Below are 57671 nucleotides of genomic sequence, written 5' to 3' on the forward strand. Positions count from 1 at the left end.
CTGAGCAAGGCGTTGCCATGGATATTGAGTTCACTATTACTAAAAAATACGACGGGTTAGCTTCTACTGTAAAAGAAGATGACGAAGACGAAGATGAGTAAACCAAAGATCTCTTAATTTAAAATAGCGTAAGTGTTAAGAAAACTCGGCTTTAAGGGCCGAGTTTCTTTTTTTTAATAGTATATTATTTTACGCTTTATTTTGGTAGATGAATCTTTTTTAACTATCCAGTTTTGAGGTTTTTTATCATCATACTCATACAAAATTTTATTGGCGCTAATTAAAGTTCCTTTTTTATATTGCTTTTGCTGTATTACCTCTCCTCTACTATTATATTCATAAACCGTTTTAGTAACCGAAAAATATTTATCGGGGGTTTTAGAACTAATTTTTAAATCTTCTTCAAATAAAACTAAACCATCTTTAGAAAATGCTTGCAACATTGCTTTTTCCGGAACACCATTGCTATATAAAATGGTTAAAAGTTCATAATCTCCTTTATTGTGTTTTGCTTTAGGCTCCAGACGTTTAATTTTTTTCTGAATAATCCCATCTATAGTATGAGATTCTTCTAAAACAACACCATTACTATTTTTAACGCGTTCAATAATACGTTCTTCAATACCACTTTTGTTTTGCCTTATTACTTTAACCAGCTCTCCATCAGGGTTAAAGTAATATTCAAACTTGTCTATAAACTCATTATTGTAATTTGTTATATACTCGGTTATTTTAGTTGATTCTGTTATGAGCGTTGTATAATTATGCTTAAAAGATACTCCTGCATCAATTTTTTTGTCTCTGTAGCTTTCTACAACTTTACTTATTAAAGTTTGATTATTGTATTTATACGTTATTTTGTTGTAATCCGATTCGTTAAATCGAGTTATACTTTCTAAAAGCAATCCTTTTTCGCTAAACAAAAAAGATTCTTCGCCATAATCTGTATAAACTACACATGTTTTAACTTCTCCTTTTAAATTAAAATCTGAACGAGTTAAAATTGAAAAATCTTGACTAAAAACGGGTAATGAAACTAAACACGAAACCAGCGTAAAAAAAATGTAGTTTTTCTTCATAAGTAATTATTATACATCAAAAGTAGGTAAGTTTTTTATGGTTACAAACCTAACTATCAATAAAAAAAGCAGGCTTAAAGCCTGCTTTTTAAGTTTTGGTATGTAGTATTCTTATTTAACTTCTTCGAAATCTACATCCTGAACGTCATCGTTCTCTTTTGTATTATCTGTTTTAGCTTCAGAGCTTTGTGCTCCTCCGTTTTGCTGAGCTTCTGCTTGAGCTTTATAAAGTTCTTCTGAAGCAGCTTTCCAAGCTTCGTTAATTTTATCTAAAGCAGGCTGAATAGTTTCTACCTCTTTAGTTTCGTAAGCCTTTTTAAGCTCTTCTAAAGCATCTTCAATTGGCTTTTTCTTATCGGCAGATAACTTATCTCCAAACTCTTTTAATTGTTTTTCTGTTTGGAAAATCATTGCATCTGCTTCGTTAAGCTTATCAGCTTTTTCTTTTGCTTTTCTATCTGCTTCTGCATTCGCTTCAGCTTCACGCTTCATTCTTTCTATTTCTTCTTGTGTTAATCCGGAAGAAGCTTCAATTCTGATATCTTGTGATTTTCCTGTTGCTTTATCTTTAGCTGTTACATGAATAATTCCGTTAGCATCTATATCAAAAGTAACTTCAATTTGAGGCACTCCTCTTGGTGCCGGTGGAATTCCGTCTAAGTGAAAACGACCAATCGTTTTGTTATCTGCAGCCATTGGACGCTCTCCTTGCAGAACGTGAATTTCTACAGAAGGTTGATTGTCTGCTGCTGTAGAGAAAATTTGAGACTTTTTGGTAGGTATTGTTGTGTTAGCTTCTATAAGCTTTGTCATAACGCCTCCCATAGTCTCTATACCAAGTGAAAGCGGAGTAACATCTAGTAAAAGTACGTCTTTTACATCTCCGGTTAATACACCACCTTGAATAGCAGCACCAACCGCTACTACCTCGTCTGGGTTTACTCCTTTGCTTGGTTTTTTTCCAAAGAATTTTTCTACCGCTTCTTGTACTGCAGGAATTCTGGTAGAACCACCTACAAGTATAATCTCATCTATATCTCCGGTAGAAAGTCCGGCATTCTTTAATGCAGTTTTACACGGCTCTATAGTGCGTTTTACCAAGTCTTCTATTAAAGTTTCAAACTTAGCGCGTGATAATGTTCTAACTAAGTGTTTAGGACCACTTGCAGTAGCAGTAATATACGGTAAGTTTATTTCTGTTTGAGTTGATGATGATAGCTCTATTTTAGCTTTTTCGGCAGCTTCTTTTAAGCGCTGTAAAGCCATTGGGTCTTGACGAAGATCTATTCCTTCTTCTGCCTTAAACTCATCAGCTAACCAATCAATAATTTTCTCATCAACATCATCACCTCCTAAATGTGTATCACCGTCTGTAGATAACACTTCAAATACACCGTCTCCTAATTCTAATATTGAAACGTCGTGTGTACCTCCACCAAAGTCAAATACAACAATTTTTTTATCCTCTCCAGACTTATCTAAACCATAAGCTAAAGCAGCAGCTGTAGGCTCGTTAATAATACGTCTTACTTTTAAACCTGCAATTTCACCCGCTTCTTTAGTGGCTTGACGCTGAGCATCGTTAAAATAAGCCGGAACAGTAATAACAGCCTCTGTTACGGTAGTTCCTAAATAGTCTTCGGCAGTTTTTTTCATTTTCTGAAGAATCATTGCCGACAACTCTTGAGGAGTATATAATCTACCGTCTATATCTACACGAGGGGTATCGTTATCACCTTTAACTACTTTGTATGGTACACGCTCTGCTTCTTTTTGAGACTCAGAGTATTTATTACCCATAAAACGTTTAATAGAATAAACCGTTTTCTTAGGGTTTGTTACAGCTTGTCTTTTTGCAGGGTCACCAACTTTAATTTCTCCGCCTTCTACAAATGCAATAATAGAAGGAGTTGTACGCTTTCCTTCTGCATTAGGTATTACAACGGGTTCGCTACCTTCCATTACGGCAACACAAGAGTTGGTAGTCCCTAAATCAATTCCAATAATTTTACTCATTTCTTGTATAGTTTAAGTTTTATTTTACTAATTCTAAATTTTACTCACTCTGTAAATGTCAATCACTATGCCAACACAAAAAATATGACAAGGTGTCAGAAACTGCTGCCCAAGCTTTCGTTAAAGTTGACATTAATTTTAACAAACAAAATGTATCTTTGGCGTTAAATTCTGCACTATGCGACAGATTGAGTGTATTAGCGTTTTCGATATGCTTAAAATTGGGGTTGGCCCCTCTAGCTCTCATACATTAGGCCCTTGGCGTGCTGCCGAAAGGTGGATAAACGAACTTAAAGACAATGGCATTTTTAATAATGTTAAAGGCATTAAAGTACATGTGTACGGATCACTTTCTTTAACCGGCAAAGGGCATGCTACAGATCTTGCCATAATGCTTGGCCTCTCTGGAGCCGACCCGGAATATATACCTGTTGCAGATATTCCAAATATTATAGATGCTATTAAAACATCTCGTACTATTAAATTTGCCGGTACTGTTATTCTTCCATTTAATGCTGAAACCGATATAATTTTTTACCGTGACTTTTTGCCATTTCATGCTAACGGACTTACATTCGAAGCAATTTTAAATGATGATTCATCTATTACAGAAACATACTACTCTATTGGAGGTGGCTTTGTAGTTAAAGAAGAACGTGAAAACGCAAAACAAAACATAGAAGCATTTAAGGCTTTCCCATTTCCTATAGAAAAGGGAAGCGAATTATTAGCTTTTTGTAAGCAAGAAAACAAACGTATTTGGGAAATTGTACTTGAAAACGAACGTTCTTTACGCTCTGATGAAGAGATAGATAACGAGCTTAAACGTATTTGGAACACCATGCTTGAGTGCATGTATACCGGTTGCCATACCGAAGGGATTCTTCCGGGCGGACTAAACGTTAGACGAAGAGCGTTTGATTTACACCAAAAATTAAAAGGAAATATTCCTTACAATAATCCGGAAGAATGGATTGAAGCCATCAGAAAAACAGAAGTTAAATTCAGACATATATTTAAATGGGTTAGTTGCTTTGCTTTAAGTGTTAACGAAGTTAATGCTTCTTTGGGTAGAGTTGTTACAGCACCTACAAATGGTAGCGCCGGTGTAATCCCTGCTGTGCTTATGTATTATTTAGTGATAGAAAATCATAAAGCAAGTTTTAACCACATAAAGCGCTTTTTGTTGGTAGCCGGAGAAATTGGCAGTTTGTTTAAAAAAGGGGCTACAATATCTGCCGCTATGGGAGGCTGCCAAGCAGAAATAGGTGTATCGTCTGCAATGGCTGCCGGAGCATTAACAGAACTTTATGGTGGTACGCCAGAGCAAGTTTTAATGGCTGCAGAAATTGCCATGGAGCATCATTTAGGTTTAACCTGCGATCCAATTGCCGGATTGGTACAAGTTCCCTGTATAGAACGAAACTCTATGGGAGCGATTAAGGCTATTAATGCTGCAGAATTGGCTATGGAATCTAACCCGGAGAATGCAAAAGTACCGTTAGATAAAGTTATAAATACCATGTGGGAAACGGCTAAAGACATGAACAGCAAGTATAAAGAAACCTCAGAAGGAGGTTTAGCAGTAACTGTAAATTTAAGTGATTGTTAACGGTTGCAGCCTTCCCGCTTACGTGTATCTATTAAATAAATTATTTTCCAGCTACCATTATCATTAAAAAGCTGAAAAGAATTTACACCACAATGGCTAAAGCTTCCGTTAAACCAAAACTCATAGGGTGTCCAAACATTTGCCATATTTTCATCTATGTTAACAGTAAAAGATAACAAACGTTCTTCCCACTTCTGGTCTGCCGGCCTGTTAGCAATAGCCTTTATTAAATCAGACACACTAGATTGATACAGCACATTCTTTCCTTCTTTATTTTTTGTAGCCGTTTGCAGTAGCGCTGTTTTATAAATGGTTGTTTTTAATAATGTTGTGTCTCCTTCATGAAATGCCTTAAAAAATGTTTTTATGGTTTCTTTTGGTGTTTGAGTTGTTGATTGTTGAGAAAAACAAACTCCTGAAATAAAAACAGTTAGTATTGTTGCATAAAATCTCATTTGTCTGATTTTTTTTGAAAAATAACTCACAATGTGTATAAAACTGGTACTTTAAACAAAAGTTTAACAAAACTCCTTATTTTTACGCAACTAAAATAAACCAAGAAAATGTCTGTAGCTAAAAAAGAATATAAACGCATTACAACCAAGTCTTTAGTAGAAATGAAAAGCAACGGAGAGAAAATCTCTATGCTTACAGCCTACGATTATTCAATGGCAAAAATTGTAGATGGTGCCGGAGTAGATGTTATCTTGGTAGGAGACTCTGCAAGTAACGTAATGGCAGGTCATGAGACCACGCTACCAATTACGTTAGATCAAATGATTTACCATGCATCAGCTGTTGTTAGAGCTATAAACAGAGCCTTAGTAGTGGTTGATCTTCCTTTTGGAAGCTACCAAAGCGACCCTAAAGAAGCTCTGCGTTCTGCCATTAGAATAATGAAAGAGAGCGGTGCTCATGCCGTAAAATTAGAAGGTGGTAAAGAAATTAAAGAGTCTATAAAAAGAATATTAAATGCCGGAATCCCGGTTATGGGGCATTTAGGTCTAACCCCACAATCTATTTACAAATTTGGCACTTACACGGTTAGAGCAAAAGAAGAACAAGAAGCACAAAAGCTTAAAGAGGATGCCAAGCTATTAGAAAAATTAGGTTGTTTTGCTATAGTTCTTGAAAAAATTCCTGCAAAATTAGCTAAAGAGGTAGCAGAAAGTGTTTCTATCCCAATTATTGGTATTGGTGCCGGAAATGGTGTAGATGGGCAAGTTTTAGTTATACACGATTTATTAGGGATGACACATGAGTTTAACCCAAGGTTTTTAAGACGTTACATGAATTTATATGATGATATGACTAATGCTATCTCTCAATATGTAACCGATGTAAAATCGTTAGATTTCCCTAACGAAAACGAGCAATATTAGCACATTAAACAGTGAATACCGGCATAAAATCTGACAAAAACAACCTGCTTGTTTTATTCGAAGACAATCATATTATTGCAGTAAATAAAAGACCCGGAGATATTGTTCAGGGTGATAAAACCGGCGATACTCCGCTAAGCGATATAGTAAAAGCCTATTTAAAAGATAAATATAACAAGCCCGGTAATGTTTATTTAGGTGTAACTCACAGGCTGGACCGCCCAACAAGTGGTGTCGTAGTTTTTGCTAAAACCTCTAAAGCTTTACCCAGATTAAACAAAATATTTGCCAATAAAGAGGCCCAAAAAACCTACTGGGCTATTGTAAAAAACAAACCACCTAAACAAGCAGATACTTTAACGCATTGGCTTAAACGCAATAGCATAAAAAACAAATCTGTAGCTTATTCCAAAGAAGTTCCGGAAAGTAAAAAAGCGAGTTTAACATATACTGTACTTGCAACTTTAAATAATTACTTTTTGCTTGAGATAGACTTGCATTCCGGCAGACATCATCAAATAAGAGCCCAATTAGCCGCCATAGGTTGCCCGATAAAAGGTGATTTAAAATATGGTTTTAACCGAAGCAATCCCGACGGGAGTATTAGCCTTCATGCCCGAAAGCTTAGTTTTATTCATCCTGTAAAAAAAGAAACTGTAACAATTATAGCGCCTGTGCCAAATAACTCATTATGGAAAGCTGCAGAAAAAGCTACCTGAGTACTTCTTGGGCTTTTTCTTTTATTACTTGTTCTACTGTTTTGTTATGTATTTTGCTCTCTAACCAAGAAATAATATCTAAGTATAAAAATGCTCTTTTCTCGTATGGGTGGTCTTCAAACTGCTTTAACCGAGCATGAAGTTTTTTAAATTCTGTTTTAAGCTCATGCGGATATATATTCCCCAGGTTACGCAAAAACCTTATCATTTCTTTTTGCACAGCTTGTAAATCGTTCATTTTTAATAAAAACTTATAGGTACTTTTTAGTTGCTGCTCTAACCTAAAGTCTAATCCGGCTTCATAATGAGCCACTAAATTAAGTACTCTGGCAAAACACATTAAATCTTCTCTGGCTTTTAAACTTTTGTTTTCAATAATTTTATTTAAATAACTAATACATGTTTTATTGTCGCCCACAGCAAAATACAAACACCCAATTTTATAGTAAAATAACATAATGTGGTGTTCATCTAATTGTAAACTGTGTTTTTTAATTCCTTTTTTTATTTCGTTTACCAATCCCAGAGCTTCTCTGAAAGTTCCTTCAAGAAAGTGAAGGTTTAACTTGTTATTATAGGTATATAAAAACAGTAGTGATTTGGTGTTATCATTTAACGGAAAATCTTTGTCTTGTGTAGTTTGCTCTAACCTATGTAATACTGTTCTGAATTGTGATCCGTATTTTAAAAAGAATAAAGATTCTAATAAATAATTTGTGCCTTTTAAAAAAAATACCGGATTTATTTTAATCATCTCCGGGTGTTCGTAAAATAAAGATACCCACTTGTTAGCATATTTATACGATGATAAAAAGTCTTGCACCAAAAAGCTATACCATAAATGAGCCTTGTAAAGCCATAAGCGCTCTCTAAACCCTAACTCGTCTAAATTGTATTCTGGAAGTCTTTTATTAAAATATTCGGTGATGTGATCGTACTCTGCATCACTCTTTACATAACCTGTCTTTAGCATAATACCATATAATTGCAACGATAGGTTTGATAGCTTACTAGTAAGTACATTTTCTATACTTAACTGCTTTGCCTCTACGGCAAGTTCATCTGCTCTATGGCTTAAGCTTCTGGTTATATATTGTGTTTCTATAACTTTTTCGAGTTCTACAATTTCTAATGCAACATTTTTCTCTTGACTATTTAATGCCAGTTGTTTTGCTTTCTCTAATATTTTAAGGCTTTGTTTGTAAAGACCTTTATGATACAAAATAGTAGCAAAGTCTAATTGCTCTCTAATTTGAACTCGTATATTTTGGTGCGATGGGTTTAAACGTAAACTAATTAATATTTGCTTGTATAAGTGAGCTTTTAAGTTAGACAGTTGTTGTTTTTTAACAATGCCAGATTGTAAAATAGCCTGCTCATCGTACTCGTTCATTCTATCTAACAAATTAAAAAGGGCTATAAACTTGGCATCTGTATTTACATCTAACCGACCAACATATAGTTTAAATTGTCGCTTTTCTGATTTTGAAAGCGATTTAATCAGAACAAATAAATTGTCTTTGTTTTTGTTTGTCATAGTAAATATTAAAAAACAACAAATTGTATATCAATGCAATACTAAAAGATAACTGTGGTTTAACATCGTATTTTACCACAAAGTTGTTCTTGATTTCATTATACCAAAATATAAATTTGAGACGCAATTAAAAAGTGCGGCTTTAAATTGTTAAAAAAGGAAAGCTACTTACGTTAGTATTGCAAAAGCCAAATGTTTAGTTGTTTTGTTAGTTTTAGTTTAGGTAACCGCTTTGAGTGTAGTGCTCAAAGCGGTTATTTTTTTTAAGATTATTCTTATAAATATCGCTATAAATAACTTTTACAACAAGAAAAAGAGGTTTCACAACATTATTTTTTAAAATTCTATTTAGGTTTATACGTTTGATATGTAATTAACATAAGGTATTTAAGAACATTTGACCCAAATCTTATCATTTTCATATAGTGTTCTCTTAAAAAAGCTTCGACAAAAACTCGGGGCTTTTTTGTTTTAAATAACTTTCTGTTGCAGTAAAACAACAGCACTTTAACACTAAACAACAAAAAACAGTAGTTTCACAACAAATATTTTTAAACCAATATTACTACTCTTAGATTTGAATTGTTATTACGTAACAACCAATAATTAAACTAAGACCCAAAACTTATCATTTTCATATAGTGTTCTCTCAAAAAACCCTTCGGTAATTAAAAAAGCTGAGGGGTTTTTTATTTTTAGCAGATCATAACTACCTACAATACAACAACTTACCATCTAATTTAAAGAGTACACCACAAGTTTTGTTAGCTTCACAACAAAAACTTTCAAACAACATTTAAACCTTTTAAGTTTGATATATCATTAAGATTAAAGCACACATCTTTTCATTTTACATTTAGTTGCCAAAAAAGCTTCAGTTAATTCTGAGGCTTTTTTATTATAAGTTATTTGTAATAAAAAAGTAGTAAAATGCTTATGATTAATTTTTTTTAGTAAATTACTACTTATAAAATATGTATAACCAATATGGAATCTGAACTCGAAAAAGTACTCAACAATCAAAGAGACTTTTTTAAAACCCTGCAAACCTTAGATATAGATTATAGAAAACAAGCTCTTAAAAGGTTAAAACTTCAAATAAAAAAAAGAGAAAAAGATATTATAGATGCACTTTATAACGATTTTAAAAAACCGGAATTTGAAACCATACTTTCCGAAACCGGTATTGTTTTAAAAGAATTAGATTATGCTATAAAAAATATTGCATCGTGGGCTAAGCCAAAACGAGTATTCCCATCATTATTAAACTTTCCTTCGGTAGATTATATTACTAAAGAACCCTATGGAGCGTGTCTTATTATTGCCCCATGGAATTATCCTTTTCAATTAGCCATATCTCCTTTAATAGGTGCTGTTGCAGCTGGTAATACTGCCGTTGTAAAGCCAAGTGAGTTGGCGCCTTATACATCGGCAATTGTAGCGCAAATAATAGAAGAGGCATTTAATGCAGAACATGTTTGTGTTGTAGAAGGTGGTGTTGAAGTTTCTCAAGAACTTTTATCATTAAAGTGGGATTATATTTTCTTTACCGGTAGTGTTCAAGTTGGGAAAATTGTTGCCAAAGCTGCTGCACAACATTTAACGCCTTTTACGTTAGAACTAGGTGGTAAAAACCCTTGTATTATAGATAATACTGCAAACATTAAACTAGCTGCTAAACGTATTGTTTGGGGTAAATTTATTAACGCCGGACAAACCTGTATTGCTCCAGATTATATTTTAATTCATAAAAGCAGTAAAGCTGGTTTTATTGAAGCTGTTAAGCAAGAAATTAAAGAGGCATATGGTGATAACCCGGAACAATCTCCGGATTATCCCAGAATAATTAATAAAAAGCATTTTAATAGATTATCAAGCATGCTTTCCGGTATGAAAATATTGGTTGGCGGACAAACAAATGAAACTGACAACTATATTGCCCCTACTCTTTTAGATGAGCCCGATTTAGACAGCGCTGTAATGCAAAACGAAATATTTGGCCCTATACTGCCTGTGCTTACATATACAACGATGGCAGATATTCATAAAATTATAACCAGATATCATAAACCATTATCACTTTATGTTTTTTCAAGCAACCGTTTATTCACACATAAAATAACCACATATTATTCTTTTGGAGGTGGTGCAGTTAACGATACTGTTGTACAATTTGCTAACAATAAATTACCTTTTGGAGGAGTTGGCCATAGCGGAATTGGAGCGTACCATGGCAAAGCAAGTTTTACTACCTTTACACACCAAAAACCTATAGTAAAAAGAGGTACTTGGCTAGATATACCAATAAGGTATGCACCATACAAGAAAAAGAAAAAAGTATTACAGTTTTTTTTAAACTATTTTAAATAATGAGCGAAAAAACAGTTTCTGAAGCCATTTCATATAGAAGATCTGTTAGAATATTTAAAGAGGCAGAAACATTAGATACAGAAAAAGTAAAAGCCTGTATAGAGAATGCAACATTAGCCCCTACCAGTAGTAATTTACAATTATGGGAGTTTTACCATATAACCAACCCGGAAACCATAAAAAAGCTAACATATGCCTGCTTAAACCAAAATGCAGCTAAAACGGCTAAGCAATTAGTAGTGGTTGTTGCTCGTAGAGATTTATGGAAAAAAAGAGCTCAAGCCAATATTTCTTTTTTAGAAAATATGTATGGTTATAAACCTAAAGAAAGTTATACCAAAAGAGAAAAATTTGCCCTTAATTATTACAAAAAAATAATTCCTACTGTTTATTTTGATTTTTTAGGAATTATTGGGTTTTTTAAATATTTAATTTTTAACATAATAGGACTTTTTAAACCTGTTTACAGGCAAGTTAGAAAAAGTGATCTGCGTATTGTAGCACATAAAAGTGCTGCATTGGCAGCACAGAATTTTATGCTGAGTATGGCTGCTATTGGTTATGATACTTGCCCTATGGAAGGAAGTGATACTTTAAGAGTTAAGAAAATTTTAAACTTACCCTCTTCTGCAGAAATTACCATGGTTATTGGTTGTGGTGTAAGAGATAATAAAGGTATATACGGACCACGATTTAGAGTTGCGTTAAATGAAGTATATACCAAAATTTAAACATCAATTAAACGGTTCTTGATTGCATATAGCACTAAGCCTATTCTGCTTTTTACCTGAAGCTTCTCGAATAGGCTTTCTCTATACCCATCTATTGTTTTTGGGCTTAAACACATTTTATCTGCAATTTCTTTGTACGTAAGCTCTGTACACGCCCAGTTTAAAAACTCTAACTCTCTTTCTTTAAGTTGAAGCTCTTCTTGTTTTAATGAACCATTTTGTAGTGAATTGTAAACCTTATCTGAGTTGTAAAAACCTTTTTCTAAAACCTCGGTCATTGCCATTTTAAAAGTCTCCGGATGTATATCTTTTAGCAGATAGCCTTTTGCTCCATATCGTAGCATTTTAATTATGGTATCTTCATTATCATCCATAGAAAGCGCCAATACTTTTACATTAGGGAAAGCCTCTTTAAGCCATTGCATGGTTTCTAACCCATTCATTACAGGCATATTTATGTCTAATAAAATTAAGTCGGGTAAAGTTGATTTAGTTTGTAATGCTGTTTGCAGTTGCTTTCCGTTAGACACATGATAAAGCACATTAAAGCCAGAGAAAGAGTTTACAAGGCCCTGTAATGATTGTGCAAATAACTCATGGTCATCTACAATAACAACATTGTATGTGCTATGCAGCGTCATCTTTTTTTCGTTTTAAATTATATTTTAAGCGAATACAAGTGCCTTCTCCGGGTCTAGAAACCAACTTGTAATCAGATTTTATAAGCTCTGCCCTGCTTTTCATGTTCATCAGTCCAATCCCTTTTGCCTTCTTTTCAGTATCAAAGCCAACACCATCATCATTAGCCATAAGCTCTAAATAGCTATCATTATAGTTTAAAAACACTTTTAGATTTTTAGCTTTTGAGTGTTTAACTACATTTGAAAAAAATTCTTGAAAGATTCTAAAAATTATTATTTCGTCTTTGTCATCAATACTTTTTTCATCGCCATTCACCTGAAGTGTTGCTTTTAGAAACTTTAGCCTATTAAACCTTTGAAGCTCTAATTCTAAAGATTGTTTAAGACCAATTTTTTGTATAACCTCATGATTTAAGGTTCTTGAAAGCAAACGTAAATCTTGTAAGCTTTTACCAACAACATCGCTCAATTCTACTAACCTTTTTTTGTTTTTCTCTTCTATTTGATCTGAAAGTAAATTTAACTGCATTTTAGCTACAGATAATAACTGCCCAATATTATCGTGTAATTCCCAACTAATATTCTTAAATGCTTGTTCTTGAATCTCTGTTTGTGATTTAATCAACTCAGATTCGTAACGTTGTTTTTCTTGAGCCTTTTCTATTAATAACTGGGTTTTTCTTTTCTGAAAAACATAAAAAAGGATAGCAAAGCCAATAGTTATTAATAAAAATGTAACTATAAAGAATAATACTAATAATTGTATTTCTTTTGGCTCCATATAACCCCTATTATAAAAAACAAATGCATTAAAAAGTTTAACGTAAAAATACCTAAGCTATATAAAGCTCCTTTAAACTCAAAGTAAGTACTGGTAAGCTTTAGCGGGATATAAGGAACCCAAAAAATTAATATCCCAACCGTAAACCAGAAATATACTGAGCGTTCAAACTTTAAAATTTTCTCGGTTTGTAATATTTCATTAAAATAAAAGAAAATTGATGTAATTACAAATAATGCTGCTACAACAAAGGTATAGGTTTGTACTGTTAAAAAGGGCTCCCATAGTAAAGTATTTAACACAAAAAAGAGCAAATAGCATATTAAAAACAGTACTATAATTTTGCGTTTTCTTTTACTTGGTATTAAGCTTCTGTACCATAACAAGTAAAAGCTGCCAATAATTAAATAATGAATATTTGAAATAAAATATATTGAATGTTTGCCATCTAAAATTTTATAGTAAACAAACCTATAGGAGAATTCTGTTATGGCTATAAACCATAAAGCAAACAAAAAATATTTGCCTTTCCCGACAGCATATTTAGGGTACCCAATAGTTCCAACTATTGCACTTGCCAGGGCTATGTATTTAATAGAACTTTTAAGTCCTTCTAAAAAAGTTAAATCCACATGTATAGTATTTTCTAACTAATTTTTAAGCTATTGTCCTTGGGGATAGGTTGCATTTGGAGGGTCGCCCATACCGCCATCATTCATCGGAGAAACATCTAAATCTCCCGGCTTGCTCTGAAAAACAACTATGCTCCCTTCTTGCTTGTTGCTACTTCCGGTAGGCACTAAAAAAACCGTTGTATAATCTTTGTTTTTTCCTTTAGTATAGACTCCGTAATATATGCGCAAACCTTCTACTTTTTTTCCGCTTTTAGCTGCTTCTTGCTTTGCATAGGCTATGTATTGCTCAATCTCTTGAAGCGTAAAATGTGCCGAAGCAGATACCTTAACTTTTCTTTGTTGCAACGTATCTTGCATTACTAAAGCCTGCATTTGTTGTAAATCGGCAACAAATTGTCTGCTCATTTTTTTTGCCTCTTCTTTAGTTACTAATTTTTCTTCAAGCACAGAAAAATCAACTTCTTTTTCTTTAGACTGCTTGCAACCTAACAATAGCGCTGCAACCAAGGCAACACTTGCTATAACTTTACTTTTACAAATAGTTTTCATAATCTAACAGGAAATATTGGTGGTTAATAAATAATATTGAGAGCTTGTATTTGTATCAAGGAGGCATTTGTTTTAAGCTTACAAGATACTGTATATAAAGTGTAAATAAAAGGGTGATTTCCCCTAAAAATATGATTAATAAAACTGTATATTGGGTTTTACTTTATTTTAAAATAATGGTTATAGATAGCCAAAAGCAAATGCGTTTACTAATTATTAAAGCAGTTAACAAAAAAAATAATTGCTTGGAATGACGGATTGGTATTTAGTGAGTTTATTTATGCTTTTTGGCGTACGTTAAAAAACCATAAAGATTTTGCTGAAGATGTTAAGAAAATAACCGATTCTTTACCGTCTGATGAACATGCCATAGAACTCTTAGCTAAAGAATTTAATGAATTTAGAAGTCTACAACTTTAAAAGTTATTTTATCGCCCATTTTCTTTTGAGCTAAGACTGCTATTGCCTCATTGGTTAGTTGAAAAATCCTGGCATAGCCTCCTGTAGTTTGAGCATCTTTCATTAAAATAATTAAGTTTCCCGACGGAGTTAATTGTATAGTTCCGGGTATTGTTGCAGAAGTAACTATGCTTGAAAGTCCTTTAGGAACACGCTCTTTAAACTGGTAAGCCATTCTGTTATTTTTATCTACTGTAAAACTGTTTGTCTCTAAAAAATGAATTTGTTCAGTAGATAATACATCAAATTCAGGGGCTTTAAATACTGTTAGTTCAGTTATATTATTAGTTACAATCTCAATTTTATTATTTACCGTAGTATCATTTAAGTTTATAAATTCAATTTCGCTGTCTTTTTCAATGGTTTTATTAGGCGTAACCGGATAGTAATAAGATTTACTTTCTAAATACACCTCAGATTTTAATCCGCCAAAAACACCTATATAAGTTCTATAGCCTGTTTTTAATTTTTTAAACGATAAAATATCACCCTCGTCAACTAAATACACTCTATTATTTTGTATGGGTTGGTTGTTTAATTGCGGTTGCATATTGCCTCCTGTTATAGCAATTTTTGTAGCTTTTAAAAACAAAATAGTTGGTCCAACCATAGTGCATTCTAAGGCAGCTGCATTGTCATGGTTACCCAATAAATCGTTTAGTAATTTATACGATACTTCATCCATAACTCCAGAAACAGGAACTCCAAATGCTCGGTAGTTAAACCTTCCCTTGTCTTGTATAGTGGTATAGAACCCTGGATGAATTACTTTAATCATTCTTGTACGGGTGATATAGAAAAAATATTAGCAGCTACTTTAATTTGTAAAAGTTCATACTCATGTATAGAAATAGCTTTGAACTTTATTTGATCTCCTACTTTAGCAAAAACCGGTGGTTTTTTTGATAGATTGAAAAGAGGTACAGGGCAATTCCCTATAATATTCCATCCTCCGGGTGATTCTTGTGGGTATATTCCGGTTTGTTTTCCGGCTATACCAACAGCTCCTTTAGTAATTTTTAATCGCGGTTTACTTTTTCGTTGTATTTGAAGTGATTTGTGCACCTCTCCTAAATATAAAAACCCGGGTAAAAAACCTATTCCATAAACCGTGTATGTGGTTTGGGTATGTAAATTAATTATCTCTTTTTTTGATAGTTTGGTAGCAGCCATTATAGCGTTTAAATCAATTCCAAATTTGTTATCATAACAAACCGGCAATTCCCATAAATTATACCTAAAATCAGCTTTTTTATGATTTATATTACGCTGCAACTCTTGCAATTTGTTAATTATATTATCTGTTACCTGAGTATGGTTAAAGAGTATTGTTATAGAATTATAAACCGGAATTATCTCTAATTGATAATTATTAAAAGCTTTTTTTATAATTTCTTTAAACGTTAAAATATACGATAAAACCTCTTCGGTAAAGTCGGTTTTACATGTTATTACTAAAGCATTTTTTCCTAATCTCTGGTATGTAAATTCTACATCTTTCAAATCATCTAATTATAATCTTATGTGCTTGTAGCTTATGGTTTAAAAATTGTACAATTGCTACAGCATTGGGAGTATCGCTATGAACGCATATTGTGTCTGCTTTTAAAGTAACAGTAGTGCCATCTACTGCAGTAACACTGTTGGTTTTAATAATTTGTAATACGTGCTCTAAAACTTTATCCGGGTTGGTTATTAAAGCATTTGGGTGCTGTCTGCTAACTAATGCCCCAGTGTTTATATAATTTCTATCGCCAAAAGCTTCAAAAAAAACTTTTAAACCATTTTCTATAGCAATCTTTGCAATTACCGAGTTAAAAGGTACATATAATACACAAGATTTAGCGGTTTCCTTAATTGTATTAACATAAAAATTGGCTAATGCAGCATCTTTAGCTAAATCATTATATAAAGCTCCGTGTGCCTTTATATGATGAAAGTTTACATTGTTTTTTTTTGTTATGGCAACTACTAAATTAATTTGCTGCTCTAACGATTCTCGTAAAACAGCATGGGGTAATTGCATGCTTTTTCTACCAAAGCTTTCTTTATCAGGATACGAAGGGTGCGCACCTACTTTTACATTAAATTTTTTAGCCAGTTTAACAATTTCTGTAACACTTACCTCATTCCCAGCATGCCCGCCACAGGCAATATTACAAGAGCTTATGTGTTTAAAAAGTTCGGCTTCATTATTAAAACCCTCTCCTACATCACAATTTATATCTATGGTCTGCATCAACCCAAATTTGTTATCACTTTAAGAATACTTTTTACACCTAAAACACACGTTATAAGCACTATTATAATAGCTAATATATTTTGAAAAAGCGTGTTTTTATGTGCTCCTAAAACTTGTTTTTTGTTTACCACCCACACCAAAAAAATTGCAATAAAAGGTAATAAAATGCCATTGGCTACCTGAGCCATCTTTATTATCTGTATTGGCTTTATGTTTAAAAACAAAGAGCCAACACCTATTAATAAAATAAACATCCAAACCAACCTAAAGCGCCAGTTTGTTAAAGACTTCTCCCAATTAAAACAACTTCTGGCAACATAAGCAGCTGCAAGAGGAGCTGTAATTGCTGAAGTTATACCGGCAGCAAAAAGACCAATTCCTAAAAAGTAAGTTGCCATTTTGCTATAAAGCGGTGTTAAGGCCTGAGCAATATCTGCAACAGATTCTACTGCTTGCCCTTTAAATGCTGCTGCGCTAATTATAATTCCAACAGAAACTAATCCGCCTAGAATAATAGATAAAAAAGTATCTATTTGGGCATGTTTTAAATCTTTTTTATTGGTCCACTTTTCTGATACTATAGATGCATGCAAAAACAAATTATAAGGCACTACAGTTGTTCCGATTAATGCCACAATTGTTAAAATATTGGTTTCTGTTACAGAAATAGTGGTGAATCCTTTTAAAGTATCACTAAAGCTTGGCTTTGTGAGAATAGCAGTTATTATAAACGAAACGCTCATTACAATAACCAATGTTATTAAAAATTTTTCGAGCACTTTGTATATCCCTAAATACAACAATATAAAGGCTATTAATCCTATTAAAAAAACATAAATTTTAGTGTTCTCTGCCCCAAAAATGGCTTCTAATCCTAAAACAGCACCTCCAATATTTCCGGCTTCGTAAGCTGCATTTCCTACTACAATTGCTATTAGTATTAATCCAATTACTAAACCTCTTACAACATTGTTATTTATTTGTTGTTTTATAACTGCAGCTAACCCTTTCTGGGTTAATATGCCTGTTCTGGCAGCCATTTCTTGCAAAACAATGGTAGCAATAATAGATAGCAACATTGCCCACAATAAGCTGTAACCAAAATTTGCTCCTGCAAGTGTGCATACAGTTACTGTACCCGGACCAATAAAAGCTGCTGCTATTAAGGTTCCCGGGCCTATATTTTTAAGTTTTTCTTGTATAAACTTTAGCCCAACCATCCTTCTCTGTCTAAACTTCTGTATTGTATAGCTTCTGCAATGTGAGCATCTTGTATTGAACTTGAATTATCTAAATCTGCAATTGTTCGAGAAACTTTTAAAATTCTATCGTAGGCTCTTGCAGACAGCTGTAGCCGTTCCATAGCATTTTTTAATAGTGCTTTAGAAGCATCATTAAGATTACAATACAACCTGATTTGTTTAGAGTTCATTTGTGCATTGTAATGTACTTTTTCATTGTCTTTAAACCTATTTGTTTGTATTGAACGGGCTGCTGTAACACGCTCTCTAATGGCAACACTACTCTCTGCTGTTTGGTTACTTGATAATTTATTAAAAGGTACCGGAGTAACTTCTATATGAATATCTATTCTATCTAGAAGCGGACCGGATATTTTACTTAAATATCGTTGCATCTCGGCTGGAGATGAGGTAACCGGAGCATCCGGATCATTAAAATATCCTCCCGGACTGGGATTCATGCTGGCCACCAACATAAAAGACGATGGGTACGTAACCGTAAATTTAGCTCTAGAAATTGTAACTTCTCTGTCTTCAAGAGGCTGCCTCATAACTTCTAATACGCTACGTTTAAATTCTGGGAGCTCATCTAAAAACAACACACCATTATGTGCCATCGATATTTCGCCGGGTTGTGGGTAACCTCCTCCACCAACCAAAGCTACATCGCTTATTGTATGATGTGGATTTCTAAAGGGTCTGTCGCATAATAATCCTCCGTTTGCAACTTTGCCCACAACACTATGTATTTTAGTGGTTTCTAATGCTTCTTGCAATGTCATTGGTGGTAATATAGACGGAAGGCGTTTTGCAAGCATTGTTTTTCCTGCTCCTGGCGGACCGATTAAAATTATGTTATGCCCACCGGCAGCAGCTATTTCCATGGCTCGTTTAATGCTTTCTTGTCCTTTTACATCGGCAAAATCGTGTTCCGGATACGCCAAGCTATCATAAAATTCTTTACGTGTATTAATTTCTGTAGGGGTTAAAGCCACGTCTTTGTCAAAAAAATCTATAACTTCTTTAATGTTATCTACCCCAAAAACTTCAAGATTGTTAACTATTGCTGCTTCTTTTGCATTTGCTTTTGGTAAAATAAATCCTTTAAAATCTTCTTCTCTAGCTTTAATTGCTATGGGCAATGCCCCTTTTATGGGTTGTAAACCACCATCTAACGATAATTCTCCCATTATTAAATAACGCTCTATTTCCGTAGCTTTAATTTGGTTTGATGCTGCCAGAATACCCATGGCTAATGTTAAATCATAAGCAGAGCCTTCTTTACGCAAATCGGCCGGGGCCATATTTATTGTTACTTTTTTTCCGGGTATTTTATAACCGTTATTAGTAAGTGCTGCAGCAATACGGTAATTACTTTCTTTTACTGCATTGTCGGGCAATCCAACTAAATGGTATCCTATACCTTTATCTACATTTACCTCTACTGTAATTGTTGTGGCTTCTACACCAAAAACAGCGCTTCCATAAACTTTTTTAAGCATTAATTTTGGGGATGAAATATTAATAATCTGGAGTTGTTTTGTATTTCTTGTTTGTTCATCATCATTTTTCTAAATTTTCCTTGATTGTACATTTTAGCCTGGTCTGAATAATGCTCGCTAAACGGGTTTCCTGATTGCCCGGTTGGTAAAATACTTATACTGTTTTCTACATCAGAGAAGTCTATAACCCTTCGGGTAGACGGACCCGCATTTACAGAGAATTCTAAATTATCATTATAAATAAAAGCTGTATTATTTATTACTTCTCTTGTTCCGGGAACTGAAAACGGACCAACATTAAATATTGGGCGTAATAAAGCCACTTGCCCTATAGGATGTTGGTGCTCTAAAATATGTAACTTATGCCATTGCCAATTATTTATATTAGCACCTAAGTTTGAAGCTAAGTCATTAAAAGCTGCAATAAAAGATTGGTTTACAACATCTTTTTTAGTTTCTATTTTTTTGGTGGTTATGTTGTCCCACCAAACCGACTCTTTCTTTGCAGCCAAAGGGGCTATAAGCCTTTTATGAAAATGTGTTTGCAAAAACTTGGCAAATAATTGGTCGCCTAATTCATCGTGAAAAGCAAGCTTTAAAAAATAATACTCCCATTTATGATAAAATGAAGGTGCAATATCATTTAAATCATTAGTTCCATCCCATTGCTTTAAAATTTTAACGATTTCTTTTTGGGCTTCATTCAAATCATTGTGACTAAGCTCACTAATTAAATTTAAAGCAATTTCAGGATTTACCGGCGATTCGTTATTATTTATCATCTCTCCCACCGATGTTATATCCCAATCGTTCTTCTTTTCTAAAAGAGCTACAATTTGCTTTGCTCTGTTTTCCGGTAAATAGTATCCTGGGTATAACATACCAGCAATAGAGTCTACTTGATTATTAGCAGAATACACATAATCCCAAGGCGGGTTTACAGCTTGTGGGTTGTCTGAAAAAGATAAAAAACGTAATATCTCGTTGTTTCCGGACGCTCCATCTAAAAATAGTTTTGTATTTACTTCTTTAGGTAATTCATATAGTTTTCCGGTTGCCCACCAAGCTACATTTCCGTTAGCATCGCCATACATTACATTTAGTCCGGGAGCATGAATTAAAGGTAATGCTTGCGAAAAATCAGTTAGATTTTCTGCATGGCTCATAGCATAAAGTGCTTGTAACAGCTTATTATTTTGTTTGGTATAAATCCAAGACATTGCAATAGGTTCTTTCCCAGAAATACCCTCTGCAATATCATTTAAAACCGGTCCGTGATGAGACTTTTTATAAATAAATTCAACATCGGGCTTCCCTTTAACTTTTATAGTTTTAGTAACGGTTGTAAACTCTAACCAATCATCTTTGTACTTATATAGTTTAGCGTTTTGCGGATGTAATTCTTCTACATAAAAGTCTATATCGTCGTTTTCAAACATGGTGAGACCGTAGGCTGTGTTTCGGCTGTGCGCCAAAAGCGGAAACGGAACACCTCCCAAATGATACCCATACTTTTCGTAATTAGGTGTAGCAACATGCGCCTCATACCAAACAACAGGTTGAGCATACCCAATATGCGGATCGTTTGCTAAAATAACTTTACCGTTTTTAGTTTTGCTTGGGGCAATAACCCAGCTATTACTTCCCTCAAATTGTGGAACCGGTAATGTGCTTAACGACTCATTAATATGATTGTTAACTGCTACCAACAACGAATCTGAAACTGTTGTTTTATAGTTTTTTATAAAAACCGTACTGGTATCAACATTTAAAGATAAATCTGCTAAATACTCATTGCCTAATTTATTTTTAATATAAGTAGCCAACGGATCTGTTTTATGAGCCATAGCAAAGCTAAAGGCCATATAGCCAATTATATTGTAAACATCTTGTATGGTGTAATGTGTTTTGTTTAATCCGGTTAAATGAAACTCAATCGGTGTTGGACCGTTATCTATAAATTGATTAATTCCGTCTAAATAAGCGTTTGCAAGTTTAACAGATGGGTGGTTAAGGTTAACTTCTTTCACTACTTGCTTAGTAGCTTCATCTATTCCTAAAGCTAAAAAAAACTTGTCGGTTTTAAGCATATCTTCTCCAAAAACCTCGCTCAGTTTTCCTGTAGCAATACGCCTTAAAAGCTCCATTTGCCATAGCCTGTCTTGAGCATGTACGTAACCTAATGCTCTAAATGCATCTTCTTGGTTACCGGCATAAATATGCGGAATCCCATACGCATCAAAATAAACTGTAACTTCTTGGGTAAGATTTTGTAATTGTTTTTTTCCCTCGTAATCGGGTTTTAAAGATTGAATAAATAATCCTGCAGAAACTACTAATACTAAAACAATGCAACCTAATACTATTAGGGATTTTTTTAATTTTTTCATAGAAATTTAACATACAAAGTTTCTAAACTACAAAAAATTTAATTGATTAATAAAACTATTTTTAAAAACTAATTAAAAACAAAAACATCAAATAAAACATACTTAATGTAAAATATATTTTACTTTTTATAAAGTATTATTTACTTTTATACCTGATTTAATTTTTATACTTATGAAAACTATTTACTTATTACCCAATAAAATGAAAAAAATAGGATGGATTATATTTATTCCGTCGTTTCTGTTTGGTACTATAGCTTGGTTTAGTGGTTTAGAATTTGACAGCCTCTTAAAAACCAATGTTATAGCAATTTTTTACGAGGGTTTACTTTCCGGCGATTATAAATTTATTACCGTTATAAAAAATGGTGTTCTCGATGAAATTATTGCGATTTTAATTATTGTTGGAGGACTTATGGTTTGTTTTTCTAAAGAAAAAGACGAGGATGAGTTTATAGCTAAAATACGGTTAGAATCTTTAGTTAAAGCTGTTTACGCAAACTATTTGGTGCTATTATTTGCTATTGTTTTTGTATACGATATGTCGTTTTTTCATGTGCTTGTATTTAACATGTTTACAACTTTGCTTTTTTTTATGGTGTACTTTACCATAAAGCTTAACAAACTAAGAAAAGAATACTCATGAAAAACACTATAAAAGTTCAGCGTGCTATAAAAAATATTACACAAGCAGAATTAGCAACTATAGTTGGGGTTAGCCGGCAAACTATTAACGCTATTGAAAAAGGAAAATATGTTCCCTCTACCCTTCTTGCCTTAAAAATGGCAAAGTATTTTGAGGTACCGGTTGAAGATATATTTATTATTGAAGATGGGGATTAGTTATTAAAACTCAACCGTAATTTTAATAATTTTTTTTGAAGAATCAGAAGCTTTAAACCTATCGTCTCCTCGCCTTCCAATAACCCAAACAATATCATTTTCTGAACATAGAAGCCACTGGTTTTCTTTTTCAACTAACGATAATTTTTCGTCTTTAAAAAACTTGCTTAACTTCTTTTTTCCTTTCATACCAAAGGGTAAAAACCAATCGCCTTCTTGAGGTTTTCTTACGGTTAACGGAAATTTTAATTTACTTGCATCTGCGTAAAACACATAATTGCTTTTATCTGTTACTTGGGTAACCTCTGTAAAAAGTAATGTAAAAGCCTCTGTTTTAAATTCTTTAGGCTCTTTAATGGTATATGCCGTTTCTTGTGCATTAGGTAATGTTGTAAGTAGTAAATACGTTCTGTCTTTTATTAACCTGTGCGTATCACTGCTTACATATTTACCGCTTTGTGCACTGTTTATTAATGTCTGGATATCATTCCACTGGGTAAAACCGTACTCACTAAACAAATAGTATAAATATGTTGTAAGCGGATGTAGTTTTTGTAAATCGGTGATAAGGATTTTTATAATGTTGTTGTCTTTTATAAAAAGTTTATGTTTTACTGTATTAATATGTTCTTTAACGAGCAATTGGGTTTGTTGTAAAAAATGTTGCGTTTTTAAAAAGTTGTTTAAAAACTCCGGATGTGTTTCTTTTAGCACCGGAATGGCTTCTAACCTAAGTTTATTTCTAACATAAATTGTTGATGCATTGCTGCTATCTTCTCTCCATTTTAATTTATTTTCTACAGCATACAAATAAATTTCTTCACGCGAAAACTGTAAAAGTGGCCTAACCGTTTTATTATTAATTTCAGGAATTCCTGTAAGTCCGTCTAATCCGGTGCCTCTTGATAAATTAATTAAAAAGGTTTCTAAAGCATCGTCTGCATGATGCGCAGTTACAACAAAATCAAACTTGCCACTATCTAAAAGCTCGTTAAACCAATTATAGCGCAACGTTCTGGCTGCCATTTGTGTAGAATAGTTTCCTTCTTCTTTAAACGCTTTTACATTGAATTCTTTTACTAGCGCCTTTACACCTAATTTCTTGGATAAATCTTGTACAAATTGCGCGTCTTCATCACTTTCAATAGCTCGTAATTTAAAATTACAGTGAGCAAGCGTAATTTGCAGTTGTAATTTTGAGCATAAGTGTGCTAAAACTACACTATCTAATCCTCCACTACAAGCAATAAGCAGCTTCTTGTTTTTTAAGAAGTTAAATTTGGTATCTAGTATGTTATTAAAACGTTCTAACATTGTAAATAATGGTTAAAAGTAGCTTTTTTGCTACTTGTTTTCTAACACAGCACGCATTGCCTTGGCTTTAATTAAACATTCTTCGTATTCTTTTTCCGGGTTAGATTTTGCTGTAATTGCACTCCCCACAGAAAAAGATACATACTTATTTAATTTATTATACAATATACTTCTAATTACCACATTAAAATCAAAATCGCCTTCCGGAGTGAAATAACCAATAGCCCCACTGTAAAGCCCACGCTTGGTTTCTTCTAATGCTTCAATAATTTTCATTGCAGAAATTTTTGGAGCACCTGTCATACTTCCCATCGGGAATGTATCTTTTAGCAATTCTACCGGATCTGTAGTTTCTGTAACATTAGCCGATATGGTAGAAATAAGCTGATGAACTTGTTTAAATGTATATACCTTACACAATTCTGTTACAGTAACAGAACCTTTTGTGGCGTGTTTAGACAAATCATTCCTCACCAAATCTACAATCATAATATTTTCTGCTCTTTCCTTTGGGTCTTGCGCTAAGGTGTTTGCCAAAATCTTATCTTCCTCCAAATTATTGGCTCTTTTTGCTGTTCCTTTTATGGGCTGTGAAATTACTGTATTACCCGTTTTACGTAAATATCGCTCTGGAGAGGCGCACATTGCAAAAAGGTGTTTTAATTTTACATAAGCTGCAAAAGGAGGCTTAGAAATTTTATTTAAGTTAAAATACGTTTGAAGCGGATTTATAGCTGCTTCTTGAGCAAAAAATTCTATGCAAAAATTGGCTTCGTAAATATCTCCTCTGTAAATATGGTCTAATAATTTTTTTACCTTATCGTAGTACGCTTCTTTGTGTACTCTAAGCTGAATTTTTGTTGTGTTTACTTTATCTGAAACCGCTTTATTTTCTGAAGCAATAATAGCCTTATAATCTTTTTCAATGTCCTGCGCTACTTCTTTTAAATACAAAAACTCTAATGTAGAAGCTGTAGCTTTAATAATTTTTTTGGGTTGAAAGAAAACCAAATCAGGAAACAGCAGTCCGTCGTAATTTTCAGAAGAAAGTTGCTCTATATCATTTTTTAAATCGTAAGAAAGGTATCCAAAAATCCAATCGTTTGTTTCTTTTCTAAACGCAGAAAGCTTAGCAAACGCATTATTAAAATTAGTACTGAGCGTATTTTTAGCTTGTACGGCTAAAACTGCCTCAAAACTTGTATGTTGTTGCTTATACTCGTTGCTGTCTAACCAAATAACCTCGTTAAACAAGCTACCCCAAGTAAGTAACTTGGGTTTAATTTTAGCAACAGATGGTAATGCAAACGTTTTCCGTACTCGCAAAGCAATACTTTTGCGCAAATATAGTAAGTTAGCTGTTGGCTAGAGATTTTATTAATAAGTTTAAAGCTTAATTATAGGGTTGTGAATAAAATTTATATAATTTCGCACCGTTAAAACATCTAAACCCATTGGTTTTTAAGTATATATAGTAAATTTTTATAATGGGGAACTCAAATTTCAGATTGTATTTTATAGATGCCATGCGTGCTTGGGCTATATTAATGATGCTGCAAGGGCATTTTGTTGATGGTTTATTAGATCCTGTTTTTAGAGATCCTGAAAATACAATCTATACCACATGGAAATATTTTAGAGGTATTACTGCTCCTGTATTTTTTACAGTTTCTGGTTTTATTTTTACCTATTTACTTATAAAGAATAACTTAAAGGGTTGGGAAAATCCTCGTGTTAAAAAAGGGATTAAAAGAGGCATACAGCTAATTTTTATAGGGTATTTGTTGCGTTTAAATGTTTTAGGGCTGTTGGGCGGACATATATATCCATCATTTTATTTGGTAGATGTACTGCATTGCATTGGGCTTTCTATCTTACTTTTAATTAGTATTTATTTGTATAGTGCTAAGAAAAAATCGTATGTTTTTTCTGCAGTTCTTTTAATTAGTACACTTATTATATTTTTACTAGAACCGGCTTATAAAAATTTACCGCTTAGTTTTTTACCGGATTTTGCAGCTAACTATTTTACCAAAATAAACGGTTCTGTTTTTACAATTTTTCCTTGGTTTGGCTATGCTGCTTTTGGAGCTTTTATGGCTACCATTTTTAATAAATACAAACACCAAAAATATTTATACCCAACTGCTATTAGTTTGTGTTTGTTATTTGGGTTTACATTAATATTTTACTCTTCTAAATTTTTCTTAACGCTTTTCTCTGCTACCGGAATTCAGGTTTTTGCAGATGTATTTAACAACAACTATTTATTTATACGCTTAGGAGATGTTTTAGTTGTTTTTGCAGTATTTATGCTAATTCGTTCTTTACTAACCAATACAATTATTTTAAAAATTGGTCAAAACACATTAGCTATCTATGTAATTCACTTTATTATTTTATACGGAAGCTTTACCGGATTAGGCTTGTATAAATTTTTTCATCATAGTGTTCAGCCATATGCTGTAGTAAGCGGAGCTGTTTTGTTTATGGTGGTTACTACTTTTTTAGCACTCCGGTACGATAAACACGAAATATATATTAAAACTAAGCTAAATGCTATCCTTAACGAAATAAAACTTGCGCTAAGTGATTTAGTTTTTATTATTATAGCCAAGGTTATACAATTTAAAAACTGGCTTGTACTCTCCTTTAAAAAGAAATAAAAAAACCGCTTTAAAAAGCGGTTTTTTGTTGATTTTATTTGTTTTTTTAAATGTGTAACGCTCTGTTATCTGTTGCAGCTAATGCAGCTTCTTTAATTGCCTCTGTAAAGGTTGGATGTGCATGAGACATTCTTGAAATATCTTCTGCACTTGCTCTGTACTCCATAGCAACTACAGCTTCGGCTATCATATCGGCTGCACGAGCTCCAATCATATGAACACCTAAAATTTCGTCAGTATTTTTATCGGCTAACACTTTTACAAAACCATCAATATCCATGCTTGCTCTTGCTCTTCCTAAGGCACGCATTGGAAACTGACCAACCTTGTACGCTACGCCTTCTTCTTTTAGTTGCTCTTCGGTTTTACCAACAGCAGCTACTTCAGGCCAAGTATATACAACACTTGGTATTAAATTATAGTTTATATGAGGCTTTTGTCCTGCCAACACTTCGGCAACAAAAACACCTTCTTCTTCTGCCTTATGAGCAAGCATAGCACCTTTTACTACATCGCCAATTGCATAGATATTTTTTGCCGTTGTTTGTAAATTCTCGTTTACTTCTATCTGCCCTCTATCATTTATTTTAACTCCAGCAGCTTCAGCGTTAAGTCCATCAGTGTAAGGACGTCTTCCAACAGATACCAAACAATAATCCCCTTCAAAAACAACTTCCTCTCCTTTTTTATTGTCTGCTTTAACAATTACAGTATCGCCTTTTCTCTCAACAGATTTTACTTTATGCGATACGTTTATGCTGAATTTTTGCTTTTTTAGCACTTTATTTAGCTCTTTAGAAAGTCCGGAATCCATAGTAGGTATAATTCTATCCATATACTCTACTACGGTAACTTCAGCTCCTAATCGCTTGTAAACTTGACCTAACTCTAAACCAATTACCCCGCCACCAATTATAATTAAGTGCTTAGGAACTTCTTTAAGTTTAAGCGCTTCTGTAGAGGTTATTATACGCTCCTTATCTATTGTTATAAAAGGCAATGTTGCAGGCTTACTACCTGTGGCAATAATAGTATGTTTTGCTTCTATTTCTGTTGTTTCGTCTCCCTTTATGGTTATATGTGTAGCATCTTTAAAGCTCCCCAAACCATGATAAACGTCTATTTTATTTTTTTTCATTAAGAAATCTATCCCGGCTGTTGTTTGATCTACAACTGCTTGCTTACGAGCAATCATTTTCTCCAGATTCACCTTAACATCTCCTGGAATTTCTATACCGTGCTCTTCAAAATGTTTAACGGCATCTTCGTAATGATGAGACGAGTCTAAAAGTGCTTTACTAGGAATACATCCTACATTTAAACACGTTCCTCCTAAAGTTGAATATTTTTCTATAAGTGCAGTTTTCATTCCGAGTTGGGCACATCTAATAGCTGCCACATACCCTCCGGGGCCTGAGCCAATTACGGCTACATCGTATGTATTCATAAAGAATGTTTTGTAGTACGGTTATTACTTTTTGCTTTGCAAAAGTACAAAAGTTAATAGCAAACAATCAATATTTTACAAATCTTTAATATCAGTTTAAACAAACTAAGGCAATGGCACGCTGGTAGTATGCTTTACCTGATTTATCATAAACATACTGTGTGTACTACCTATATGTTGTATGGTTGTTAGTTTAGACACCATAAAGTTTCTAAAGTCTTGCATATTACTAACTACAACTTTAAGTAAATAATCGTAATCACCACTTATGTGATAGCACTCTACTACCTCTTCTAAATTGGCTACTTCTTTTTCAAATTTCATAACAAATTCTCGCGAATGCTGAATGAGTTTTACATGACAGAAAGCAACAAAATTTTGTTGTAGTTTTTCGTTATCAAGCAAGGCAACATATTGTTTAATAATTCCTTGTTTTTCTAACTTTTTAACTCGTTCGTAAACAGCTGTTACCGAAAGATTTAATTGCAATGCTAACTGCTTGGTAGTTTGCTTACAATCTTGCTGTAATAATGAAAGCAATGCTCTATCTGTTGAATCAAGAGAAACCATACTGAATTATTTTCGTTAAATAAATTACAAAACCTTAAAACAATTTATATTTATTCTATAAATAGGTTTAAAAACAGAATAATATTCTAAATATAATTAATTTTATTGATATTTTAACATATATTCAAGAAATTTGATACGCTTAAATAATAAAACTAACACATTATGGATTTTAAACCAGCTGACAATATTCAAGATTTACAATATTTTGGTGAATTTGGAGGTGTAAACCCATCTATATCAGATTCATCAACCTACACATTTTTATCTGCTAAGACCATGTTTGATACTTTTGAAGGTAATGCAGACGGATGTTATTTATATTCCAGACATTCATCGCCTTCAAACTTATATCTTGGTGAAGCATTAGCAGCTATGGAAGGCACAGAAACTGCTCATGTTACTGCATCAGGAATGGGTGCTATTACTCCGGTTATCATGCAACTTTGTAATGCCGGAGATCATGTGGTTTCTAGTAGAACTATTTATGGAGGCACGTATGCTTTCTTAAAAAACTTTGCTCCTAAATTTAATATTACAACATCTTTTGTAGATATAACAAAGCTTGATGTTGTAGAGGCTGCCATCACTAAAAACACAAAGGTTTTATACTGCGAAACCGTTAGTAATCCGTTATTGGAGGTTGCAGATATAGAAGCATTGTCTAAACTAGCCAAAAAGCACAATTTAACACTGGTTGTAGACAATACATTTTCACCTCTTTCTGTATCGCCTGCAAAATTAGGAGCAGATATTGTAATACACAGCCTTACAAAATTTATAAACGGTTCTAGTGATACTGTTGGAGGTGTAATTTGCGGAAAGCAAGAGTTTATAGATAACTTAAGAAATGTAAATGACGGTGCTTGTATGCTTTTAGGTGCTACAATGGATAGTATTAGAGCAGCATCTATCTTAAAAAACCTTCGTACGCTTCATATTAGAATGAAGCAGCACAGTAAAAATGCTCAGTATTTGGCTGAAAAATTTGAAGCAGACGGACTTAAAACGGTATATCCGGGATTAGCCTCTCACCCATCTCACGAAACCTTTAAACGTATGATGAATACTGAGTTTGGTTTTGGTGGTATGCTTACAATAGATGTGGGTTCTTTAGACAAAGCCAATCAGTTAATGGAGCTAATGCAAGAACGTAATTTAGGCTATTTAGCTGTAAGTTTAGGGTTTTATAAAACATTGTTTAGTGCTCCGGGTACTTCTACTTCTTCAGAAATTCCGGAAGAAGAACAAAAAGAAATGGGCTTAACAGATGGTTTAATACGTTTTTCTATAGGTTTAGATAATGATATAGAGCGTACATACCAAAAAATGCGTGAATGTATGGTAGAGCTTGGCGTATTAAATGAAGTAGCCACTGTGTAACTACAACATTAATTTTCAATATTTTACATGAAAGCTCGGATTATTTTAACTCCGAGCTTTTTTATTGCATTTGCATAAAACCCGCTAAAATTGTAACATTACAAGCCTAAAAAACTAAACTTAATGAAAAACCAAGATAATACTTCCTCAAACCCGCAAAATCAAAACATAGTAGAAAACAAAGAATTAAGTATTTGGGAAGCACTTATTCCAATTTTTGCCTTAATTGGAATGCTAGCTTACAATGTTTTAGTGGTTTTTAAAGACGATGCACTAAGTGGTTCTAACCAATTTATTCTCTTGTTAGGTGCGGCCGTTGCAGCCATTGTTGGTTTTTTTAATAAGGTTTCATACGATAAAATGATTGACGAAGTTGCCGAGAATGTTAAATCTACAACCGGCGCTTTATTAATTTTATTAATGGTAGGATCTCTTGCAGGAACTTGGCTTTTAAGTGGTATTATCCCTTCTATGATTTATTATGGGTTACAGATACTTAACCCAACATTTTTCTTGGCAGCTTGTGTAATTATTTGTGCTATAATATCTATTGCTACCGGAAGTAGCTGGACAACCTCGGCTACCGTTGGTATTGCACTTATTGGTATTGGCGATGCGTTAGGAATATCGTTAGGTATGACAGCCGGTGCAGTTATCTCCGGTGCGTACTTTGGCGACAAAATGTCGCCACTAAGTGATACTACTAACTTAGCGCCTGCAATGGCAGGAACAGATTTGTTTACACACATTAGATATATGGCCTATACAACAGTCCCTACTGTACTTGTAACTTTAGTGATTTTCACTATAATAGGCTTTACTTTAGATACTTCTCAAGCACCAGACACCAGTAATATGTTAGCATCAATCAAAGAATCATTTAATATATCTCCTTGGTTGTTTGTTGTTCCGGCTATTGTAATCGGAATGATTGTTAAAAAAACATCGCCTTTAATTGCTTTACTTATAGGTACATTATTAGGAGGTGTTTTTGCTGTGATTTTTCAGCCGGAATTAGTCGCCCAAATTGCTGGTGCAGATACACTTACCTTTAAATCGGCTTACCAAGGGGTAATGAATGCTATTACGGTAGATATTAACGTACCTACATCAAACGAAAAATTAAGCGATCTCTTCACATCGGGCGGAATGGCAGGTATGTTAAACACCATTTGGTTAATTGTATGTGCCATGGTTTTTGGTGGTGTAATGGATGCTATCGGGGCGCTATCTAAAATAAGCAAAGCTTTACTTAGTTTATTTGACTCTGTATTTGGTTTATTTGCTAGTACTGTGGCCAGCTGTTTAGCATTAAACATCACGGCATCAGATCAATATCTGGCAATTGTTGTCCCTGGTAGAATGTATGCTAAAGCCTACAAAGACAAAGGACTAGCGCCTGAAAACCTAAGTAGAACATTAGAAGACTCAGGTACTGTTACTTCGGTTTTAATACCATGGAATACATGTGGTGCATACCAAGCAGGCGTTTTGGGGGTAGATACCCTATCGTATGCCGGTTATGCTTTCTTTAATTATTTGAGCCCATTTACCACGCTCCTATTTGCTGCTTTTGGTATAAAAATCAGGCAATTAAAAGACAAAGTAGCCGGTTAGTGTGCAATTTCAACACTAAATAAATAAAGCTTATCATAACATAAAAAATTAAAATTTTATTTTATGGTAAACGCCTTTTTGAATATTATCTTTGTAGGTGAAATTAATAACCTAAAAAGTATATAAAAATGGCTATAGTAGGAAAAAAATTCCCAAACATTGCTGTAGATGCAATGAACGAAATGGGTGACACTTTTAAAATTAACGTATTAGAAGAAGCTGTAAAGAATAATAAGAAAGTTCTATTATTCTGGTATCCAAAAGATTTTACTTTTGTGTGTCCAACAGAACTTCACGCTTTCCAAGAAGCATTACCTGAATTCGAAAAAAGAAACACTATTGTAATTGGTGCTTCTTGTGATACTCCAGAAGTACACTTTGCATGGTTAAACACCTCTAAAGAAAATGGTGGTATTGAAGGTGTAACATACCCAATTTTAGCAGACAGCAACCGTAACTTAGCAAACATGCTAAGAATTTTAGACATCCAGTCTGAAACTTACAACGAAGAAACCGATTCGTTTATTTACGAAGGTGATAATGTTACATACAGAGCTACCTATTTAATTGACGAAGAAGGTACTGTTTTTCATGAAAGCATTAACCACATGCCTGTAGGTAGAAACGTAAATGAGTATTTAAGATTAATTGATGCCTACACGCACGTACAAGAAAAAGGTGAAGTTTGCCCTGCTAACTGGGAAGAAGGTAAAGATGCCATGACAGCAGACAGAAAAGGTGTTGCAGAATACTTAAGCTCTCACTAAAATGGTACAGGAGTTAGCGCAAGACAACTTAGCCGAAATTGTTAAAAACAACAATATAGTTGTTGTACAATACGCTGCAAGCTGGTGTGGCAATTGCAGAATAATGAAGCCAAAGTTTAAAAAACTTGCTTCAGAACATTCTGATGCTACTTTTATAATTGCCGATGCAGAGAAATATCCTAACTCAAGAAAATTGGCAAACGTAGATAATCTACCCACTTTTGCAGCATTTAAAAACGGCGAGTTTGTTAATCAGGTGCAAACCAATAAGTTTGATGTATTAAAACAATTAGTAGATGAGGTTACCGGTAATTAAACATATCACTCAGTTTATTGAGGATAACGACGAAGATTACATTATTGAAACTATTGAAACGCTAGAAGCATTGGCCGAAGCTCCTCTAAAAGACGAGGAACTGGATGTAATTGGCGAATTGCTTTCTAATCTTTATGGTGCTTTAGAAGTTAATAAACTTATAAAAGAAGGGACACCAAAAAAAGAAGCACTGAATAGTTTCATGAAACGAGTAACCGGTTCTATAGATTAAACTATTTGTTAACAACTAATCAAAATCCCCTTTTGTTTTCCAAAAGGGGATTTTTTTTAATTATAGTTAGCTGCTAAAAGCATAATTGGTTATTTTTAAACAAATAATTTTACAAATGGCAACAGTATCTCTTAAAGGCAATAATTTTAGTACAATTGGCACACTACCAACTATTGGTGCTAAAGCACCTGAGTTTACTTTGGTAAAAACAGACCTCTCTACTACTACTCTGGCAGACTATAAAGGCTCTAATTTAGTGTTAAATATTTTTCCGAGTGTAGACACCGGAACGTGTGCCACATCGGTTAGAAAGTTCAACGAAACTGCAGCTAATTTAGCTAACACAAAAGTTTTATGTATTTCTAAAGACTTACCTTTTGCACAAGCCAGATTCTGTGCTGCAGACAGTATTGAAAATGTAGAAATGCTATCAGATTTTAGAGATGGGAATTTTGGAAAAGCATATGGTGTAACCTTTACAAATGGACCACTAGAAGGTCTTCTATCAAGAGCCATAGTAGTTGTAAACTCTAACGGAGAGGTAATATACACAGAGCAGGTTGCAGAAACCGTAAACGAACCTAATTATCAAGCTGCATTAAAAGCGCTTTCATGAAAAAACAACAAAGCTTTTTTAAAAGTAGATTAGATAGTTTAAAGTATGCCAGCAATGGTGCTTTGTTGCTAATAAAAACAGAGTCTAGTATTAAAGTGCAAGTTGTATTGGCAATTGTTGCAATAATTGCAGGATTTTATTTTAACATTTCATCTACAGAATGGATTATTCAAATTCTTGTTATTGCATTAGTGTTAAGTATAGAAGGGCTTAATACAGCTTTAGAAAAACTTGCAGATTACGTACAGCCGGAATACGATACTAAAATTGGACTTTTAAAAGATATTGCTGCCGGCGCAGTGTTTTTTACTGCAATTGCAGCCATACTCATAGGCTGTATTATTTACATTCCAAAAATATGGTAAATACTACTTTGTTAATATTACAAAACAAAGCTGCCATTACGAACGTTAGTAATTTGTATTTTTGTGGCAAACCTATAAGGGCTAATGGTAAAGAAAAAATCTAAAAAGACTACCAAATCTGTTAATAGTAAACGCTCAATCTTTAAACTTTCTAGACAAAATAGTATTGTTTTGGGGAGTTTATTGGTAACATTAAGTATAGCTTTTTTTATAGCTTTTACTTCTTATTTTATTCATTGGCAAGAAGACCAAAGTATTGTTACAGAATTTGCTAACAGAGAGTTACAAGCTAAAAATTGGCTCAGTAAATTTGGAGCCAACGTTAGTCATTTTCTAATTTATAAAGGATTTGGTGTTGCTACATACATTTTAACATACTTACTCTTTATTACCGGAGCCGGAATGGTTTTAAATCGTTCAAAAAAATCATTAGTAAATACATGGTTTTGGAGCATATTAATAATGGTTTGGTTTGCCGTTCTGTTTGGTTTTTTTACCGAAAAATTTCCGCTTTTAGGAGGTGTTGTCGGTTTTGAATTGAACGATTTTCTTCAAGATTATATTGGTAAAGCAGGAGTTATTTTATTATTAGCCTTCGTTGGCATAACCTACATGGTTGTTAGATTAAAAATTACTCCTGAAAAAATAGCTGCTCTTTTTAAACGTAAAGAACTTAATACATCAGAAAACCTTTCTTCTCCAGAAGAAACTACAAATTCATCTTCATTAACCGAAGAAAATGAACAAAATGAAGCAACTGAAGTTGTATTTTCAGACACCACTTCAGAAGAGAGTACAGTTACTGCTGAATCTATCGCTATAAAAAACCAAAATAACAATACTGAAAATGAAGATTCTGATTTAAAGGTTGAAGTAGAACAACCTGAAGAAGAGGAAGTTACCGATGTTTTAGCCAATAAATTGGTTGAAGATTTTGGTGAGTTTGATCCTACTTTAGAGCTTAGTAATTATAAATTCCCAACCTTAGAGCTTTTAAGTGATCATGGTGTAAAAAGTAGCATAACCATTAACCAAGAAGAATTAGAAGCCAACAAAAAAAGGATTGTAAAAACACTCGAGCAATACAAAATAGGAATTGCACATATTAAAGCTACCATTGGCCCTACAGTAACTTTATACGAGATTGTTCCAGCTGCCGGAATTAGAATATCTAAAATTAAAAACTTAGAAGATGATATTGCATTGTCTTTATCTGCTTTAGGCATTAGAATAATTGCACCAATACCGGGCAAAGGAACTATTGGTATAGAGGTGCCTAACAAAAACGCCTCTATAGTATCTATGCGTTCTGTAATTGCTTCGCAAAAATTTCAAAATGCAGAAATGGAGCTTCCTATTGCCTTAGGTAAAACCATTAGCAATGAAACCTTTGTAGTAGATTTAGCTAAAATGCCACACTTACTTATGGCCGGAGCTACCGGGCAAGGTAAATCGGTTGGTTTAAATGCAATTTTAACCTCACTTTTATACAAAAAACATCCTGCCGAAGTAAAATTTGTATTGGTAGATCCTAAAAAAGTAGAGCTTACTTTATTTAATAAAATTGAACGTCATTTTTTAGCTAAACTCCCTGATACAGAAGAAGCAATAATAACCGATAACACAAAGGTTATTAACACCTTAAATTCTCTTTGCATTGAAATGGATAACCGTTACGAATTGCTAAAAAATGCAATGGTTAGAAACATTAAAGAATACAATGCAAAGTTTAAAGCCAGAAAGCTTAACCCTAATGATGGACATAAGTTTTTACCATACATTGTATTAATTATAGATGAGTTTGCCGATTTAATTATGACTGCCGGCAAAGAGGTAGAAACTCCAATTGCTCGTTTAGCTCAATTAGCCAGAGCTGTTGGTATTCATTTAATTATTGCTACACAAAGGCCTTCGGTTAATGTAATTACCGGTATTATTAAAGCAAACTTCCCTGCCAGAATTGCGTTTAGAGTTACCTCTAAAATAGACTCGAGAACCATTTTAGATACCCAAGGTGCAGACCAACTAATTGGTAGAGGAGATATGCTTTATACGCAAGGTAACGATTTAATCAGGCTTCAATGTGCTTTTGTAGATACCCCGGAGGTTGCAAAAATTACAGAGTATATTGGGTCGCAACGTGCCTACCCTGAAGCACATATTTTGCCGGAGTACGTAGGTGAAGAATCTGGCACAAGTATTGATGTAAGTATAGAAGACAGAGACCCTTTATTTAATCAGGCTGCCGAAGTAATTGTTACAGCCCAACAAGGCTCTGCATCTTTATTACAAAGGAAATTAAAATTAGGATACAATAGAGCCGGAAGATTAATTGATCAGTTAGAAGCAGCCGGTATTGTTGGTCCTTTTGAAGGTAGTAAAGCAAGACAAGTTTTAGTACCTGATTTAACCAGTTTAGAACAATTATTAAATAACGAGAAAAATAATAACTAAAACATGAAAAAGATTGTCTTTATAATTGCTTTTTTAAGTGTAGGATTTGTGCAGGCTCAAAATGCAGCTAAAGCTAAAGCATTGTTAGACGAAGTTTCTCAAAAAATTAACAGCTATAACAACATTGTAATAGATTTTAAATATACGCTCAATAACAAAGCAGAGAATATTAAGCAAGAGGTGCGTGGCGATGTAACCATTGCAGACAACAAATACTATCTTAACTATTTAGGGGCAACACAAATATTTGACGGAAAAAAACTGTACACCATAATTCCTGAAAATGAAGAGGTAACCATAGAGGATAAAAGTGATGAAGATGCAGCCACCATAAGCCCATCTAAAATGTTGTCTTTTTATAAAAAAGGATATAATTACAGCTGGGATATTTTACAAAATGTTAGAGGAAGAAAAATACAGTACGTGAAGCTTACCCCAATAGATAGTAATGCAGAAATTAAATATGTTTTATTAGGAATAGATATTACCACAAAACATATATATAATCTTATAGAAACCGGTAAAAATGGTACACAAACCACCATTACTGTTAATTCTTTTAAAACAAACCAACCAATATCAAAAACCTTGTTTACTTTTGATGCCAAAAAGTACGAAGACCAAGGGTACTACATTATTAAAAGCTAAGGCTTAGTGAAAATTTTAGATCGCTATATTTTATCCAGATTTCTGTTTAATTTCATCAGTTCTTTTTTAATACTGATGCTCATCTTTATTTTTCAGGCTATTTGGTTTTTTATAGATGAGCTGGCAGGAAAAGGGCTAGATTTAATTATAGTAGGTAAATTTTTGTTTTACTACTCGCCTAACTTAATCCCCAATGTCTTACCGTTAACCGTACTATTGGCTTCTATTATGACCTTTGGTACGTTTGCAGAAAATTATGAGTTTGCTGCCATGAAATCGTCTGGGGTTTCCCTTTATAGAGCTATGCGTAGCCTTATAATTTTTATGGTAATATTAAGCATTGGTACTTTCTTTTTTGCAAACAATGTAATTCCTAAAGCAGAACACAAATCATTTAATCTTCGTAAAAATATTGCCAAATTAAAACCGGCGTTAGCTATTACAGAAGGGGTTTTTAACGATGTTGCCAATTTAAATATTAAAGTAGATGACAAATATGGCGAAAACGATAGGTTTTTAAAAAATGTAGTAATTCATAAAAAAGGTAATGGTAGCATTAATACTACTGTAATTTATGCTAAAACAGGAGAGTTAATCAGTGATGAAAAATCAGATTTTCTTCAATTGGTTTTAAAAGACGGTTATTATTACGAGGATGTTCAAACAAAATCATCTAAAACCAGAAAAAGAATGCCGCATGCTAAGGCGCATTTTGAGCAGTATGTAATGAATATGGATTTGAGCGCACTAAACGATGTGAATTTAGAAGAAGAAAAATATTCTAACCTATTTAAAATGCAAAACGTGAGTCAGCTTAAACGTTCAATAGACTCGCTTGTAGTAGATAATAGAGAAATAGTAACAGCATTTAGTAAAAACATTAGCGCCAAAACCGGTTTGGGTATTGTTAATAAGAAGGAGAAAGAAATAAAAGTAGATAGCATGCCCAAAACTAACATAAACCTACTATCATTAGTAAAAGAAACAGCAAGAAAACAACAAGTTATAGATGTAGCACTTAACAATATAAATAATGTAAAAGGCTCTTTAGAAAGCAGAAAACCAGACTTGTTTAGACGCTCTAAACTACTTAATTATCACATCTTAACCATGCACAGTAAATATGCGTTAGCTTTAGCGTGTTTAGTGCTCTTTTTTGTTGGAGCACCATTAGGAGCTATTATCAGAAAAGGAGGTATGGGTTTACCAATGGTTATTGCCATTGCGCTATTTTTAACGTATTATTTTATAGGAATTTTTGCCGGTAACAATGCAAAAAACGGTGAATTAGATCCTGTTCTTGCCTCTTGGATTTCTACATTAATTATGCTTCCGCTTGGTATTATGCTTACCAGAAGAGCTACTGCAGATAAAGGAATTTTTGATATTGATGGCTTTACAGAGCCAATAAGAAACTTATTTAAAAAGGCTAAAAACCGTACCTATAAGCATCAAAAATAGGTATCTTTGCCTACAATTTTTCTATGCAACATACAACCATGCCAGATACAAAAATTAAACTCAATACAATAGAAGAAGCTATTGAGGATATTAAAAAAGGAAAAGTAATCATTGTTGTAGATGATGAAGACAGAGAGAATGAAGGCGATTTCATTGCTGCTGCAGAAATGGTTACTCCAGAAATGATAAACTTTATGGCTAAACACGGTAGGGGGCTTATTTGCGCACCACTTACCGAAGAACGCTGTAAAGAGTTAGAACTTAATATGATGGTAGAAAACAATACCGTTTTACACCATACACAATTTACTGTTTCTGTTGATTTGATTGGCCATGGTTGTACCACAGGAATATCGGTTCACGACAGAGCAAAAACAATAAAAGCTTTAGTAGATAAAAATACTAAACCTCATGATTTAGGCAGACCCGGACATATTTTTCCGCTTAGAGCTAAAAACGGAGGTGTTTTACGTAGAACAGGACATACAGAAGCTGCTGTAGATTTTGCAAGATTAGCAGGTTTCCAGCCGGCTGGAATTTTAGTTGAGATTTTAAATGAAGATGGCACCATGGCAAGATTACCGCATCTTGCCGAAGTAGCTAAAAAATTTGATTTAAAACTGGTTTCTATAGAAGATCTTGTTGCTTACAGAATGCAACATGACAGCTTGATTGAGAAAAAAGAAGAGTTTGAAGTAGAAACTCGTTTTGGCAAATACACCTTACACGCATACCAACAAACTACAAACGATCAAATTCATTTAGCGTTAACCAAAGGCAACTGGAATGCAGGAGACCCTGTTTTAACCAGAATTAACTCTACCTTAGTAAACAACGATATTCTGGGAACGCTTACTAATAATGCAGACCAGAAATTAGACAGTATGTTTAAAGCTGTTAATGATGAAGGTAAAGGTGCAATTGTATTTATAAACCAACAAAGCCAATCTTTTAACTTATTAAAAAGGCTAAAAGGGCTTAAAGAAAATCAGAAAAAAGGCATTATGAAAGCTCCAAAAATAGAAATGGACACTAAAGATTATGGTATTGGAGCACAAATACTTCATGATTTAAAAATTTCTAAAATAAGACTGTTATCTAACTCAACTCAAACCAAAAGAGTGGGTATGGTTGGTTATGGACTTGAAATTGTAGAATACGTAAATTATTAAAAAATGGCTCATGTTTTATACATGAGCCAATACTTGTTTCATTTTCTGAGCTCTTTGTTTTACTTCTTCCTCGCTCCAACCTAATTTTATTAAAACAGAAATGTTTCTTCCCATCCAATAATCAGATTTAGAAAAATCTGCATTGTTATAATCCGGCATCTGGTTTATTACTTCTTGAGGTAGTTTTCCAAGTGATTTTAATTGCTTTAAATGCTCCCATTTTTTTATGTAATGCCAATTATTATCAAACCAATAAAAACAACCATCAACACCAGCTTCTAATAGTTTTTTATGGGCTTTTCTGGCAGTTTGTTCATCAGGTAAAAAGAAACTTAAAAAAGAGTAGTTTTCCTCGCCTCCTTCAGGTACTGTTCTAAATGTAACACTATCTAACTCACTAAGTGTTTCTTTGATTATACTGTAATTTTTCTTTTGAATAGCAATAAACTCATCAAGCCTTTTTAATTGTGCTACTCCAACAGCTGCATTAAGCTCAGAAATTCTAAAATTATACCCTAAAAACGGATGGTCTTCTGCTCCTCTATCATTCCCAATATGGTCATGCCCATGGTCTGAATAGTGGTCTGCATGTTTAGCATATGTTTGGTTGTTAGTAATTACAGCGCCTCCTTCTCCGCAAGTGATAGTTTTAACATAATCAAAAGAAAAACAGCCTAAATCTCCGTAACTTCCTAAAGGTTTTCCTTCAAAAGTACCACCAATTGCTTGGCAAGCGTCTTCTAAAAGAATAAGGTTATGTTTATTACAAATAGCTTTTAACTCTTTTAATCTAGCCATAGAACCACACATATGAACCGGCATTATAACCTTTGTTTTAGGTGTGATGGCTTTTTCTACAGCAATTATATCTAAAGTTAAGGTATCGTCTATATCTACCAATACAGGAACAGCACCAACAGATAAAACAGCTTCAAAACTGGCAACAAAAGTAAACGTGGGCATGATAACCTCATCTCCTGCTCCTACCCCTGCACTGGCTAAAGCAACAGTTAAAGCTGCTGTACCACTACTAACAACCTGAGCGTAACGTACATTCATGCGTTTTGCTAAGGCTTCTTCTAAGGTTTTGGTTTTCCAGTGTCCATTTCGCATGGCGTCAAAACCATAGCGCATTAAAACACCAGATTCTAACACATCGTTTACTTCTTTTCGTTCTAAATCGCTAAATAATTCAAATCCGGGCATATGGGGTATATTTTATAGTTCTAAAACACTTTCGTTAATGGTTTTTCTAACTTTCTTGAACTCAGCAAACATATCATCCTGAGCTCTGTAGCCAATTGGCATAACTAAAACAGAGGCCAGTCCTTTATCTTTTAAGCCTAAAATAGTATCATAAGCATCCGGATCAAAACCTTCCATAGGGCAAGCATCTATTTCTTCTATGGCGCAAACTGTTAATAAATTTCCCATAGTTAAATAAGCCTGGTTTTTTGCCCACGCTTTAATATCTTCATGGGTTTTATTCGTAAAATCTTCAATTAAAAACTCTCTGAAAGGCTTTAAAATTTCTTCTGATGTTTTTCTGATAGTTTGTACTCTGTTAAAATAATTGGTTATGTATTCTTCGTTTATGTTAGTTTCTATGCAAAATATTAATACATGTGATGCATTTGCTACTTGCTCTTGATTCCAGGAATGCGCAACAAGCTGTTTCTGTATTGCTTTATCTTGCAAAATAACTAGCCTAACAGGCTGTAAACCATACGATGTTGCAGTTAAATTAAAAGCCTCTTTTATGGTTTCTATTTTAGATGTAGGAATAAGTTTAGTACCATCAAACTTTTTAGTGGCATAACGCCAGTTTAGATATTTAATAACGCTCATAAATACTAATTTTTGACAAAAATAGCCATTAAACAGTTTACTAAAGTAGTACAACTATAAATTATAGTAATTGATTTATAGATAGTAAGAAATTTGAATTAAAAAAATTTAAAAAATGGTTTTACAGAAATAAAAAAGCTTTCTATATTTGCATCCGCAAAGGAGGAATGGCAGAGTGGTCGAATGCGGCGGTCTTGAAAACCGTTGAGGGTCACACCTCCGGGGGTTCGAATCCCTCTTCCTCCGCAAAAAACCGTAACTTAAAAGGTTACGGTTTTTTTTATTTATAATTCTATATTTTAGTTGTTCTCCCCTCTTGATGTTTTAAACCTCCCTTTTAAATAAGAAAATAATTGACTTTGTATTTCGTTTACATAAATAACAAGTTAAATTAATTCGTATTTTTGCAATGCAATGAAGCAGCTATTAAAAAAAATAGTGTCTTTTTCCTTAGCGTGGGTTGTATTATTTTCTACCCTCTCTTTTACCGTTGGTATGCACTACTGTGGAGACACTTTAGTAGATATAGCTGTTTATAATCATGCTGAGGGTTGTGGTATGGAGCAAGAGTCTAAAGCCGCTTCTAACGATTGCAGCATCACAAAAACAGATTGTTGTGATAGCACACAAATACTTTTAGAAGGGCAAAATCAGCTTAAAAACAGCAACAACACTTCATTTACTGTAAAGCAACAGTTTTTTGTAGTTGCATTCATTACTTCGTATGTAGCTACACTTCAGGATTTATCAGAATTTATTATTCCGTTTAAAGAATATTCTGCTCCCTTTCTGGTCACAGACGTCCAGATTCTTTTCGATACTTTTCTAATTTGATTATAACGCTTTTAGACACCTTAAGCCAGGTACTCTAGAGAAAGCTCTATTGTGCTTTGTTTGTTTACTTATTGTCTAATGTTACTATCAAAAAATCATCATGATAAATAAAAGTATTAAGTATTTAATTCAAAATAAATTAGTAGCCATTTTGCTGCTGGTAATTTTTATAGGTTGGGGTTTAATACACGCTCCATTTAATTGGGATTTAAAAATTTTACCCTCTAACCCGGTTGCAGTTGATGCTATTCCTGATATTGGCGAAAATCAACAAATAGTATTTACCAAATGGGACGGAAGATCTCCGCAAGATATTGAAGATCAAATTACATATCCGTTAACCACAACTTTATTAGGTATTCCGGGGGTTAAAACCATTAGGAGTTCTTCTATGTTTGGCTTTTCAAGCATTTATATAATTTTTAATGAAGATGTTGATTTTTATTGGAGCAGAAGCAGAATTTTAGAGAAGTTAAACGCGCTACCTTCTGGGTTGCTTCCGGAAGGTGTAAGCCCATCTTTAGGACCTGATGCTACTGCACTCGGACAAATATTTTGGTATACTCTTGAAGGAAGAGACACCAAAGGAAACGTTACAGGTGGATGGGATTTGCACGAACTAAGAAGCATTCAAGATTACTATGTTAAGTACGCTTTATCTTCTGCAGAGGGTGTAGCAGAGGTAGCTTCTATTGGCGGGTATGTAAAAGAGTACCAAATAGATATAAATCCGGAGCTACTTAAACAATATAATATCACTTTAGCACAAGTTGTAAATGCTGTAAAACAAAGTAATAAAGATGTTGGTGCACAAACGCTGGAAATTAATAAGGTAGAATACTTAATTAGAGGGTTAGGATATTTAAAATCTATTACTGATTTAGAAAATACTGTTGTAACTGCAGAAAACTACACGCCAATTACCCTAAAAGATATTGCTGTAGTTACAACCGGACCATCGCCAAGAAGAGGTATTTTAGATAAAGAAGGTGCCGAAGTGGTTGGGGGTGTTGTTGTAGCAAGATATGGAGCAAATCCGTTAGAAGTAATTAATAATGTTAAACAAAAAATAAACGAAATAAGTTCTGGGTTACCCACTAAAACTCTGTCTGATGGGCGCACATCTCAATTAACTATTGTTCCTTTTTATGACAGAACAGAACTTATTTACGAAACATTAAACACCTTAAACGAAGCCTTAACCTTAGAGATTTTAATTACCATTTTAGTTATAATTATTATGGTATACAACCTAAGGGCATCAATACTTATTTCTGCCTTGCTTCCTGTTGCTGTATTGATGGTTTTTATAGCCATGAAATTCTTTAAGGTAGATGCGAATATAGTGGCGCTTTCCGGTATTGCTATTGCAATCGGTACTATGGTAGATGTTGGAGTAATCTTATCCGAAAATATTATAAGGCACTTAGAGCTTCATAAAAATAAACTTTCAATTAATACTATTGTTTATAATGCAACTAAAGAGGTATCTGGTGCAATTATTACTGCTGTACTTACTACTATAGTTAGTTTTATTCCTGTTTTTACTATGATTGGCGCCGAAGGCAAACTCTTTAGACCCTTAGCATTTACAAAAACATTTGCCTTAATTGCTTCAATTATAGTTGCTTTGTTTTTAATTCCGCCATTTGCAGCCTTACTCCTAAAAAAATCAACAATAAAAAAGAATATAAAGCTGATTGCAAACATTATTATTGCAGCTTTGGGGTTATACGTTATTATTACGGGAAATTGGCTGGGCGTTGTACTAATAGCTATCGCTGCTGTTTATTTTTTAAGAGAAAAAAATCACATAACAAAAGAACAAGAAAAGAAAATAAATATATACTTAGCAGCAATAACTATTGTTGGTTTACTTGCTGTTTACTGGAGACCCTTAGGGGTTACAAAGAGTATTGTGTTTAACTTTTTGTTTGTTGCTGTAATATGCTTTGGGTTATTGGGGCTGTTTAAACTGTTTAGAAAATATTACAGTACCATTTTAACCTGGGCATTAAACAACAAACTAACTTTTTTAAGCATCCCCATCGCGCTTTTAATTTCCGGAATTATAATTATGAAAAACACCGGAAAAGAGTTTATGCCGTCATTAAACGAAGGGTCTTTTTTACTTATGCCTACTTCTATGCCACATGCAGGTATAGAGGAAAATAAAAGAGTGCTGCAACAGTTAGATATGGCCGTTGCTGTAATACCCGAAATAGAAACTGTTGTTGGTAAAGCCGGAAGAGTTGAGTCGGCATTAGATCCAGCTCCTCTCTCTATGTACGAAAATGTGATTTTTTACAAGCCTGAATTTATGCTAAATGAAAAGGGTGAACGGGTTCGATTTAAGGTAAATAAAGATGGTTTGTTTGTTTTAAAAAACGGGAAATTTACAGCTAATCCAAATCATGAAAACAATCATCAATCAAGTAATAACATTGTTCCGTTTTATACAGTAAAGTTTAATGACTTAATAGTTGATGAAGATGGTGTTTTTTATAGAAACTGGAGACCGGAGATAACATCTCCTAATGATATATGGAATGAAATTGTTTCAGTAACAAAGCTTCCCGGAGTTACATCGGCGCCCAAGTTACAGCCAATAGAAACCCGTTTGGTTATGTTACAAACCGGTATGCGTGCTCCAATGGGGATTAAAATTAAAGGACAAAATTTAAAACAAATAGAAGACTTTGGACTGCAATTAGAAACCATTTTAAAAGAAGTAGAAAGCGTAAAAAAAGAAGCTGTTTTTGCCGATAGAATTGTTGGCAAACCCTATTTATTAATTGATATAGACCGAGAAAAAATTGCACGTTATGGCTTAACTGTAAATGCAGTGCAAGAAGTTATTAGTGTTGCAATTGGCGGAAAACAGCTTACACAAACTGTAGAAGGTAGAGAGCGTTATAATGTTCGTGTTCGCTACCCCAGAGAACTAAGAGATAGTGCAGAAGATTTAGAAAATATTTACGTAACCGCACTCAACAACACCCAAATCCCTTTAAAGGAAATTGCTACTATTAAATATGAACAGGGACCTCAAAACATTAAAAGTGAAGATACTTTTTTAGTTGGTTATGTATTATTTGATAAAAAAGAGGGATTTGCAGAAGTAACTGTAGTAGAAAATGCGCAAAAGCATATTGCCAATAAAATACAAACAGGGACTCTGAAAGTGCCGAAGGGAATTAGTTTTAATTTTACGGGTACTTACGAGAACCAAGTTAGGGCAGAGAAAACCTTATCATTTGTAGTACCATTATCGTTGCTTATTATCTTCTTAATCTTGTATTTTCAATTTAGGTCTGTAACCACATCATTAATGGTATTTAGTGGTGTAGCTGTAGCTTTTGCCGGAGGATTTATTATGATTTGGTTATACAGCCAAGAATGGTTTTTAAATGTATCTATTTTCGGAGTTAATTTTAGAGAACTCTTTCAGATGCAAACCATTAATTTAAGTGTAGCTGTATGGGTTGGTTTTATTGCATTGTTTGGTATAGCAACAGACGATGGGGTTGTAATGGCCACATATCTTACTCAAACATTTAATAAAAGAAAACCTGATACGGTAAAAAGTGTTAGAGCTGCTGTTTTAGAAGCCGGAGAGAAAAGAATCCGACCGTGTTTAATGACAACCGCTACTACCCTATTAGCGCTCCTTCCTATTTTAACTTCTACTGGAAGAGGAAGTGATATTATGATCCCAATGGCTATACCAAGCTTTGGAGGAATGTTAATTGCTCTAATTACTCTTTTTGTTGTCCCTGTTTTATACAGTTGGATTGCAGAACGCAACTTAAAAAAGACATCATCATGAAAAAAACAATTATTTACATACTTATACTATTAGCTACTAACCAGTTTGTTTTTTGTCAGCAGCTTTCTGTGCTAATTGAAGAGGCCATAGAAAACAATTCATTGCTTAAAGAGGCTTATAAGCAAACAGAAATAGCTTCTGAAAAAGTAGACGAAATAAGTAGCTTACCAAATACTCAATTTGGCGTGGGTTATTTTGTTAGCGAACCTGAAACCCGAACCGGACCACAAAGAGCAAAACTGTCTGTAATGCAAATGCTCCCATGGTTTGGAACTTTAAAAGCCAAGCATAATTATGCTAATGCGTTGGTTAACGCTGAAAAAATATCATACCAAATAGAGAAACGTAAATTGGTGTTAGATGTATCTAAAACCTATTACCTGCTTTACAGCTTATCATCTAAACAAGATATTGTAAATGAGTACATTAAACTAGTAGACAGTTATTTGCAGCTAGCACTAAAAGCAGTAGAAGTTAACAAAGCTACTGCCGTAGATGTGTTACGCTTACAAATGCAAAAGAATGAGCTAGAAAAAAAGTTTAAAATTTTAGAACAAGATTATATTACTACTCAAACAAAGCTTAACAAATTATTAAACAGAGAAAAAACAATTCCTATTGTTATAACAGACTCTTTAATAATACCAGATAAAAGCGCTCTTAAAGATGAAGATGTTTTATTACTTCATCCGGAAATAGAAAAGTTAAATGTTATGAACGAAGCATTACAACATTTACAAAAATCTAACGAAAAAGAGCGTTCACCACAATTAGGATTTGGCTTAGATTATGTTGCAGTTGCTAAAAGAGAGGGTATGAATTTTTCTGATAACGGAAAAGATATTTTTATGCCTATGGTAACACTCTCTTTGCCTATTTTTAATAAAAAATATACTTCAAAAAATAAACAAATAGCTTTAGAACAAGAGCAAGTAACTTTTTCTAAACAAAGTGTTTTAAACAAACTTACTGTTTTACTTGAAGAAGCTTTGCAAAACAGGGAATCTGCTAAACTAGAATATGCCACACAACAAAAAAACTTAGCGCAAGCCAACAGTGCAGAGTCTATTTTGCTTAAAAGTTATGAAACCGGAATGTTTGATTTTAATGATGTTCTAAAAATACAAGAGCTAAAATTAGATATTGAACTTAAAAAGATAGATGCTATAAATACGTATTACAATCAAGAAGCTTTAATTGATTATTTAACAAAATAAATTAATCATGGGCCATCATCATAACAAACATACTAAGTCTAATAATAAACATGATCATCAAGATCATCATAAGCTCATGATTCAAGACTATAAAAAAAGGTTTTGGGTGTCACTCATAATTACTATTCCAATACTTATTATAGCACCAATGATTCAAAGCTTTTTTGGGTATCACCTAAATTTAATTGGTAGTAGTTATATTCTCTTTGCTTTATCAACTGCTGTATACTTTTACGGAGGGTTTCCTTTTTTAAAGGGAATGATTAATGAACTTAAAAAAAGAAAACCCGGCATGATGACGCTAATTGCTGTTGCTATAAGTATTGCTTTTATATACAGCACAGCTGTTGTGTTTGGTTTTCCTGGCAAAACATTCTTTTGGGAGCTTGCCACGCTAATAGTTATAATGCTTTTAGGCCATTGGTTAGAAATGAAATCTGTTTTAGGAGCCAGTAAAGCTCTCGAAGAACTTTCAAAGCTACTACCAGATGAGGCTAATTTAATTACAGATAAGGGAGAAAAAAAGATTCCAATTAAAGAGCTTAAAACAGGTGATCTGATTCTAATAAAACCCGGCGAAAAAATACCAACAGACGGTGTAATAACAGAAGGGAAAACTACAGTTAATGAAAGTATGCTCACAGGAGAAAGCAAGCCGGTACAGAAATCTAAAAACAGTTCTGTTTATGGAGGCGCCATTAACCAAACTGGCGCAATAAAAGTAAGAGTTAAAAACACAGGAAATAACACATATCTCTCTAAAGTAATTAAACTAGTAAAAGAAGTACAATCTAAAAAATCTAAAACACAGAAACTTGCAGACAAAGCCGCATACTGGTTAACAATAATTTCTTTGGTAGTAGGCACAATAACATTTATTACCTGGATTGTTGTTGGCAAAGACTTAGCCTTTGCAATAGAGCGTACTGTTACTGTTATGGTTATTGCGTGCCCGCACGCACTAGGATTAGCAATTCCGCTTGTTGTATCCATATCTACCAGTTATGCAGCAAAAAATGGATTGTTAATTAGAAACCGAACAGCTTTTGAAAATAGTAAGAATGTTACTACAGTAGTTTTTGATAAAACCGGTACTTTAACAAAAGGAACGCACGAAGTAACTAAGATAGTTAGCTTAGTTGATAACCTTAATGAACAAGATATTTTAAAGATAGCTACTGCAGTTGAACAAAACTCTGAACACCATATTGCAAAAGGGCTTATTAAAAAAAGTAAAGCATTAAAAATAACTATACCAAAGGTCAGTGATTTTGAATATGAGTCTGGTGTTGGTGTTTCTGGAAAATTAAACAATAAACTTTTCTACGTTGGTGGTGAAAACATGTTAAAAAAGCATCAGCTAAATAAGCCTAAAATTAACGCAGAAAAATCTGACACCACAATTTTCTTAGCAGATAACAACAGCGTCTTAGGGTACATAAGTTTTGCAGATACTATTAGAGAAAGCTCATTTAAAGCAATACAAATGCTTAAAAAGTCTAACATTAATTGTGTGCTCTTAACAGGAGATAATAATGAAGTTGCAAAAGCAGTTGCAAAAAAACTAGAGCTTAAAGATTATTTTGCAAATGTTCTTCCAGATGAAAAACAAAATAAAATTAAAGAGCTGCAAGATAAAGGAGAAATTGTTGCCATGACAGGCGATGGTGTAAACGATGCCCCCGCTTTAGCTCAATCAGACATTGGTATAGCTGTTGGGTCAGGGACAGATGTTGCTGCAGAAACTGCAGATATTATTTTAGTTAATAGTGATCCAAAAGATGTTGCAACCCTTATTCTTTTCGGAAAAGCAACATATAACAAAATGATACAAAATCTTATTTGGGCAACTGCCTATAATATTATTGCAATACCTCTAGCTGCCGGAGTTTTGTATTCATATGGTATTATGATTTCTCCGGCAATAGGAGCTGCATTTATGGCTATTAGTACAATTGTTTGTGCCTTAAACGCACAACTACTTAAAAGAAAATTAATAAATGAAGAATAAAACAAATGTTATGAAAAAATTATTGCTGTTAATTTTTGCTGTTTTTGTTTCGTGTAAACAGGAAAACAAATCAACAACAGAGCACAACCACAATCATGTGCCACAAACTAAAACTACGCAAAAAAAAGTGTTGAGCCCGCATAAAACTACTATGGAAAGCTTTGCCGGTGCTCATATTCACATAGACTATTCTTCTCCTGGTGTTAGAAACCGAATTATTTTTGGTGGCCTACTGCCCTTTAATGAAATATGGCAAGCAGGTGCACATAACGCTACATGGATAGAAACCAATAGAGACTTACTAATTGAAGGGAAAAAATTACCGGCAGGAAAATATGGTTTCTTTGTAATACCATCTAAAGAAATGTGGACTATAATATTTAACACTAGATGGAATCAACATGGTAAAGACGAGTATAATCAAGAAGAAGATGTGTTAAGATTAAATGTAAAGCCAAACTACTCTGAAGAAATTAAAGAACATTTAGAATATACAATAACAAAAAAAAGTGACACTTCAGGAACAATTTCATTATCCTGGGAAAAAGTAAGTGTATCATTCAATTTTACAGTAATTAATTAATAATAATGATGGTTAACAGACATACAGCACTTAAAATCAGAAAAACTCATAGATACTTAGGGCTATTTATTGGTATACAGTTTTTGCTTTGGACCATTAGCGGATTGTATTTTAGTTGGACAGATATTGATGAGATTCATGGAGACCATTTTAAAAATTTATCTGTAAAACCAAATGCGTTTAACAATCTAAAAAGTCCTTCAGAATTGTTTTCTGATAAAATTTACAGCGTATCACTAAGAGATATAAACAATACCCCTTATTATTTTATTAATGATAGCATTTTGGTTAATGCTCAAAACGGAGCAATAAAAGCCAATATAACTAAAGATGAAGCTATTACAATTGCAAAAAAGCATATGAAACCTGAACTTGCTGTAAAACATGTTTCTATATTGAATGAGGTAAACAAACATCATGAGTATAGAGAAAAACCCTTACCTGCTTACGAGATAACTTTTGATCATAAAGATTTAATAAAAGCGTATGTATCTGTGAAAGATGGTAAGTTTCAAACAGTAAGACACAGAAGCTGGCGATGGTTTGACTTTTTATGGATGACCCACACAATGGACTACCAAACTAGAGATAATTTTAATACAACACTATTACGTGTGTTTTCATTGTTTGGGTTACTAACCGTTTTAAGCGGGTTTTTACTTTGGTTTACATCATCTGTAACAATTAGAAAATTCTTTAAAAAAACAACATTAAAATCATGAAAAAATACATCTTATATATAGTTTTAATAGCTGTAGGAGTTTTGTTAGGATGGTTACTTTTTAAATCTACCAGTTCTCAAGCAGATTCTCATGTTCATGAGGCTTCACAAAACAAAGCTCAGATTTGGACCTGCTCAATGCATCCTCAAATTCAGCAGCCGGAGCCCGGAGATTGTCCTATTTGCGGAATGGATTTAATTCCGTTAGAAAGTGAAAGCTCTGTTGCTAATAATGAATTTACCATGACAGAGAATGCCATCGCATTAGCTAACATACAAACCACGATAGTTGGCAATGCTGCTGCTACTGAAAATAATTTAAAATTATCCGGGAAAATTGTAGAAAACGAAGAGAATAAAGTAATACAAGCAAGCTATTTCTCAGGCAGGATTGAAAAGTTATACATAAACTACGAAGGCGAATTTGTTACAAAAGGCTCGCTTTTGGCTACAATATATTCTCCTGAGTTAGTTGCTGCTCAACAAGAGCTATTAACGACGCTCACTATAAAAGATCAACAACCCGATCTGTACAATGCAGTAAAAAACAAGCTAAAACTCTGGAAACTATCTGATAAACAAATTGAAACTATAGAACAAAATAAAAAGGTTACAGAATATTTTCCTATTTACGCTACTGTATCGGGTACAGTTATTGAGAAATTGATATCTGAGGGCGATTATGTAAAGCAGGGTCAGCCCCTATTTAAAATAGCTAACCTAAACAATGTTTGGGCAGTTTTTGATGCATACGAAAACCAAATACCCCATTTAAAAACAGGTCAAAAAATAATAATTAAAACACAAGCCTTTCCGGATAAAAGTATTGAAGCTACTATAAATTTTATAGAACCGATTGTTAATACAAAAACCAGAACCGTAAAAGTAAGAACTGTTTTAGATAATAAAACAAACACGCTTAAGCCGGGAATGTTTGTTGAGGGATATTTGCAAATTTTACCCGAAACAAATAAAGCCGATAAATTAACTATTCCTGCTTCTGCTGTATTATGGACCGGTGAACGCTCTATAGTTTACATAAAAACCAATAGCAACCCGCCAACATTTAAGGCAACAGAGGTGCTTTTAGGCAGTAAACTTGGTGATTATTATGAGGTAATAAAGGGGGTTAATTCAGGAGATGAAATAGTTACAAATGGTACATTTACGGTAGATGCTGCTGCACAATTACAAGGTAAAAACTCTATGATGAACAACATTAATTCCGGGCATGAACATCATACTAATACCCAGACAAGTACACAAAACAGTTCAGACAAAAAATATCAAGTATCTTCTACTTTTAAAGAACATATAAATAAATTACTAAGCGAGTATATTTTAATAACTAATGCATTGGTTAAATCGGATGCTAAAAAGGCGCAACAAGGTGCAAAAAAATTAAGTGAGGCTTTAACAAAATTAAATCAAGTGTCGCTAAAAGATGCAGATGCAAAGCAAAACTGGATAAGTGTTTCTAAAAAACTTAAAACGCTTTCAGAAAATATTGTAAAAACGCCTGATTTAAACAAACAGCGAATGCATTATAAACCACTTTCAGAGCTTTTAAATACTGTAATAAAACAGTACGGTACAACCCAAAAAGTTTATTTACAGTACTGCCCTATGGCCCATAACAATACAGGCGGTTATTGGCTTAGTTTTGAAGAAAAAATTGCAAATCCGTATTTTGGAGATGCTATGTTAACCTGCGGAGAAGTAAAACAAGTATATAACTAAATTTTAAATATCTTAATCTTATGAGAAAATCAGTCTTAAACTTACTAATTGCTACCCTGTTTTTTGTAGGGTGTAAAGAAGAGAAAAAAGAAAGTTCAACTACAAGTTTTGATTCGCCTGATACAGCAATGATTCATGCATCGTTTGGTGTGAGAGGTAATTGTGGAATGTGCAAAAAAACAATAGAAAAAGCAGCACAAAGTGTAGAGGGTGTAACGAGTGTTAACTGGGATGTTGCATTAAAAAAAATAGAGGTGTCTTATGATGATTCTAAAACCGATGTTATGCAAATTCATCATGCAATTGCTAATGCCGGTTATGATACCGATAAGGTTAACGGAAGTGTAGATGCATACCAATCGCTTCCATCATGTTGCCAATATGATCATGAAATGGAAATGAACAGAACAACACCAGATACAACCAATACACACTAATCTATTTTATTGTTAAATAGTTGCAAAAAGGAGCCTTTTGGCTCCTTTTTGCAGTTATAACGGTTAAAGTCTTAACAATATCTTAAAAAAGTTTCTACAGCCATTCTTTTCAATATATTTGATGACTATTAAACGTTTTATATCTCATGAAAAATTTTGCATTATCAATACTTGCGGTTTCCTTAAGTATTTCGTGCACTTCTACACAGCAAAAAGCTGCTCAAAATGCACCTGTTAAAAATTCTGCAGACACTTATGCAGCAACTATTACAGAACCCGAATTAAAAGAATATTTGTACACCTATGCTTCTGATGAGTTTGAAGGTAGAAACACCGGAGAGCCAGGTCAGAAAAAAGCTGTAGAGTACATAAAAAACTATTACCAATCTATTGGCGTTCCCGGCGCATTGCCTAACGGAGAATATTTTCAAAAAGTGCCAATAGAAATTGCAGCATTACCAGAAGCTCAATTAGTGTTAAATAACAACACTTACACTGTTGGAGAAGATTTTGTTACTTATAACGCTCCTGAAAATGTAAACTTTAATACTTCAGAAATTGTTTTCTTAGGTTATGGTATAGAAGATGAAAATTATTCAGATTATAACTCTGTAGATGTTTCCGGAAAATTACTTTTAATTCTGTCAGGTGAGCCTAAAGATGAAAACGGCAACTATTTGGTTTCAGGTTCATCAGAACCTTCTAAATGGTCTAACAGACGTCAAGCTGCAGCTGCTAAGTTAAATTTAGCTCAAGAAAAAGGAGCTGCAGGCATATTGTTTTTTGATGCTGAAAATTTTGATGCCTACAAGAGACAATATGACTACATGAAGAAAAGAGGAAATAAAGGTGGAAGAATGTCTTTAAAAGATAATGCTTCGAACTTTTTCTATCTTTTAATTTCAGAGAATGTTGCTAAAAGCATCTTACCTGAAGTAAAAGCCAATATAGCTCCTAAAACAATTAATGCTAATGTGGCAATCACACTCAAAGGTCAATCTAAAGAAATAGACACAGAAAACGTGGTTGCAGTAATAAAGGGGTCAGAAAAGCCTAATGAATATATTGTAATCTCATCGCATTTAGATCATGTTGGAGTAAATGATAAAGGAGAAATTTATAATGGTGCAGACGATGATGGTTCTGGAACTGTTGCAATGCTAGAAATTGCAGAAGCCTTTAAAAAAGCGGTAGAAGATGGTAACGGTCCTAAACGTTCTGTTGTGCTTTTACATGTTACCGGAGAAGAAAAAGGTCTTTTAGGCTCAAGGTACTATACAGATCACGACCCGATATTTCCGTTAGAAAATACTGTTGCCAATTTAAATATTGATATGATTGGTAGAATAGACCCGAAAAGAGAAGGTAACAGAAACTATATATACTTAATTGGTTCTGATAAATTAAGTACCGATTTACATGAGCTTTCCGAAGCTGTAAACCAAAAATGCTGTAATATTGAGTTAGATTATAAGTATAATGATGAAAACGATCCGAATCGTTTTTACTACAGAAGTGATCACTACAATTTTGCTAAAAATAACGTTCCTATAATATTTTATTTTAACGGAACACACGCTGATTATCATAAACCATCAGACACACCCGATAAAATTAATTACGACTTGTTAACTAATAGAACTAAGTTGATTTTTTATACAGCTTGGGAAATTGCAAACAGAGAACAGCGTATTGTTGTAGATAAAGCTAAAACTACTAAATAAGCCATTTATAGCACAAATAATAAAGCCTTTCTGATTGGTTTCAGAAAGGCTTTTATGTTACTAAAAGTTAACACTTAATAACTTAAATGAATAAAAAACTCCTCTTTTTCAAGAGGAGTTTTGTTTTGGGTGGAAGACCGGGTTCGAACCGGCGACCTTCGGAACCACAATCCGACGCTCTAACCAGCTGAGCTACAACCACCGTTTAATTGCGGATGCAAATGTATAGCATTTTAATTCTTTTTGCAATACCTGAAATAAAATTTTTATAGCAAATCAGATAAACTTTTAACAGCTGCATATCTTTCTACAGTAAACCCTTCTGCATACTCCTGCCCTATTAATCTGCCCAAATCTCTAGCTCTATACTCAATACTATCTATAAAATTCTTAGAACTAATTGGTGTCTCGGGCTCTTTACTGTTAGGATCATAAAACTGAGAGGCATAGGCTTTTACAGCTTCAATTTTTTTATCTATAAAGTTATTCACTTCTACCACAAAATCAGGCTCAATATTTTTCCATTGTATATAATGATAAACAGCTTTAGGCCTCCATGCATCTTGCCATTGCTCCGTTTCATCATCTTTGGTGTCAATTTTCGCTAAACCACTTAAAAAACATGCGTCACTTACCAGTTTACTTCCTTTTCCGTGGTCTATATGCCTATCATTTATAGCATTACAAATTACTATCTCAGGCTTATACTTTCTAATAACTTTTATAATTTGAATTTGATGCTTTTTATCGTTTATAAAAAACCCATCGGCAAACTCAAGATTTTCTCTAACACTAACTCCTAAAATCTTAGCAGCTTTATTAGCTTCTTGCTCTCTTATTTCGGGTGTTCCGCGAGTTCCTAACTCTCCTCGGGTTAAATCTATTATTCCTACCTTTTTACCTAATGAAATTTCTTTTGCTAACGTTGCTCCGCATCCTAATTCTACATCATCAGGATGTGAACCAAAAGCTAAAATATCTAGTTTCATACCGATTCTTTTAATCGTTTGCTACGTACTTTTTTTAATGCTTGCTCTATATCTTCAATTAAATCTTTTGTGTTCTCTATACCAACAGAAAACCTAATTAAAGTATCAGAAATACCTTGTTTTGCTCGCTCTTCTGTACTCAACAGAGCATGCGATGTTTTGGCAGGTGAAAGCATTGTGCTCTCTACACCTGCTAAGCTCATAGAGGGTTTTATTAACTCTAAACTTTGCAAAAATAAATTAGCAGATAATCCTTCTTTAAGCTCAAAAGACATCATCCCTCCAAAACCTTTCATTTGCGACTTTGCTAATTCGTAATTAGGGTGTGTTTTTAATCCCGGGTAATAAACCTTATGAATATCAGGGTGTTTAAATAAGTACTTGGCTAACTTTTTAGCATTTTTGTTTTGGGCTTTTACTCGTAATCCTAACGTTTTTAAGCTACGCTCTAATAACCAAACAGTATAATCGCTCAAACTACCCCCAAAGTTTTTAGCTGTTTCCCATATTTTGTTAATGTTTTCTTGAGATGATGCTACTGCGCCGGCTAAAATATCACTATGCCCGCCCAAATATTTTGTAGCACTATGTATTACAACATCAATTCCGAAATCTATGGGGTTTTGGTTTACCGGACTTGCAAATGTGTTGTCTATTATAGATACTAAATTGTACTTTCTGGAAATTTTTGCTATTTCTTTTAAGTTAGTTATAGTTAGTAATGGGTTTGAAGGAGTTTCTATATAAATTACTTTAGTGTTTTCTTTTATTTTGTTTTTAAAATCTTCTGGTTTAAGTCCTTCTGTAAATGAGTATTCTATACCAAATTTTAAAAATTGTTCTTTAATTAAATTAAAAGTACCACCGTATAATGACTTTTGTAAAACAATATGATCTCCTTTTTTTAAGAATGTAAATAGCGTTGTACTCTCGGCTGCCATTCCACTACCAAAAAGCAAGGCTGCTTCTGCGTGCTCTAGAGCTGCAATTTTTTTACATACAGCTTCTTGGTTTGGAGTATTAAAATATCTTGGGTATCGTTTTACAGAAACATTTTCGTAGGCGTAAGAGGTAGCCATATAAAGTGGCGAGATTGCACCTTTAAATTGTTCGTCTTTTATTTCTCCTGTGTGAGTGCATATGGTATGCAATCCATATTTTTTATTTGTCATGTAGTATGTTGTTTTGCCTTTTAAAATTAAGAAAAACTAGCGTTATATTTATTAAATATTTAAACAGTAACGGTTTTCCAATTACCTCTTTTAAACCAGAGAATACCAATCACTGCAATTAATACTTCGGCAAGGGTTATTGCCAAAAAGACTCCAATTGGACCAAAATCAAAACTTAATGCTGCTAAATAAGCAAATGGCAATTGAAATAGCCAAAAACAAATAAAGTTTATATAGGTAGGTGTTTTAGTATCTCCTGCCCCATTAAAAGCTTGCGTAATAACCATACCATAAGCGTAAAACACATACCCTGCAGCAATTACTTGTAAACAAAGGCTACCGTATTTTATTACATCAGGTTCATTGCTAAAAAGACTTACTATATAGTTGGCAAAAAATAAATATACAACAGACACACCAAGCATAAACCATGCATTGTATTTACCTGTTTTCCAAACAGATATTTCGGCTCTATCAGGTTTTTTAGCTCCTAAGTTTTGTCCTACTAAAGTAGCAGCAGCATTACTCATTCCCCATGAAGGCATTAAAGTAAACATCATAACTCTGATAGCTATTGTATAGCCTGCTAACACTTCACTACCAAATTCTGCCATTATTCGCATTAAAAATACCCAGCTTGAGGTACCAATTAAAAACTGACCAATACCACCTAAAGAAACTCTAATAAGGTTAAGCATTACTTTAGCTCTAAGTACTAAATCTGAAATAGTTAGCTTTATTCTGCTCCATCCATAAAACAAAATAGCTATCTGGAAAATTACGGCCGTTCCTCTTCCAATAGTTGTGGC

53 protein-coding genes and 2 tRNA genes (2 of these 55 cut by a window edge) are annotated in these 57671 nt (G+C 33.6%); 31 read left to right on the forward strand and 24 right to left on the reverse strand.

From position 1 onward, the window contains the following. A protein-coding gene (locus tag ACZ5CF_RS08935; protein ID WP_464578968.1) for a leucine-rich repeat domain-containing protein crosses the window boundary here: on the forward strand, window positions 1-101 show its final stretch. 616 nt of this gene lie to the left of the window's left edge; the window shows 101 of its 717 coding nt (coding positions 617-717); its start codon lies beyond the left edge, outside the window; it ends in the stop codon at window positions 99-101. Window positions 102-173: 72 nt separating this feature from the next. On the opposite strand, the gene ACZ5CF_RS08940 is transcribed toward ACZ5CF_RS08935, so the two are convergent. Beyond that, window positions 174-1079, reverse strand: a complete 906-nt coding sequence (locus tag ACZ5CF_RS08940; protein WP_464578969.1) for a hypothetical protein — start codon at window positions 1077-1079, stop codon at window positions 174-176. Between the two features lie 111 nt (window positions 1080-1190). Next, window positions 1191-3095: a molecular chaperone DnaK gene (dnaK, locus tag ACZ5CF_RS08945; RefSeq protein WP_464578970.1), complete on the reverse strand. Its 1905-nt coding sequence runs from the start codon at window positions 3093-3095 to the stop codon at window positions 1191-1193. A 187-nt stretch (window positions 3096-3282) separates the two neighbouring features. Here dnaK and ACZ5CF_RS08950 point away from each other — a divergent pair, with 187 nt between their 5' ends. Continuing rightward, a complete protein-coding gene (locus ACZ5CF_RS08950; RefSeq protein WP_464580847.1) occupies window positions 3283-4707 on the forward strand; it encodes an L-serine ammonia-lyase in 1425 nt (474 codons plus the stop codon). On the opposite strand, the gene ACZ5CF_RS08955 is transcribed toward ACZ5CF_RS08950, so the two are convergent. Next, a complete protein-coding gene (locus ACZ5CF_RS08955; protein WP_464578971.1) occupies window positions 4704-5162 on the reverse strand; it encodes a nuclear transport factor 2 family protein in 459 nt (152 codons plus the stop codon). The genes ACZ5CF_RS08950 and ACZ5CF_RS08955 overlap by 4 nt on opposite strands. Before the next feature lie 108 nt (window positions 5163-5270). On the opposite strand from ACZ5CF_RS08955, the gene panB reads away from it, so the two are divergent. Then, complete coding sequence (gene panB / locus ACZ5CF_RS08960) at window positions 5271-6089, forward strand: 3-methyl-2-oxobutanoate hydroxymethyltransferase (RefSeq protein WP_464578973.1); 819 nt, start codon at window positions 5271-5273, stop codon at window positions 6087-6089. A gap of 11 nt (window positions 6090-6100) precedes the next feature. Continuing rightward, window positions 6101-6808 (forward strand): RluA family pseudouridine synthase, encoded by a 708-nt coding sequence (locus tag ACZ5CF_RS08965; RefSeq protein ID WP_464578974.1) that lies wholly within the window; start codon window positions 6101-6103, stop codon window positions 6806-6808. Here ACZ5CF_RS08965 and ACZ5CF_RS08970 read toward each other — a convergent pair. After that, window positions 6801-8345 carry a hypothetical protein gene (locus tag ACZ5CF_RS08970; RefSeq protein WP_464578975.1) on the reverse strand — a complete coding sequence of 515 codons (1545 nt, stop codon included), beginning with the start codon at window positions 8343-8345 and terminating at the stop codon, window positions 6801-6803. The genes ACZ5CF_RS08965 and ACZ5CF_RS08970 overlap by 8 nt on opposite strands. A gap of 987 nt (window positions 8346-9332) precedes the next feature. On the opposite strand from ACZ5CF_RS08970, the gene ACZ5CF_RS08975 reads away from it, so the two are divergent. Together ACZ5CF_RS08975 and ACZ5CF_RS08980 are read left to right on the forward strand one after the other, a co-directional pair. Further along, a complete protein-coding gene (locus tag ACZ5CF_RS08975) occupies window positions 9333-10715 on the forward strand; it encodes an aldehyde dehydrogenase (RefSeq protein ID WP_464578976.1) in 1383 nt (460 codons plus the stop codon). Then, the gene (locus tag ACZ5CF_RS08980) at window positions 10715-11446 is read left to right on the forward strand and encodes a nitroreductase family protein (RefSeq protein WP_464578978.1); all 732 of its coding nucleotides are present in this window, start codon (window positions 10715-10717) and stop codon (window positions 11444-11446) included. Before ACZ5CF_RS08975 ends, ACZ5CF_RS08980 begins: the two co-directional genes overlap by 1 nt. Here ACZ5CF_RS08980 and ACZ5CF_RS08985 read toward each other — a convergent pair. The 4 genes from ACZ5CF_RS08985 to ACZ5CF_RS09000 are packed head-to-tail and all read right to left on the reverse strand — an operon-like array spanning window position 11443 to window position 14052. After that, window positions 11443-12087: a response regulator gene (locus ACZ5CF_RS08985; RefSeq protein ID WP_464578979.1), complete on the reverse strand. Its 645-nt coding sequence runs from the start codon at window positions 12085-12087 to the stop codon at window positions 11443-11445. The two genes, ACZ5CF_RS08980 and ACZ5CF_RS08985, sit on opposite strands and share 4 nt — an antisense overlap. Further along, entirely contained in the window at window positions 12074-12868 is a 795-nt protein-coding gene (locus tag ACZ5CF_RS08990) for a sensor histidine kinase (protein ID WP_464578980.1), read from the reverse strand. The genes ACZ5CF_RS08985 and ACZ5CF_RS08990 overlap by 14 nt, the downstream gene beginning before the upstream one ends. Beyond that, window positions 12841-13500 carry a hypothetical protein gene (locus ACZ5CF_RS08995; RefSeq protein WP_464578981.1) on the reverse strand — a complete coding sequence of 220 codons (660 nt, stop codon included), beginning with the start codon at window positions 13498-13500 and terminating at the stop codon, window positions 12841-12843. The genes ACZ5CF_RS08990 and ACZ5CF_RS08995 overlap by 28 nt, the downstream gene beginning before the upstream one ends. A gap of 30 nt (window positions 13501-13530) precedes the next feature. Further along, a complete protein-coding gene (locus tag ACZ5CF_RS09000) occupies window positions 13531-14052 on the reverse strand; it encodes a hypothetical protein (protein ID WP_464578982.1) in 522 nt (173 codons plus the stop codon). 258 nt (window positions 14053-14310) lie between these two features. On the opposite strand from ACZ5CF_RS09000, the gene ACZ5CF_RS09005 reads away from it, so the two are divergent. Next, window positions 14311-14472, forward strand: a complete 162-nt coding sequence (locus ACZ5CF_RS09005; protein WP_464578984.1) for a hypothetical protein — start codon at window positions 14311-14313, stop codon at window positions 14470-14472. On the opposite strand, the gene ACZ5CF_RS09010 is transcribed toward ACZ5CF_RS09005, so the two are convergent. The 6 genes from ACZ5CF_RS09010 to ACZ5CF_RS09035 are packed head-to-tail and all read right to left on the reverse strand — an operon-like array spanning window position 14453 to window position 21886. Then, window positions 14453-15289 carry a 5-oxoprolinase subunit C family protein gene (locus ACZ5CF_RS09010; RefSeq protein ID WP_464578985.1) on the reverse strand — a complete coding sequence of 279 codons (837 nt, stop codon included), beginning with the start codon at window positions 15287-15289 and terminating at the stop codon, window positions 14453-14455. The genes ACZ5CF_RS09005 and ACZ5CF_RS09010 overlap by 20 nt on opposite strands. Next, on the reverse strand, window positions 15286-16014 hold the full coding sequence (pxpB, locus tag ACZ5CF_RS09015; RefSeq protein WP_464578987.1) for a 5-oxoprolinase subunit PxpB: 729 nt from the start codon (window positions 16012-16014) through the stop codon (window positions 15286-15288). The genes ACZ5CF_RS09010 and pxpB overlap by 4 nt, the downstream gene beginning before the upstream one ends. 1 nt (window position 16015) lies before the next feature. Then, on the reverse strand, window positions 16016-16750 hold the full coding sequence (pxpA, locus tag ACZ5CF_RS09020; protein ID WP_464578988.1) for a 5-oxoprolinase subunit PxpA: 735 nt from the start codon (window positions 16748-16750) through the stop codon (window positions 16016-16018). Next, window positions 16750-17973: an Nramp family divalent metal transporter gene (locus tag ACZ5CF_RS09025; RefSeq protein WP_464578990.1), complete on the reverse strand. Its 1224-nt coding sequence runs from the start codon at window positions 17971-17973 to the stop codon at window positions 16750-16752. Before ACZ5CF_RS09025 ends, pxpA begins: the two co-directional genes overlap by 1 nt. Continuing rightward, the gene (locus ACZ5CF_RS09030; protein WP_464578991.1) at window positions 17961-19496 is read right to left on the reverse strand and encodes a YifB family Mg chelatase-like AAA ATPase; all 1536 of its coding nucleotides are present in this window, start codon (window positions 19494-19496) and stop codon (window positions 17961-17963) included. The genes ACZ5CF_RS09025 and ACZ5CF_RS09030 overlap by 13 nt, the downstream gene beginning before the upstream one ends. Next, window positions 19496-21886, reverse strand: a complete 2391-nt coding sequence (locus tag ACZ5CF_RS09035; protein ID WP_464578992.1) for a penicillin acylase family protein — start codon at window positions 21884-21886, stop codon at window positions 19496-19498. Before ACZ5CF_RS09035 ends, ACZ5CF_RS09030 begins: the two co-directional genes overlap by 1 nt. Window positions 21887-22058: 172 nt before the next feature. Between ACZ5CF_RS09035 and ACZ5CF_RS09040 the strand changes: the two genes are divergently transcribed. Further along, window positions 22059-22532, forward strand: coding sequence for a hypothetical protein (locus ACZ5CF_RS09040; RefSeq protein WP_464578994.1), 474 nt, complete (start codon window positions 22059-22061; stop codon window positions 22530-22532). Then, entirely contained in the window at window positions 22529-22729 is a 201-nt protein-coding gene (locus ACZ5CF_RS09045; RefSeq protein ID WP_464578996.1) for a helix-turn-helix transcriptional regulator, read from the forward strand. Before ACZ5CF_RS09040 ends, ACZ5CF_RS09045 begins: the two co-directional genes overlap by 4 nt. Before the next feature lie 3 nt (window positions 22730-22732). Here the strand turns inward: ACZ5CF_RS09045 and tilS are convergent, their stop codons facing one another. After that, window positions 22733-24043 (reverse strand): tRNA lysidine(34) synthetase TilS, encoded by a 1311-nt coding sequence (gene tilS / locus ACZ5CF_RS09050; protein WP_464578997.1) that lies wholly within the window; start codon window positions 24041-24043, stop codon window positions 22733-22735. A 30-nt stretch (window positions 24044-24073) separates the two neighbouring features. Next, complete coding sequence (locus ACZ5CF_RS09055; RefSeq protein ID WP_464578998.1) at window positions 24074-25369, reverse strand: anthranilate synthase component I family protein; 1296 nt, start codon at window positions 25367-25369, stop codon at window positions 24074-24076. 161 nt (window positions 25370-25530) lie between these two features. Between ACZ5CF_RS09055 and ACZ5CF_RS09060 the strand changes: the two genes are divergently transcribed. Then, window positions 25531-26709: a heparan-alpha-glucosaminide N-acetyltransferase domain-containing protein gene (locus ACZ5CF_RS09060; RefSeq protein ID WP_464578999.1), complete on the forward strand. Its 1179-nt coding sequence runs from the start codon at window positions 25531-25533 to the stop codon at window positions 26707-26709. 46 nt (window positions 26710-26755) lie between these two features. Here ACZ5CF_RS09060 and lpdA read toward each other — a convergent pair whose 3' ends face one another. Next, entirely contained in the window at window positions 26756-28156 is a 1401-nt protein-coding gene (lpdA, locus tag ACZ5CF_RS09065; protein WP_464579000.1) for a dihydrolipoyl dehydrogenase, read from the reverse strand. A gap of 105 nt (window positions 28157-28261) precedes the next feature. Beyond that, on the reverse strand, window positions 28262-28726 hold the full coding sequence (locus tag ACZ5CF_RS09070) for an Lrp/AsnC family transcriptional regulator (protein WP_464579001.1): 465 nt from the start codon (window positions 28724-28726) through the stop codon (window positions 28262-28264). A 165-nt stretch (window positions 28727-28891) separates the two neighbouring features. On the opposite strand from ACZ5CF_RS09070, the gene ACZ5CF_RS09075 reads away from it, so the two are divergent. The 11 genes from ACZ5CF_RS09075 to ribB all read left to right on the forward strand — a co-directional run bounded on the left by ACZ5CF_RS09075 (window position 28892) and on the right by ribB (window position 39757). Further along, window positions 28892-30109 (forward strand): aminotransferase class I/II-fold pyridoxal phosphate-dependent enzyme, encoded by a 1218-nt coding sequence (locus tag ACZ5CF_RS09075; RefSeq protein WP_464579003.1) that lies wholly within the window; start codon window positions 28892-28894, stop codon window positions 30107-30109. Between the two features lie 123 nt (window positions 30110-30232). Further along, window positions 30233-31726, forward strand: a complete 1494-nt coding sequence (nhaC, locus tag ACZ5CF_RS09080; protein ID WP_464579004.1) for a Na+/H+ antiporter NhaC — start codon at window positions 30233-30235, stop codon at window positions 31724-31726. Between the two features lie 128 nt (window positions 31727-31854). Beyond that, window positions 31855-32493: a peroxiredoxin gene (locus tag ACZ5CF_RS09085; protein ID WP_464579005.1), complete on the forward strand. Its 639-nt coding sequence runs from the start codon at window positions 31855-31857 to the stop codon at window positions 32491-32493. Window position 32494: 1 nt separating this feature from the next. Then, entirely contained in the window at window positions 32495-32809 is a 315-nt protein-coding gene (locus ACZ5CF_RS09090; protein ID WP_464579007.1) for a thioredoxin family protein, read from the forward strand. Further along, a complete protein-coding gene (locus ACZ5CF_RS09095; protein ID WP_464579008.1) occupies window positions 32790-33041 on the forward strand; it encodes a DUF6952 family protein in 252 nt (83 codons plus the stop codon). Before ACZ5CF_RS09090 ends, ACZ5CF_RS09095 begins: the two co-directional genes overlap by 20 nt. Window positions 33042-33156: 115 nt before the next feature. Beyond that, window positions 33157-33657 (forward strand): thiol peroxidase, encoded by a 501-nt coding sequence (gene tpx, locus ACZ5CF_RS09100; protein WP_464579009.1) that lies wholly within the window; start codon window positions 33157-33159, stop codon window positions 33655-33657. Continuing rightward, window positions 33654-34022: a diacylglycerol kinase gene (locus ACZ5CF_RS09105; protein WP_464579010.1), complete on the forward strand. Its 369-nt coding sequence runs from the start codon at window positions 33654-33656 to the stop codon at window positions 34020-34022. The genes tpx and ACZ5CF_RS09105 overlap by 4 nt, the downstream gene beginning before the upstream one ends. 84 nt (window positions 34023-34106) lie before the next feature. Beyond that, window positions 34107-36476: an FtsK/SpoIIIE family DNA translocase gene (locus ACZ5CF_RS09110; protein ID WP_464579012.1), complete on the forward strand. Its 2370-nt coding sequence runs from the start codon at window positions 34107-34109 to the stop codon at window positions 36474-36476. Between the two features lie 3 nt (window positions 36477-36479). Continuing rightward, window positions 36480-37124, forward strand: coding sequence for an outer membrane lipoprotein periplasmic chaperone LolA1 (gene lolA1, locus ACZ5CF_RS09115; RefSeq protein WP_464579014.1), 645 nt, complete (start codon window positions 36480-36482; stop codon window positions 37122-37124). Between the two features lie 6 nt (window positions 37125-37130). Further along, on the forward strand, window positions 37131-38585 hold the full coding sequence (locus tag ACZ5CF_RS09120) for an LptF/LptG family permease (RefSeq protein WP_464579015.1): 1455 nt from the start codon (window positions 37131-37133) through the stop codon (window positions 38583-38585). Window positions 38586-38608: 23 nt separating this feature from the next. Next, on the forward strand, window positions 38609-39757 hold the full coding sequence (gene ribB, locus ACZ5CF_RS09125; protein WP_464579016.1) for a 3,4-dihydroxy-2-butanone-4-phosphate synthase: 1149 nt from the start codon (window positions 38609-38611) through the stop codon (window positions 39755-39757). A 15-nt stretch (window positions 39758-39772) separates the two neighbouring features. On the opposite strand, the gene ACZ5CF_RS09130 is transcribed toward ribB, so the two are convergent. Together ACZ5CF_RS09130 and ACZ5CF_RS09135 are read right to left on the reverse strand one after the other, a co-directional pair. Then, a complete protein-coding gene (locus tag ACZ5CF_RS09130) occupies window positions 39773-40963 on the reverse strand; it encodes a DegT/DnrJ/EryC1/StrS family aminotransferase (protein ID WP_464579017.1) in 1191 nt (396 codons plus the stop codon). A 12-nt stretch (window positions 40964-40975) separates the two neighbouring features. Continuing rightward, a complete protein-coding gene (locus ACZ5CF_RS09135) occupies window positions 40976-41605 on the reverse strand; it encodes an NAD(P)H-dependent oxidoreductase (RefSeq protein ID WP_464579018.1) in 630 nt (209 codons plus the stop codon). A 161-nt stretch (window positions 41606-41766) separates the two neighbouring features. Between ACZ5CF_RS09135 and ACZ5CF_RS09140 the strand changes: the two genes are divergently transcribed. The 10 genes from ACZ5CF_RS09140 to ACZ5CF_RS09185 all read left to right on the forward strand — a co-directional run bounded on the left by ACZ5CF_RS09140 (window position 41767) and on the right by ACZ5CF_RS09185 (window position 54701). Then, window positions 41767-41851, forward strand: a tRNA-Ser gene (locus ACZ5CF_RS09140). Between the two features lie 168 nt (window positions 41852-42019). Continuing rightward, the gene (locus tag ACZ5CF_RS09145) at window positions 42020-42439 is read left to right on the forward strand and encodes an HYC_CC_PP family protein (protein ID WP_464579019.1); all 420 of its coding nucleotides are present in this window, start codon (window positions 42020-42022) and stop codon (window positions 42437-42439) included. A 100-nt stretch (window positions 42440-42539) separates the two neighbouring features. Further along, complete coding sequence (locus ACZ5CF_RS09150; protein WP_464579020.1) at window positions 42540-46268, forward strand: efflux RND transporter permease subunit; 3729 nt, start codon at window positions 42540-42542, stop codon at window positions 46266-46268. Then, window positions 46265-47485, forward strand: coding sequence for a TolC family protein (locus ACZ5CF_RS09155; RefSeq protein WP_464579021.1), 1221 nt, complete (start codon window positions 46265-46267; stop codon window positions 47483-47485). Before ACZ5CF_RS09150 ends, ACZ5CF_RS09155 begins: the two co-directional genes overlap by 4 nt. A 7-nt stretch (window positions 47486-47492) precedes the next feature. Next, window positions 47493-49496: a copper-translocating P-type ATPase gene (locus tag ACZ5CF_RS09160; RefSeq protein WP_464579022.1), complete on the forward strand. Its 2004-nt coding sequence runs from the start codon at window positions 47493-47495 to the stop codon at window positions 49494-49496. 10 nt (window positions 49497-49506) lie between these two features. Next, complete coding sequence (locus ACZ5CF_RS09165) at window positions 49507-50079, forward strand: DUF2911 domain-containing protein (protein WP_464579023.1); 573 nt, start codon at window positions 49507-49509, stop codon at window positions 50077-50079. 8 nt (window positions 50080-50087) lie between these two features. Beyond that, window positions 50088-50801: a PepSY domain-containing protein gene (locus ACZ5CF_RS09170; RefSeq protein WP_464580848.1), complete on the forward strand. Its 714-nt coding sequence runs from the start codon at window positions 50088-50090 to the stop codon at window positions 50799-50801. Continuing rightward, the gene (locus tag ACZ5CF_RS09175; RefSeq protein ID WP_464579025.1) at window positions 50798-52540 is read left to right on the forward strand and encodes an efflux RND transporter periplasmic adaptor subunit; all 1743 of its coding nucleotides are present in this window, start codon (window positions 50798-50800) and stop codon (window positions 52538-52540) included. The genes ACZ5CF_RS09170 and ACZ5CF_RS09175 overlap by 4 nt, the downstream gene beginning before the upstream one ends. 20 nt (window positions 52541-52560) lie before the next feature. Further along, complete coding sequence (locus tag ACZ5CF_RS09180; protein WP_464579026.1) at window positions 52561-52977, forward strand: heavy-metal-associated domain-containing protein; 417 nt, start codon at window positions 52561-52563, stop codon at window positions 52975-52977. 146 nt (window positions 52978-53123) lie between these two features. After that, the gene (locus ACZ5CF_RS09185; protein WP_464579028.1) at window positions 53124-54701 is read left to right on the forward strand and encodes a M28 family metallopeptidase; all 1578 of its coding nucleotides are present in this window, start codon (window positions 53124-53126) and stop codon (window positions 54699-54701) included. 127 nt (window positions 54702-54828) lie between these two features. Here the strand turns inward: ACZ5CF_RS09185 and ACZ5CF_RS09190 are convergent. The 4 genes from ACZ5CF_RS09190 to ACZ5CF_RS09205 form a co-directional block, all read right to left on the reverse strand. Beyond that, a tRNA-His gene (locus tag ACZ5CF_RS09190) sits at window positions 54829-54904 on the reverse strand. Window positions 54905-54967: 63 nt separating this feature from the next. Beyond that, the gene (bshB1, locus tag ACZ5CF_RS09195) at window positions 54968-55690 is read right to left on the reverse strand and encodes a bacillithiol biosynthesis deacetylase BshB1 (protein ID WP_464579029.1); all 723 of its coding nucleotides are present in this window, start codon (window positions 55688-55690) and stop codon (window positions 54968-54970) included. Further along, window positions 55687-56862 (reverse strand): trans-sulfuration enzyme family protein, encoded by a 1176-nt coding sequence (locus tag ACZ5CF_RS09200; protein WP_464579030.1) that lies wholly within the window; start codon window positions 56860-56862, stop codon window positions 55687-55689. The genes bshB1 and ACZ5CF_RS09200 overlap by 4 nt, the downstream gene beginning before the upstream one ends. Window positions 56863-56921: 59 nt before the next feature. Beyond that, window positions 56922-57671 carry the 3' portion of an MATE family efflux transporter gene (locus tag ACZ5CF_RS09205; RefSeq protein WP_464579031.1) on the reverse strand. The gene runs 657 nt beyond the window's last position, so the window shows 750 of its 1407 coding nt (coding positions 658-1407); its start codon lies beyond the right edge, outside the window; it ends in the stop codon at window positions 56922-56924.

The organism is Lutaonella thermophila, assembly GCF_055387725.1.

What these genes read in the sequence shown, in the direction of transcription:
- ACZ5CF_RS08940 (WP_464578969.1), bottom strand. Translation starts at nt 1,079, where the DNA reads ATGAAGAAAAACTACATTTTTTTTACGCTGGTTTCGTGTTTAGTTTCA.
- dnaK (WP_464578970.1), bottom strand. Translation starts at nt 3,095, where the DNA reads ATGAGTAAAATTATTGGAATTGATTTAGGGACTACCAACTCTTGTGTT.
- ACZ5CF_RS08955 (WP_464578971.1), bottom strand. Translation starts at nt 5,162, where the DNA reads ATGAGATTTTATGCAACAATACTAACTGTTTTTATTTCAGGAGTTTGT.
- panB (WP_464578973.1), top strand. Translation starts at nt 5,271, where the DNA reads ATGTCTGTAGCTAAAAAAGAATATAAACGCATTACAACCAAGTCTTTA.
- ACZ5CF_RS08970 (WP_464578975.1), bottom strand. Translation starts at nt 8,345, where the DNA reads ATGACAAACAAAAACAAAGACAATTTATTTGTTCTGATTAAATCGCTT.
- ACZ5CF_RS08975 (WP_464578976.1), top strand. Translation starts at nt 9,333, where the DNA reads ATGGAATCTGAACTCGAAAAAGTACTCAACAATCAAAGAGACTTTTTT.
- ACZ5CF_RS08980 (WP_464578978.1), top strand. Translation starts at nt 10,715, where the DNA reads ATGAGCGAAAAAACAGTTTCTGAAGCCATTTCATATAGAAGATCTGTT.
- ACZ5CF_RS08985 (WP_464578979.1), bottom strand. Translation starts at nt 12,087, where the DNA reads ATGACGCTGCATAGCACATACAATGTTGTTATTGTAGATGACCATGAG.
- ACZ5CF_RS08990 (WP_464578980.1), bottom strand. Translation starts at nt 12,868, where the DNA reads ATGGAGCCAAAAGAAATACAATTATTAGTATTATTCTTTATAGTTACA.
- ACZ5CF_RS09000 (WP_464578982.1), bottom strand. Translation starts at nt 14,052, where the DNA reads ATGAAAACTATTTGTAAAAGTAAAGTTATAGCAAGTGTTGCCTTGGTT.
- ACZ5CF_RS09010 (WP_464578985.1), bottom strand. Translation starts at nt 15,289, where the DNA reads ATGATTAAAGTAATTCATCCAGGGTTCTATACCACTATACAAGACAAG.
- pxpA (WP_464578988.1), bottom strand. Translation starts at nt 16,750, where the DNA reads ATGCAGACCATAGATATAAATTGTGATGTAGGAGAGGGTTTTAATAAT.
- ACZ5CF_RS09025 (WP_464578990.1), bottom strand. Translation starts at nt 17,973, where the DNA reads ATGGTTGGGCTAAAGTTTATACAAGAAAAACTTAAAAATATAGGCCCG.
- ACZ5CF_RS09030 (WP_464578991.1), bottom strand. Translation starts at nt 19,496, where the DNA reads ATGCTTAAAAAAGTTTATGGAAGCGCTGTTTTTGGTGTAGAAGCCACA.
- ACZ5CF_RS09035 (WP_464578992.1), bottom strand. Translation starts at nt 21,886, where the DNA reads ATGAAAAAATTAAAAAAATCCCTAATAGTATTAGGTTGCATTGTTTTA.
- ACZ5CF_RS09040 (WP_464578994.1), top strand. Translation starts at nt 22,059, where the DNA reads ATGAAAACTATTTACTTATTACCCAATAAAATGAAAAAAATAGGATGG.
- ACZ5CF_RS09045 (WP_464578996.1), top strand. Translation starts at nt 22,529, where the DNA reads ATGAAAAACACTATAAAAGTTCAGCGTGCTATAAAAAATATTACACAA.
- tilS (WP_464578997.1), bottom strand. Translation starts at nt 24,043, where the DNA reads ATGTTAGAACGTTTTAATAACATACTAGATACCAAATTTAACTTCTTA.
- ACZ5CF_RS09060 (WP_464578999.1), top strand. Translation starts at nt 25,531, where the DNA reads ATGGGGAACTCAAATTTCAGATTGTATTTTATAGATGCCATGCGTGCT.
- lpdA (WP_464579000.1), bottom strand. Translation starts at nt 28,156, where the DNA reads ATGAATACATACGATGTAGCCGTAATTGGCTCAGGCCCCGGAGGGTAT.
- ACZ5CF_RS09070 (WP_464579001.1), bottom strand. Translation starts at nt 28,726, where the DNA reads ATGGTTTCTCTTGATTCAACAGATAGAGCATTGCTTTCATTATTACAG.
- ACZ5CF_RS09075 (WP_464579003.1), top strand. Translation starts at nt 28,892, where the DNA reads ATGGATTTTAAACCAGCTGACAATATTCAAGATTTACAATATTTTGGT.
- nhaC (WP_464579004.1), top strand. Translation starts at nt 30,233, where the DNA reads ATGAAAAACCAAGATAATACTTCCTCAAACCCGCAAAATCAAAACATA.
- ACZ5CF_RS09085 (WP_464579005.1), top strand. Translation starts at nt 31,855, where the DNA reads ATGGCTATAGTAGGAAAAAAATTCCCAAACATTGCTGTAGATGCAATG.
- ACZ5CF_RS09090 (WP_464579007.1), top strand. Translation starts at nt 32,495, where the DNA reads ATGGTACAGGAGTTAGCGCAAGACAACTTAGCCGAAATTGTTAAAAAC.
- ACZ5CF_RS09095 (WP_464579008.1), top strand. Translation starts at nt 32,790, where the DNA reads ATGAGGTTACCGGTAATTAAACATATCACTCAGTTTATTGAGGATAAC.
- tpx (WP_464579009.1), top strand. Translation starts at nt 33,157, where the DNA reads ATGGCAACAGTATCTCTTAAAGGCAATAATTTTAGTACAATTGGCACA.
- ACZ5CF_RS09105 (WP_464579010.1), top strand. Translation starts at nt 33,654, where the DNA reads ATGAAAAAACAACAAAGCTTTTTTAAAAGTAGATTAGATAGTTTAAAG.
- ACZ5CF_RS09110 (WP_464579012.1), top strand. Translation starts at nt 34,107, where the DNA reads ATGGTAAAGAAAAAATCTAAAAAGACTACCAAATCTGTTAATAGTAAA.
- lolA1 (WP_464579014.1), top strand. Translation starts at nt 36,480, where the DNA reads ATGAAAAAGATTGTCTTTATAATTGCTTTTTTAAGTGTAGGATTTGTG.
- ribB (WP_464579016.1), top strand. Translation starts at nt 38,609, where the DNA reads ATGCAACATACAACCATGCCAGATACAAAAATTAAACTCAATACAATA.
- ACZ5CF_RS09130 (WP_464579017.1), bottom strand. Translation starts at nt 40,963, where the DNA reads ATGCCCGGATTTGAATTATTTAGCGATTTAGAACGAAAAGAAGTAAAC.
- ACZ5CF_RS09135 (WP_464579018.1), bottom strand. Translation starts at nt 41,605, where the DNA reads ATGAGCGTTATTAAATATCTAAACTGGCGTTATGCCACTAAAAAGTTT.
- ACZ5CF_RS09145 (WP_464579019.1), top strand. Translation starts at nt 42,020, where the DNA reads ATGAAGCAGCTATTAAAAAAAATAGTGTCTTTTTCCTTAGCGTGGGTT.
- ACZ5CF_RS09150 (WP_464579020.1), top strand. Translation starts at nt 42,540, where the DNA reads ATGATAAATAAAAGTATTAAGTATTTAATTCAAAATAAATTAGTAGCC.
- ACZ5CF_RS09155 (WP_464579021.1), top strand. Translation starts at nt 46,265, where the DNA reads ATGAAAAAAACAATTATTTACATACTTATACTATTAGCTACTAACCAG.
- ACZ5CF_RS09160 (WP_464579022.1), top strand. Translation starts at nt 47,493, where the DNA reads ATGGGCCATCATCATAACAAACATACTAAGTCTAATAATAAACATGAT.
- ACZ5CF_RS09165 (WP_464579023.1), top strand. Translation starts at nt 49,507, where the DNA reads ATGAAAAAATTATTGCTGTTAATTTTTGCTGTTTTTGTTTCGTGTAAA.
- ACZ5CF_RS09170 (WP_464580848.1), top strand. Translation starts at nt 50,088, where the DNA reads ATGGTTAACAGACATACAGCACTTAAAATCAGAAAAACTCATAGATAC.
- ACZ5CF_RS09175 (WP_464579025.1), top strand. Translation starts at nt 50,798, where the DNA reads ATGAAAAAATACATCTTATATATAGTTTTAATAGCTGTAGGAGTTTTG.
- ACZ5CF_RS09180 (WP_464579026.1), top strand. Translation starts at nt 52,561, where the DNA reads ATGAGAAAATCAGTCTTAAACTTACTAATTGCTACCCTGTTTTTTGTA.
- ACZ5CF_RS09185 (WP_464579028.1), top strand. Translation starts at nt 53,124, where the DNA reads ATGAAAAATTTTGCATTATCAATACTTGCGGTTTCCTTAAGTATTTCG.
- bshB1 (WP_464579029.1), bottom strand. Translation starts at nt 55,690, where the DNA reads ATGAAACTAGATATTTTAGCTTTTGGTTCACATCCTGATGATGTAGAA.
- ACZ5CF_RS09200 (WP_464579030.1), bottom strand. Translation starts at nt 56,862, where the DNA reads ATGACAAATAAAAAATATGGATTGCATACCATATGCACTCACACAGGA.